At 55.3% G+C, this 57,671-nt stretch carries 52 protein-coding genes, 6 tRNA genes and 1 pseudogene (1 of these 59 running past the window's edge); 16 read left to right on the top strand and 43 right to left on the bottom strand.

Annotated features, from left to right (window positions below; all coding sequences use genetic code 11):
- From FHW74_RS21605 to pldB, 3 genes are all read right to left on the bottom strand, one after another.
- Positions 1–706, bottom strand: the 5' portion of a protein-coding gene (locus FHW74_RS21605) for a carboxylate/amino acid/amine transporter (protein ID WP_183172357.1). 194 nt of this gene lie to the left of the window's left edge; 706 of the gene's 900 nt are visible here — the first part of the coding sequence; the start codon lies at positions 704–706; its stop codon lies beyond the left edge, outside the window.
- 121 nt (positions 707–827) lie between these two features.
- Positions 828–1,634, bottom strand: coding sequence for a sugar/pyridoxal phosphate phosphatase YigL (gene yigL / locus FHW74_RS21600; RefSeq protein WP_183172356.1), 807 nt, complete (start codon positions 1,632–1,634; stop codon positions 828–830).
- A 47-nt stretch (positions 1,635–1,681) separates the two neighbouring features.
- Positions 1,682–2,674, bottom strand: coding sequence for a lysophospholipase L2 (gene pldB, locus FHW74_RS21595; RefSeq protein ID WP_183172355.1), 993 nt, complete (start codon positions 2,672–2,674; stop codon positions 1,682–1,684).
- Between the two features lie 146 nt (positions 2,675–2,820).
- On the opposite strand from pldB, the gene rhtB reads away from it, so the two are divergent.
- Positions 2,821–3,441: a homoserine/homoserine lactone efflux protein gene (gene rhtB / locus FHW74_RS21590; RefSeq protein WP_183172354.1), complete on the top strand. Its 621-nt coding sequence runs from the start codon at positions 2,821–2,823 to the stop codon at positions 3,439–3,441.
- On the opposite strand, the gene rhtC is transcribed toward rhtB, so the two are convergent.
- The 3 genes from rhtC to pldA all read right to left on the bottom strand — a co-directional run bounded on the left by rhtC (position 3,442) and on the right by pldA (position 6,893).
- Positions 3,442–4,062, bottom strand: a complete 621-nt coding sequence (gene rhtC / locus FHW74_RS21585; RefSeq protein ID WP_183172353.1) for a threonine export protein RhtC — start codon at positions 4,060–4,062, stop codon at positions 3,442–3,444.
- A gap of 64 nt (positions 4,063–4,126) precedes the next feature.
- Positions 4,127–5,956, bottom strand: a complete 1,830-nt coding sequence (recQ, locus tag FHW74_RS21580) for an ATP-dependent DNA helicase RecQ (protein ID WP_183172352.1) — start codon at positions 5,954–5,956, stop codon at positions 4,127–4,129.
- A gap of 67 nt (positions 5,957–6,023) precedes the next feature.
- On the bottom strand, positions 6,024–6,893 hold the full coding sequence (gene pldA / locus FHW74_RS21575) for a phospholipase A (protein ID WP_183172351.1): 870 nt from the start codon (positions 6,891–6,893) through the stop codon (positions 6,024–6,026).
- A 171-nt stretch (positions 6,894–7,064) separates the two neighbouring features.
- Between pldA and yigI the strand changes: the two genes are divergently transcribed.
- From yigI to FHW74_RS21560, 3 genes and pseudogenes are all read left to right on the top strand, one after another.
- Positions 7,065–7,535 (top strand): acyl-CoA thioesterase YigI, encoded by a 471-nt coding sequence (gene yigI / locus FHW74_RS21570; RefSeq protein ID WP_183172350.1) that lies wholly within the window; start codon positions 7,065–7,067, stop codon positions 7,533–7,535.
- 50 nt (positions 7,536–7,585) lie between these two features.
- Entirely contained in the window at positions 7,586–8,476 is an 891-nt protein-coding gene (gene rarD, locus FHW74_RS21565) for an EamA family transporter RarD (protein ID WP_183172349.1), read from the top strand.
- Between the two features lie 286 nt (positions 8,477–8,762).
- Positions 8,763–9,234, top strand: a pseudogene (locus FHW74_RS21560) (DUF943 family protein).
- Between the two features lie 87 nt (positions 9,235–9,321).
- Here the strand turns inward: FHW74_RS21560 and corA are convergent.
- The 8 genes from corA to FHW74_RS21525 all read right to left on the bottom strand — a co-directional run bounded on the left by corA (position 9,322) and on the right by FHW74_RS21525 (position 16,233).
- Positions 9,322–10,272, bottom strand: coding sequence for a magnesium/cobalt transporter CorA (gene corA / locus FHW74_RS21555; protein WP_183172348.1), 951 nt, complete (start codon positions 10,270–10,272; stop codon positions 9,322–9,324).
- Between the two features lie 149 nt (positions 10,273–10,421).
- The gene (ysgD, locus tag FHW74_RS23055; protein ID WP_350029113.1) at positions 10,422–10,478 is read right to left on the bottom strand and encodes a YsgD/CorL family protein; all 57 of its coding nucleotides are present in this window, start codon (positions 10,476–10,478) and stop codon (positions 10,422–10,424) included.
- Positions 10,479–10,625: 147 nt separating this feature from the next.
- Positions 10,626–12,788, bottom strand: a complete 2,163-nt coding sequence (gene uvrD, locus FHW74_RS21550; protein ID WP_183172347.1) for a DNA helicase II — start codon at positions 12,786–12,788, stop codon at positions 10,626–10,628.
- A 60-nt stretch (positions 12,789–12,848) separates the two neighbouring features.
- The gene (gene yigB / locus FHW74_RS21545; RefSeq protein WP_183172346.1) at positions 12,849–13,565 is read right to left on the bottom strand and encodes a 5-amino-6-(5-phospho-D-ribitylamino)uracil phosphatase YigB; all 717 of its coding nucleotides are present in this window, start codon (positions 13,563–13,565) and stop codon (positions 12,849–12,851) included.
- A complete protein-coding gene (gene xerC, locus FHW74_RS21540) occupies positions 13,565–14,470 on the bottom strand; it encodes a tyrosine recombinase XerC (protein ID WP_183172345.1) in 906 nt (301 codons plus the stop codon). Before xerC ends, yigB begins: the two co-directional genes overlap by 1 nt.
- Positions 14,467–15,171 carry a DUF484 domain-containing protein gene (locus FHW74_RS21535; protein ID WP_183172344.1) on the bottom strand — a complete coding sequence of 235 codons (705 nt, stop codon included), beginning with the start codon at positions 15,169–15,171 and terminating at the stop codon, positions 14,467–14,469. Before FHW74_RS21535 ends, xerC begins: the two co-directional genes overlap by 4 nt.
- Complete coding sequence (gene dapF / locus FHW74_RS21530) at positions 15,168–15,992, bottom strand: diaminopimelate epimerase (protein ID WP_183172343.1); 825 nt, start codon at positions 15,990–15,992, stop codon at positions 15,168–15,170. Before dapF ends, FHW74_RS21535 begins: the two co-directional genes overlap by 4 nt.
- 37 nt (positions 15,993–16,029) lie before the next feature.
- Positions 16,030–16,233 carry a lipoprotein gene (locus tag FHW74_RS21525; protein WP_183172342.1) on the bottom strand — a complete coding sequence of 68 codons (204 nt, stop codon included), beginning with the start codon at positions 16,231–16,233 and terminating at the stop codon, positions 16,030–16,032.
- A gap of 185 nt (positions 16,234–16,418) precedes the next feature.
- On the opposite strand from FHW74_RS21525, the gene cyaY reads away from it, so the two are divergent.
- Positions 16,419–16,739 (top strand): iron donor protein CyaY, encoded by a 321-nt coding sequence (gene cyaY, locus FHW74_RS21520; RefSeq protein ID WP_183172341.1) that lies wholly within the window; start codon positions 16,419–16,421, stop codon positions 16,737–16,739.
- On the opposite strand, the gene cyaA is transcribed toward cyaY, so the two are convergent.
- The gene (cyaA, locus tag FHW74_RS21515; protein ID WP_183172340.1) at positions 16,740–19,286 is read right to left on the bottom strand and encodes a class I adenylate cyclase; all 2,547 of its coding nucleotides are present in this window, start codon (positions 19,284–19,286) and stop codon (positions 16,740–16,742) included. It lies immediately after the preceding gene.
- Between the two features lie 283 nt (positions 19,287–19,569).
- Here cyaA and hemC point away from each other — a divergent pair, with 283 nt between their 5' ends.
- The 4 genes from hemC to hemY are packed head-to-tail and all read left to right on the top strand — an operon-like array spanning position 19,570 to position 23,641.
- The gene (gene hemC / locus FHW74_RS21510) at positions 19,570–20,511 is read left to right on the top strand and encodes a hydroxymethylbilane synthase (protein WP_183172339.1); all 942 of its coding nucleotides are present in this window, start codon (positions 19,570–19,572) and stop codon (positions 20,509–20,511) included.
- Positions 20,508–21,245 (top strand): uroporphyrinogen-III synthase, encoded by a 738-nt coding sequence (gene hemD / locus FHW74_RS21505; protein WP_183172338.1) that lies wholly within the window; start codon positions 20,508–20,510, stop codon positions 21,243–21,245. Before hemC ends, hemD begins: the two co-directional genes overlap by 4 nt.
- A 21-nt stretch (positions 21,246–21,266) precedes the next feature.
- Complete coding sequence (gene hemX, locus FHW74_RS21500) at positions 21,267–22,445, top strand: uroporphyrinogen-III C-methyltransferase (RefSeq protein WP_183172337.1); 1,179 nt, start codon at positions 21,267–21,269, stop codon at positions 22,443–22,445.
- The gene (hemY, locus tag FHW74_RS21495) at positions 22,445–23,641 is read left to right on the top strand and encodes a protoheme IX biogenesis protein HemY (RefSeq protein WP_183172336.1); all 1,197 of its coding nucleotides are present in this window, start codon (positions 22,445–22,447) and stop codon (positions 23,639–23,641) included. Before hemX ends, hemY begins: the two co-directional genes overlap by 1 nt.
- Before the next feature lie 580 nt (positions 23,642–24,221).
- On the opposite strand, the gene FHW74_RS21490 is transcribed toward hemY, so the two are convergent.
- From FHW74_RS21490 to trxA, 17 genes are all read right to left on the bottom strand, one after another.
- Positions 24,222–24,298, bottom strand: a tRNA-Pro gene (locus tag FHW74_RS21490).
- A gap of 38 nt (positions 24,299–24,336) precedes the next feature.
- Positions 24,337–24,423: transfer RNA gene (locus tag FHW74_RS21485), tRNA-Leu, on the bottom strand.
- 15 nt (positions 24,424–24,438) lie between these two features.
- Positions 24,439–24,514 (bottom strand) — tRNA-His (locus tag FHW74_RS21480).
- Between the two features lie 56 nt (positions 24,515–24,570).
- A tRNA-Arg gene (locus FHW74_RS21475) sits at positions 24,571–24,647 on the bottom strand.
- Between the two features lie 102 nt (positions 24,648–24,749).
- Positions 24,750–26,135, bottom strand: coding sequence for an amino acid permease (locus FHW74_RS21470; protein ID WP_183172335.1), 1,386 nt, complete (start codon positions 26,133–26,135; stop codon positions 24,750–24,752).
- A gap of 232 nt (positions 26,136–26,367) precedes the next feature.
- A complete protein-coding gene (gene wecG / locus FHW74_RS21465) occupies positions 26,368–27,108 on the bottom strand; it encodes a lipopolysaccharide N-acetylmannosaminouronosyltransferase (protein WP_183172334.1) in 741 nt (246 codons plus the stop codon).
- Positions 27,109–27,116: 8 nt separating this feature from the next.
- Positions 27,117–28,478, bottom strand: coding sequence for an ECA oligosaccharide polymerase (gene wzyE, locus FHW74_RS21460; RefSeq protein ID WP_183172333.1), 1,362 nt, complete (start codon positions 28,476–28,478; stop codon positions 27,117–27,119).
- On the bottom strand, positions 28,475–29,551 hold the full coding sequence (locus FHW74_RS21455) for a TDP-N-acetylfucosamine:lipid II N-acetylfucosaminyltransferase (RefSeq protein WP_183172332.1): 1,077 nt from the start codon (positions 29,549–29,551) through the stop codon (positions 28,475–28,477). Before FHW74_RS21455 ends, wzyE begins: the two co-directional genes overlap by 4 nt.
- Positions 29,548–30,798, bottom strand: coding sequence for a lipid III flippase WzxE (gene wzxE / locus FHW74_RS21450; RefSeq protein WP_183172331.1), 1,251 nt, complete (start codon positions 30,796–30,798; stop codon positions 29,548–29,550). The genes FHW74_RS21455 and wzxE overlap by 4 nt, the downstream gene beginning before the upstream one ends.
- Position 30,799: 1 nt before the next feature.
- Positions 30,800–31,930 carry a dTDP-4-amino-4,6-dideoxygalactose transaminase gene (gene rffA / locus FHW74_RS21445; RefSeq protein WP_183172330.1) on the bottom strand — a complete coding sequence of 377 codons (1,131 nt, stop codon included), beginning with the start codon at positions 31,928–31,930 and terminating at the stop codon, positions 30,800–30,802.
- Between the two features lie 4 nt (positions 31,931–31,934).
- Positions 31,935–32,612: a dTDP-4-amino-4,6-dideoxy-D-galactose acyltransferase gene (rffC, locus tag FHW74_RS21440; protein WP_183172376.1), complete on the bottom strand. Its 678-nt coding sequence runs from the start codon at positions 32,610–32,612 to the stop codon at positions 31,935–31,937.
- A gap of 24 nt (positions 32,613–32,636) precedes the next feature.
- A complete protein-coding gene (wecC, locus tag FHW74_RS21435; protein WP_183172329.1) occupies positions 32,637–33,899 on the bottom strand; it encodes a UDP-N-acetyl-D-mannosamine dehydrogenase in 1,263 nt (420 codons plus the stop codon).
- The gene (wecB, locus tag FHW74_RS21430; RefSeq protein WP_183172328.1) at positions 33,896–35,026 is read right to left on the bottom strand and encodes a non-hydrolyzing UDP-N-acetylglucosamine 2-epimerase; all 1,131 of its coding nucleotides are present in this window, start codon (positions 35,024–35,026) and stop codon (positions 33,896–33,898) included. The genes wecC and wecB overlap by 4 nt, the downstream gene beginning before the upstream one ends.
- A gap of 55 nt (positions 35,027–35,081) precedes the next feature.
- Positions 35,082–36,128, bottom strand: coding sequence for an ECA polysaccharide chain length modulation protein (wzzE, locus tag FHW74_RS21425; RefSeq protein ID WP_183172327.1), 1,047 nt, complete (start codon positions 36,126–36,128; stop codon positions 35,082–35,084).
- Positions 36,129–36,141: 13 nt separating this feature from the next.
- Positions 36,142–37,245, bottom strand: a complete 1,104-nt coding sequence (gene wecA / locus FHW74_RS21420) for a UDP-N-acetylglucosamine--undecaprenyl-phosphate N-acetylglucosaminephosphotransferase (RefSeq protein WP_183172326.1) — start codon at positions 37,243–37,245, stop codon at positions 36,142–36,144.
- A 248-nt stretch (positions 37,246–37,493) separates the two neighbouring features.
- Positions 37,494–38,753 (bottom strand): transcription termination factor Rho, encoded by a 1,260-nt coding sequence (gene rho, locus FHW74_RS21415; RefSeq protein ID WP_002437993.1) that lies wholly within the window; start codon positions 38,751–38,753, stop codon positions 37,494–37,496.
- 352 nt (positions 38,754–39,105) lie between these two features.
- Positions 39,106–39,435 (bottom strand): thioredoxin TrxA, encoded by a 330-nt coding sequence (gene trxA, locus FHW74_RS21410; protein WP_002437994.1) that lies wholly within the window; start codon positions 39,433–39,435, stop codon positions 39,106–39,108.
- Positions 39,436–39,553: 118 nt separating this feature from the next.
- On the opposite strand from trxA, the gene rhlB reads away from it, so the two are divergent.
- Positions 39,554–40,822, top strand: a complete 1,269-nt coding sequence (gene rhlB, locus FHW74_RS21405) for an ATP-dependent RNA helicase RhlB (RefSeq protein WP_183172325.1) — start codon at positions 39,554–39,556, stop codon at positions 40,820–40,822.
- Positions 40,823–40,827: 5 nt separating this feature from the next.
- Positions 40,828–42,312, top strand: a complete 1,485-nt coding sequence (gene gppA / locus FHW74_RS21400) for a guanosine-5'-triphosphate,3'-diphosphate diphosphatase (RefSeq protein WP_183172324.1) — start codon at positions 40,828–40,830, stop codon at positions 42,310–42,312.
- A 24-nt stretch (positions 42,313–42,336) separates the two neighbouring features.
- On the opposite strand, the gene rep is transcribed toward gppA, so the two are convergent.
- Positions 42,337–44,367, bottom strand: coding sequence for a DNA helicase Rep (rep, locus tag FHW74_RS21395; protein WP_183172323.1), 2,031 nt, complete (start codon positions 44,365–44,367; stop codon positions 42,337–42,339).
- A gap of 121 nt (positions 44,368–44,488) precedes the next feature.
- On the opposite strand from rep, the gene ppiC (FHW74_RS21390) reads away from it, so the two are divergent.
- Together ppiC (FHW74_RS21390) and ppiC (FHW74_RS21385) are read left to right on the top strand one after the other, a co-directional pair.
- Positions 44,489–44,770: a peptidylprolyl isomerase PpiC gene (gene ppiC / locus FHW74_RS21390; protein ID WP_183172322.1), complete on the top strand. Its 282-nt coding sequence runs from the start codon at positions 44,489–44,491 to the stop codon at positions 44,768–44,770.
- Between the two features lie 47 nt (positions 44,771–44,817).
- Positions 44,818–45,099 (top strand): peptidylprolyl isomerase PpiC, encoded by a 282-nt coding sequence (gene ppiC / locus FHW74_RS21385; RefSeq protein ID WP_001140255.1) that lies wholly within the window; start codon positions 44,818–44,820, stop codon positions 45,097–45,099.
- Between the two features lie 53 nt (positions 45,100–45,152).
- Here ppiC (FHW74_RS21385) and ilvC read toward each other — a convergent pair whose 3' ends face one another.
- Positions 45,153–46,628, bottom strand: a complete 1,476-nt coding sequence (gene ilvC / locus FHW74_RS21380; RefSeq protein ID WP_183172321.1) for a ketol-acid reductoisomerase — start codon at positions 46,626–46,628, stop codon at positions 45,153–45,155.
- A gap of 150 nt (positions 46,629–46,778) precedes the next feature.
- Here ilvC and ilvY point away from each other — a divergent pair, with 150 nt between their 5' ends.
- The gene (gene ilvY, locus FHW74_RS21375) at positions 46,779–47,669 is read left to right on the top strand and encodes an HTH-type transcriptional activator IlvY (protein WP_183172320.1); all 891 of its coding nucleotides are present in this window, start codon (positions 46,779–46,781) and stop codon (positions 47,667–47,669) included.
- Here the strand turns inward: ilvY and ilvA are convergent.
- From ilvA to ilvL, 6 genes are all read right to left on the bottom strand, one after another.
- Complete coding sequence (gene ilvA, locus FHW74_RS21370; protein WP_183172319.1) at positions 47,666–49,210, bottom strand: threonine ammonia-lyase, biosynthetic; 1,545 nt, start codon at positions 49,208–49,210, stop codon at positions 47,666–47,668. The two genes, ilvY and ilvA, sit on opposite strands and share 4 nt — an antisense overlap.
- A 2-nt stretch (positions 49,211–49,212) precedes the next feature.
- On the bottom strand, positions 49,213–51,063 hold the full coding sequence (ilvD, locus tag FHW74_RS21365) for a dihydroxy-acid dehydratase (RefSeq protein WP_183172318.1): 1,851 nt from the start codon (positions 51,061–51,063) through the stop codon (positions 49,213–49,215).
- Between the two features lie 58 nt (positions 51,064–51,121).
- Complete coding sequence (locus FHW74_RS21360) at positions 51,122–52,051, bottom strand: branched-chain amino acid transaminase (RefSeq protein ID WP_125295429.1); 930 nt, start codon at positions 52,049–52,051, stop codon at positions 51,122–51,124.
- A gap of 16 nt (positions 52,052–52,067) precedes the next feature.
- Positions 52,068–52,337 (bottom strand): acetolactate synthase 2 small subunit, encoded by a 270-nt coding sequence (gene ilvM / locus FHW74_RS21355; protein WP_002438024.1) that lies wholly within the window; start codon positions 52,335–52,337, stop codon positions 52,068–52,070.
- The gene (ilvG, locus tag FHW74_RS21350; protein ID WP_183172317.1) at positions 52,334–53,980 is read right to left on the bottom strand and encodes an acetolactate synthase 2 catalytic subunit; all 1,647 of its coding nucleotides are present in this window, start codon (positions 53,978–53,980) and stop codon (positions 52,334–52,336) included. The genes ilvM and ilvG overlap by 4 nt, the downstream gene beginning before the upstream one ends.
- Positions 53,981–54,119: 139 nt before the next feature.
- A complete protein-coding gene (gene ilvL, locus FHW74_RS21345) occupies positions 54,120–54,218 on the bottom strand; it encodes an ilv operon leader peptide (protein WP_183172316.1) in 99 nt (32 codons plus the stop codon).
- Between the two features lie 335 nt (positions 54,219–54,553).
- On the opposite strand from ilvL, the gene FHW74_RS21340 reads away from it, so the two are divergent.
- Positions 54,554–56,074 carry a YifB family Mg chelatase-like AAA ATPase gene (locus FHW74_RS21340; protein ID WP_183172315.1) on the top strand — a complete coding sequence of 507 codons (1,521 nt, stop codon included), beginning with the start codon at positions 54,554–54,556 and terminating at the stop codon, positions 56,072–56,074.
- A gap of 25 nt (positions 56,075–56,099) precedes the next feature.
- Here the strand turns inward: FHW74_RS21340 and FHW74_RS21335 are convergent, their stop codons facing one another.
- Positions 56,100–56,438 carry a DUF413 domain-containing protein gene (locus tag FHW74_RS21335; RefSeq protein WP_125295425.1) on the bottom strand — a complete coding sequence of 113 codons (339 nt, stop codon included), beginning with the start codon at positions 56,436–56,438 and terminating at the stop codon, positions 56,100–56,102.
- Between the two features lie 119 nt (positions 56,439–56,557).
- Here FHW74_RS21335 and hdfR point away from each other — a divergent pair, with 119 nt between their 5' ends.
- Positions 56,558–57,379, top strand: coding sequence for an HTH-type transcriptional regulator HdfR (gene hdfR, locus FHW74_RS21330; protein ID WP_183172314.1), 822 nt, complete (start codon positions 56,558–56,560; stop codon positions 57,377–57,379).
- 72 nt (positions 57,380–57,451) lie between these two features.
- Here hdfR and FHW74_RS21325 read toward each other — a convergent pair.
- Positions 57,452–57,527: transfer RNA gene (locus tag FHW74_RS21325), tRNA-Trp, on the bottom strand.
- A 53-nt stretch (positions 57,528–57,580) separates the two neighbouring features.
- Positions 57,581–57,657, bottom strand: a tRNA-Asp gene (locus FHW74_RS21320).
- Positions 57,658–57,671: the final 14 nt, after the last annotated feature.

Raw genomic sequence — 57,671 nt, 5'->3', positions numbered from 1 at the left:
TGCCCAATGTGCCGGCATCCACCTGCGTGGCCCCATAGTTCCACATAAAATAGCCCAGCCCGGACGCCACAACGCCCAGCCAGACCAGTACGCTCCATTGCAACGTGGTTTCTGGCAGTTTATTCGGATTGCCTAACGCCAGCCAGGCCACGCCCGCGACCACCAACGCCCCGAGATAAAACCACGAGAAGGCGTTGTGCTGTGGCATCGGATGCACTTCCATCAGCCGCTTGTAGCCCACCATGCCGATGGCGAAGCTGATATTCGCCAGTTGTACCAGCAGCAGCCCGAACCAGAAGTGCTCGCTGAGTTGATCGTAACGAATAATCGCCGCGCCAATCACAGCCAGCAGCGCGCTGAACGCATAGCCCCAGCGCAGCGGGCGGCGGCTGAGCAGGTCATAAATCAGCGTGATATACAGTGGCGTCAGGACGGTAAACAGCAGGAACTCGGAAACCGTCAGATAGAGATAAGCCCGGAAGCTGAACAGGTACATCACACCCAACTGGAGCGCGCCCACCAGCATATACAGGGCGATGACTTTCGGTTTCAGTCCCTTAAACCGCAGGAACGGCAAAAACACCAGCGCCGCCAGCCCAACGCGCATCAGCACGGAAAAATAGCTGTCGACATGCCCGGCAAGGTATTCGCCAATCAGGCTAAAGGAAAAGGCCCACAGAATAGTGGTGATAATGAGTAGCGGCACAATGCTTTCCCCGGGAATACCCGTTTCAGGATAAAACCGCATTGTAGCGAGAGTGAACGACGTGAGCTTGGGTATTTAGTTGACGAGTGGTTAAATGTAAACCACTCGTCATCTGTGGCGCTTAGGCTTCGTTAAGGAATAAACGGCGCAGATAGTGCGGCACCGCATTTTCGCCGTTGGTGCCGATCACTTCCAGCGTCGGCAGCAGATCTTTCAGGCGCTGGTGCGCGTTAGCCATAATGCAGCCTTTACCCGCCATCGACAGCATTTCGGCATCGTTCATCCCGTCACCGAAGGCGATGCACTCTTTCAGGGAGTAGCCCATGGCTTTAGCTACCGCCTCCAGCGCATGGCCTTTGGATACGCCGCCCGCCATCACTTCCAGGCAGGTCAGCGTCGAGAAACTGACGTTAACCCGATCGCCCCAACGCGCATTAATCGCCTGCTCCAGCGGCAGCAATTTTTTGTGGTCATCGCAGGTGAAGAACACTTTGCTGATGCCCTCCGGCTCCAGCACGCCCGGTTCAAACAGGGTGTATTTAAAGACCGCCTCGCGAAAATACTTCATCTCATCCGGGCGATGGCGGTTCATAAACCAGTCATCGTTACGATAAACGTTGGTCACGATATCCGGGTTGGTGTGCACCACGCCAAACAGATCGGCGGCGATATCGCGATCCAGGTTGTGGCTGAACACCAGATTGCCGTCAGTATCATGCACCCGCGCACCGTTGGAGGTAATCATGTAGGCCTTGATTTCAAGGTTATCGCGGATTTGGGCCACGTCGACATGGTGACGCCCGGTCGCGAACACAAAGTTAATGCCGCGAGCCGTCAGCAGTTTCAGTGTCTCTTTCGCAAAAGGCGACAGGGTGTGGTCAGGGGATAAAAGTGTACCGTCTAAATCAGACGCAACGACCTGATACATAAAAATAATAACCTCTGGTTGGTAACAGGCGGCCTGACCGCCAGTAATTAATCATGCGCATCGAAAAAGTCGACGATGGCATTCAGCGCCTCGGCGCGCATAGCGTCCTTTTCAAACAGGATCTCATGGTACGCGCCGTTAATGACGAAAGGTTTACCCCCCCAACAGGGGTGGCCCGCCGCGGCCCGAATGTCACAGAAGCGATCGTGCATGCGGTTATCCACCACACGTTCTTCTTCTGCCTGGAGAAGCAATGTCGGCGTGGTCATCGCAGTGGCCCCTGCTAAAACCTGCTCTCCGGCAAGGATGCCTTCCCTTACCCAGTGATAAGTCGGCCCGCCTACGCGCAACGTCGGTTCATCGGCGTAGAAACGCAGATTGCGGCGATAGCGCTGCCGGCTGTGGGTCAACACGTTAATCGCAAACGGCAACGCGCGCCAGCGGCCGGTGCCAATTGCATAGCCTTCCCGGATACGCTGGTGCCCTTCCGCCCAGTCGAGGATTTGGCGCACCATCCAGTCGGGCAGGCGCAATACAATGCCAAACATCGGCGCGCAAAAGGCGACAGCGTCAAACGCGTCCGGACGACGCTCTAAAAACAGTGCGGATATCGCGCCGCCCATGGAATGGGCTAATACATAGCGCTTGCGCCACGGTCCGTCCTTGATTTCCTGTTGCCAGAACAGTTCCAGGTCGTCCACATAATCGCTAAAACGCACCACATGCCCGCGATGGGTATCGGATAACATCCGCCCGGAACGCCCCTGGCCGCGGTGATCGATGATTAATACATCATAGCCGCAATGGAACAGATCCCACGCCAGCTCGGCGTATTTCACGTAGCTTTCGATGCGGCCAGGGCAAATCACCACCACCCGATCGTGGTTAGCTGCACGAAACCGCACAAAACGCACCGCCACACCATCCACCCCGGTAAATTCATCTTCTTCGCGCTGCTGCCAGAACGCCGTGAGCGGCCCCATGGTAAAAGCGGCAAACGCTTTTTCCCGGGAATACCATCCATTTTTGTGCTCAATCATGGGATGCCCTGCCCTGACTTTACGGTGTGAATACGTATGAAAAAATGCGGCTTCTGGCTTTGTTTATACTGCCAGCGAATCGGCTACTTGCAAGATAGAAGGTATAGCGTATTGTGACATAAAAGCGCTTATTCCGGGAGTTTCCCATGTCGTTCGAATGGTGGTGTACCTATCTGCTCACCACAATCATCCTCAGTCTTTCACCCGGCTCCGGAGCCATCAACACCATGAGCACGGCGATGAGCCACGGCTACCGCGGCGCGGTTGCGTCCATCACTGGTCTACAACTCGGTCTGGCGATCCATATTGTACTGGTGGGTGTGGGCCTCGGTGCGCTGTTTTCCCGCTCTTTGATGGCTTTTGAGATTTTGAAGTGGGCGGGCGCGGCCTATCTCATTTGGCTGGGTATTCAACAGTGGCGGGCCGCTGGCGCGATTGATTTGCACACCCTCGCCCAAAGCCAGCCGCGCCGCAAACTGTTCCAGCGCGCAGTGTTCGTGAATTTAACCAACCCGAAAAGCATCGTGTTTCTTGCGGCGCTGTTTCCGCAATTTATCGTGCCGCATCAGCCGCAGACCGCGCAGTACGCGATCCTTGGCGCAACCACCATTGTTGTGGATGTGATTGTGATGATTGGTTATGCCACCCTCGCCACCCGTATCGCGCTGTGGATCAAAGGGCCAAAGCAGATGAAGGCATTGAACCGGGTATTCGGTTCGCTGTTTATGCTGGTGGGCGCGCTACTGGCCAGCGCGCGCCCGGGTTAATTAGCGCGAAATAATCAAATGCAGCCCGAAGCCAGCGAACAGCGCGCCGGCTACGCCGTCGATCCACTTCGCCATTCGCTGGTAGCCGCGACGCATCGCAGGTAACGCAAACAGGCTGGCGACCAGAGTAAACCAGGCGAAAGTTTCCAGGGCGATCAGCAGGAAAATGCCCCAGCGCTCGCCGCTACCGACATTATCGCCCACAAACAGCGAGAACACACTGCCGAAATAGATAATCGCTTTCGGGTTTGCCAGATTCGTCAGCAGCCCCTTCAGGAAACTGCGTCCGCCGCGCGCCAGTTCGACTTTGGGCTCATGGGCAGGGGCGTCGTTTTTCTTCAGCGCGCCGCGCAGCATTTGATAGCCCATCCAGCACAGATACAGACCGCCGCCGACCATAATGATGTTATGCAGCCAGGCCATTTTTTCGAGGATGATGTGCAAACCCAGCAGCGCCACGCCGGACCACACCATGACACCCGCGGTGATGCCCAGCACGCCGAGCATGGCTTCTTTTCGCGAGCGGCTTACCGCGGTTTGGGAGACAAAGAAAAAATCAGGGCCGGGACTGATAAGAGCCAGCAGATGCACTGCAGCGACTGTCAGGAAAAGCATTAACATGGAGAATTACTCGCAGGATAATCATTCATTGAATGATTATCCTGCCACGTTCTGGCGACGGTGACTACTCTTCGTCGTCGCCATCCGCATGGCTACGGATCAATGCCATAAACTCTTTGCCGAAGCGCTCCAGTTTCCGCATCCCCACGCCGTTGACGCTAAGCATCTCGCTGGGGCTGAGCGGCATCTGCTCGGCCATTTCAATCAGCGTGGCGTCGTTAAACACCACGTAAGGCGGGATATTTTCTTCATCGGCAATGGCTTTGCGCAGCTTACGCAGTTTAGCGAACAGCTTACGGTCGTAATTACCGCCGTAGGATTTCTGCGCCACGCGCGGTTTCAGGGCGATAACACGCGGTACGGCCAGCCTCAGTTCAACTTCTCCGCGCAGCACAGGGCGCGCCGCTTCAGTCAGTTGTAACGCCGAATGCTGAGCGATGTTTTGGGTAGCAAATCCCATATGGATAAGCTGGCGAATAATGCTCACCCAGTGCTCGTGACTCTGATCTTTGCCAATGCCATAAACGGGCAATTTGTCATGGCCCATATCGCGAATACGCTGGTTATTGGCGCCGCGCAGCACTTCAACCACATAGCCCATACCAAAACGCTGGTTGACGCGCCCAATCGTCGACAGTGCTTTACGCGCATCCAGCAAACCATCGTACTGCTTCGGCGGATCGAGGCAGATATCGCAGTTGCCGCACGGCTCCTGGCGCCCTTCACCGAAGTAATTCAGCAGCACCAGACGACGGCAGGTTTGCGCCTCGGCAAACGCGCCCATGGCGTTGAGTTTATGGCGCTCGATATCCTGAAGTTGTCCTGCGGGTTTTTCTTCAAGGCAGCGGCGCAGCCAGGCCATATCCGCCGGATCGTAGAACAGCATCGCTTCGGCGGGCAGCCCGTCACGTCCGGCACGGCCTGTTTCCTGATAATAGGATTCGATATTGCGCGGGATGTCGAAGTGCACCACAAAGCGCACGTTCGGCTTGTTGATGCCCATCCCGAAAGCCACGGTCGCCACCACGATTTGTAAATCGTCGCGCTGGAATTTTTCCTGCACCTCGGCGCGGACGTTGTTTTCCAGCCCGGCATGATAGGCCGCCGCGCTGATGCCCCGGCTTTGCAGACGTGCGGCGGTATCTTCCACCTTCGCCCGGCTGTTGCAGTAGATGATGCCCGATTTGCCGCGCTGGTCCTGCACATAGCGCATCAGCTGATCGAGCGGTTTGAACTTCTCCATCAGCATGTAGCGGATATTGGGCCGGTCAAAGCTGCTGATTTGGATCAGCGGATCGTGCAGACCAAGCAGATGCACGATATCACGGCGTGTAGTCTCATCCGCCGTGGCGGTGAGCGCCATAAACGGCACATTGGGAAAGCGATCGCGCAGTTGCCCCAATAACGCATACTCGCGGCGGAAATCGTGCCCCCACTGCGAAATACAGTGCGCCTCGTCCACCGCCAGCATCACCGGGTTCCAGAAAGCAAGCTGGTCGAGGAAATTGTCGAGCATCAGGCGCTCAGGCGCGATATACAGCAAACGGATTTGCCCGGTACGGCAACCCGCCATCACCGCCTGCTGCTCTTCGCGGGTTTGCGTAGAGTTAAGACAGGCCGCCGCCACGCCGTTAGCCAGCAGCTGGTCGACCTGATCTTTCATCAACGAAATCAGCGGCGAAACCACCACCGTTAAACCGTTTTTCACCAGCGCCGGGATCTGGTAGCACAGCGATTTACCGCCGCCGGTCGGCATCACCACCAGGCAATCGCGCCCGTCCAGCACGGTATTAATGATGGTTTCCTGGCCAGGGCGGAATTGCTGGTAGCCGAAGGTTTCCTGCAAAACCTGTTTCGCCAGCGATTCCTGATTCAATACTTCTGCCTGCGCCACGCTCACTCCATCACTCAAAATAAAACAGGCGCTATTTTCAGCGCCTGCGGGGGAAACTGCAATGCCCTTAGAACAGATCGTTAAGCATTACGCCCACGCCGAAGCGGGTTTGGTTAAAGTTGTAGTCGATTAACGACTCGCCATAACCACTGTACAGCTGAGTATAAAGACGCACGTGCTTTGTCACCGGGTAGCTGAAGCCAAGCTCCGCGCCGCCGTAGCCGGTATTCCAGTTGTACTGCCCTTTGGCGCTCAGGATCGCCTCGCCCAGTTGATAACCGATTTTTAGCTGGTAATAACCCATATATTTAGTGATATCCGGGTTGTCATCGGTATTGCCCACCACATACCAGGGCTTCACTTCCACCAGCCAGTTGTTATTCTGGGCCATCAGGCGCGTATATACACGGTTCCAGCTGCGTGAGGTCGGGTCTGAACGGCCATTGGACTGGTGATTGTAGCCAAACTCAACGTCGCGTAGCGTCCAGCCTGCAAAGCGATAATCGGTCGCAAAGCCTAAAAAAGCCTGGGGTTCGTAGTTGGTTTCACGAAACGGCGATGACTCTTCGCTGTTGGAAAGCTGCCACCAGGATCGCTGGGTGTAGGAGCCGCCTAAAACCGAGTTAGGGCCGAGGATACCGCGCCACAGTGGAAACGCCAGACTTAACTGAAACTTTACTTCATCTTTGCGAGAATTATCGGACCAATTATAGGTTTCGATGGCTTCTTTATTCAGATCGTCTGTGACCGTGTAAAGCAGGTAATTCGACTCGTAAGGATAGAGCGTAAACGGGTTGTCGTGCTCCTGAAGCAAGTTTGCGATAATGCTGCCGCGAACCGCTGGCGCATCATGCACTTCCTGAACCACAGCCTCCTGCGCTAACGCCGCGCCCGGCAATAAACATATGCCCCCTACCCAACCCAGAAATTTGCCCATGTGGCCTGTTCTCCTGACCAAATCAATAAAAACCGCTGAATTATTATCCGGATTACATTCTACATTTTTATTTATCTACTGCTTAGTCCTGGTTTCTGAATCTGGAAAACAACAAACAAGAAGCATAAAATCAACAACAATTTAACAACAGGTCTCTTGAGGAAGGAATCCATGTCCCCTACCGTTTTGACTAACGACGCCGCGCTCCAGTTGGTCGGCGAGATTTTTGTTTATCACATGCCGTTCAACCGAACGCTGGGTCTGGAGCTGATCCGCTATGAGAAAGATTATGCAGAGCTTTGCTTTAATAACCAGCCGATGATGGTCGGAAACTGGGCGCAAAGCATTCTGCACGGCGGCGTGATCGCGTCGGCGCTGGATGTGGCGGCCGGGCTGGTATGTGTGGGCAGCACGCTTGCCCGCCATGAAACCATTACCGAAGAAGAACTTCGCCAGCGTTTATCGCGCATGGGCACGATCGATCTGCGCGTCGACTATTTACGCCCAGGCCGCGGCACCCGCTTTACCGCCACCAGTAGCCTGCTGCGCGCCGGTAACAAAGTCGCGGTGGCGCGAGTAGAACTGCATAACGAAGAGCAGGTATATATCGCCAGCGCCACAGCAACCTATATGGTTGGTTAAATATTATTAGCTGTTAAAATGCATTCACTTTTTGATAACGAGCGTTACTAATGGATGCAAAACAGACGCGGCAAGGGGTTTTATTCGCCCTTGCCGCTTATTTTATTTGGGGAATAGCCCCGGCGTATTTCAAGCTGATCGACTTCGTTCCCGCCGATGAAATCCTGACTCACCGCGTCATCTGGTCCTTCTTCTTTATGGTGGCGCTGATTTCCATCAGCCGCCAGTGGAGCGGCCTGAAACGCCTGTTCGAGACGCCGAAGAAAGTGTTCGCACTGGCGTTAAGCGCCGTGCTGATCGGCGGCAACTGGCTGTTATTTATTTGGGCGGTGAATAATCACCATCTGCTGGAAGCGAGCCTGGGGTACTTTATTAACCCGCTGGTGAACATCCTGCTGGGGATGATTTTCCTTGGTGAGCGTTTTCGCCGGATGCAGTGGATCGCCGTCGGCCTGGCTGCCTGCGGCGTGCTGGTACAGCTCTGGACTTTTGGTTCTCTGCCAATCATCGCGCTGGCGCTGGCGTTCAGCTTCGCGCTTTACGGGTTGCTGCGTAAAAAGATCATGGTGGACGCACAAACCGGGATGCTGGTCGAAACGCTGTGGTTACTGCCGGTTGCCGCAATTTATTTGTTTGGCATTGCCGACAGCCCAACCAGCCATATGGGCGCGAACTCCCTGACACTGAACCTTGAGCTTATGGCGGCCGGCATTGTCACGACGATTCCCCTACTGTGCTTCACCGCTGCCGCCACGCGTTTACGCCTCTCCACGCTGGGCTTTTTCCAGTATATCGGCCCGACGCTGATGTTTGTGCTGGCGGTCGTGTTTTATGGCGAAATCCCCGGCCCGGATAAGATGGTGACCTTTGCGTTTATTTGGGTCGCGCTGGCAATATTTGTGATGGATGCGGTGTATACCCTTCGTCGCACGCCGCGTTAATAACTTATCATTTTCTTTACATTATCGGAGAGCTGTTTGTCGATAGTAAATTGCCTACAGCTCTTCGCTCTCGCATCAATTCCCTTCAAATAGTGTTGTAAAAGAGCGAAATATTCCTTACGCCGTTTCGTCCCGATCGGTTAATAAATCGCTTAACATAAATAAGAAAGTGTGAACCATGGCGCATTTTCCATTATCCGTTTATCTTAGCGTTTGTTAGTTAATACACCCACGTCGTTGTTATTCATAAGGTAAATGGAAATGCCTGGCGATTTAATAGTTACTTATGAAAAGTAAAATCTTAAATACGGCGATCAATGTGTTTATACTAAGTGGAATTTATAACTTATGGACACTGCGCCCCGTTAACATAATTTATTCCTATTCAGATGCTGGCGGGGTTGTAATGCTGGTCGTTGATCATCTGCCATGGACCGACAGAGATAAAATAAACTGGTATCTGTCGCGCCAGCAACAAATTAAAAGTAACCACCCTTTAATCGATGACTACCATACATATTATGTTGCTGATATTGGTAATGGTTTTACTAATTATCAAAACAGTCCGCATGAGGATTTATTTTGCATCCCGACCATTAAGACCGAAAAAAAATTGCATTGTAAAAAATTACTTATTAATTGTTGATGAACAACCTTACCGTAATACTCGATATTACATTACTACTAGCGGGAGTGAGTACGAATTAACGCCCGAAAACAAAATAGAAAGGATTTACCCTGAGTACCTTCCTGAGTAAAACTGTAGGTAATGGCTCGCCTTTACCGCAAAGCCCGCTTATATAAGGATAAGCCGGATAAAGTTGATTCTCTATCCGGCGTAATAATTACAACCAGTTGCGCCGTTTGAAGTAAAGATACGGTGCCAGCCCTGCGAGCATCATGGCGATGATGGCCGCAGGGTAGCCGAAGCTCCAGTGCAGTTCCGGCATAAATTCGAAGTTCATCCCGTAGCTTGAAGCCACCAGGGTTGGCGGCAGGAACACCACGGAGACCACCGAGAAGATTTTGATGATCCGGTTCTGCTCGATGTTGATGAAACCCATCGCCGCCTGCATTAAAAAGTTCACCTTCTGAAACAGCGATTCGTTATGCGGCAACAGGGATTCGATATCGCGCAGGATCTCGCGCGCCTGTTCAAGCTGGCCGCCAGGCAAACGGGTTTTACGCACCAGAAAATTGAGCGCGCGCTGAGTATCCATCAGGCACAGGCGCACCTTCCAGCCCACGTCCTCGAGTTCTGCCAGCGTTGATAGCGCTTCATCATATTCATCGCCCTGATGGCCTTCCATAATGACGCGGCTGAGTTTTTCCAGGTCGCTGTAGATGTTCTCAATCTCATCCGCCAGCTGTTCGATTTTGGTTTCGAACAGGTCGAGCAGCAGCTCGTAGGCGTTACCGTCGGTCATGGACTGCGCGCGGGCGCGCATACGGTAAAGGCGGAACGCGGGCAGTTCACGCTCACGCAGGGTAAACAGACGGCCATCGCGGATAGTGAACGCCACGGTGGAGTTACCGGCATGATCTTCGGCATCTTCAAAGAAGAAAAAGGAGTGAATATGCAGGCCGTCTTCGTCTTCGAAAAAACGCGCCGATGCTTCGATGTCTTCCAGTTCAGGACGTGTCGCCAGGCTTTGCCCCAGCTCAGATTGTACCCGGAGACGCTCATCGTCATCCGGTTCGACCAAATCCACCCACACTGAGTTTGTTAAGGTTTGTACCTCGTCGAGTTCCAGACGAGACAGACGATTGTTTTCCAGTTGAAATGCGCTCAGCATGACCGGGACTCCCAATACAAAAAATCCTGGACAGTTCGGTTGGCACACAGAAACAAAGGGGGTTTCAGACCATTAAACAGCCTGACTCAGCGCGACGGGAAAATGCAGTCGCTGACAACCGCTAAGGCTATCAGCATACGAGGATAGCCTTAGGAGTTGTTCCTGTTGAACAGGACGGTGAGCCAGCATCTACTGGGTGTGTCCAAGGCGAATGTCCTCTTAGCATAATCGTGGGCGCATGTTACGCCAGCAAAAATTTAGCGTCAACACGCAACGGCGCGGCCACGAATAATAAACGCCCGTTATGCTTTAAGGTTAGTAAAGAATCAAAAATCGGGCGATTTATCTATAAGTTACACGGTTTCCAGCTTCGCATAAGCGGCCACCAGCCACTTGATGCCCTGCCCCTGAAACGCAATCTGCAGGCGGCTGTGCTCGCCGCTACCTTCAAGGTTGACGATGGTGCCTTCGCCGAATTTGGCATGACGCACCCGCTGGCCCAGCTTGAATCCGGAGTCATTTTCCGCAATCGGCGTCCCCATGCGTTGATGGCTCACCGGACGGCTGATGCTGGCGCGCAAGCGCACTTCTTCAATACAGGCTTCCGGCAATTCGCCGATAAACCGCGACGGACGGTGATAGGTCTCTTTACCGTACAGACGACGCGACTCGGCATAGGTGATGGTCAGTTTTTGCATCGCGCGGGTGACGCCGACATAAGCGAGGCGGCGCTCTTCTTCCAGACGCCCGCCTTCATCCAGCGACATCTGGCTCGGGAACATGCCCTCTTCCATGCCGACGATAAACACCTGCGGGAACTCCAGGCCTTTGGCGGAGTGCAGGGTCATCAGCTGTACCGCGTCCTGCCAGGTATCCGCCTGTCCTTCGCCTGCTTCCAGCGCCGCATGAGACAAAAACGCCTGTAGCGGCATGAGGTCTTCATCTTCTTCGTTGTAGCTGAACTGGCGCGTCGCCGTCACCAGTTCCTCTAAGTTTTCGATGCGGGTCTGGCCTTTCTCACCCTTCTCCTGCTCGTACATCATCCACAGGCCGGAGTCTTTGATCACCCGGTCGGTTTGTACGTGCAGTGGCATATCGGCGGTTTCATGCGCCAGAGCATCGATCAGTTCATGGAAGCGCTGTAACGCGCTGGCGGCGCGACCGGCCAGCGCTTTTTCCTGCAACAGCTGGCGACTGGCCTGCCACAACGTAAGCTGATGCTCGCGCGACGTCTGGCGCACCACGTCAAGGGTACGATCGCCGATGCCGCGCGTCGGGGTATTCACCACGCGTTCAAACGCCGCGTCATCGTTGCGGTTAGCGATCAGCCGTAAATAAGAGAGCGCATCTTTAATTTCCTGGCGTTCGAAGAATCGCATCCCGCCGTAAATCCGGTACGGCATACTGGCCTGCAACAGCGCCTCTTCCAGCACGCGCGACTGGGCGTTGCTACGGTAGAGGATGGCGCATTTTTCCAGCGCGCCGCCGCTTTCCTGCCAGGTTTTGATGCGGTTTACCACAAAACGCGCTTCATCCAGTTCGTTGAACGCGCAGTACAGAGAAATGGGCTCGCCGTCGCTGCCGTCGGTCCAGAGATTCTTGCCAAGACGCCCGGCATTGTTAGAAATCAGGGCGTTGGCGGCGTTAAGAATATTGTTGGTGGAGCGGTAGTTTTGCTCCAGGCGGATGGTTTGCGCGCCGGGGAAATCATTCAGGAAGCGCTGGATATTCTCAACCTGCGCCCCGCGCCAGCCGTAGATCGACTGGTCATCGTCCCCCACGATCATCACTTTACCGGTGTCGCCCGCCAGAATGCGGATCCAGGCGTACTGAATGCTGTTGGTGTCCTGGAATTCGTCCACCAGAATATTGGTGAAGCGTTCACGATAGTGATTAAGGATATGCGGCTTGTTGAGCCACAGCTCATGGGCGCGCAGCAGCAGCTCGGCGAAATCTACCAGGCCTGCGCGATCGCACGCTTCCTGATAGGCCTGGTACACTTTCTGCCAAGTCTGCTCCACCGGGTTGCCATAGCTCTGAATATGGTGCGGACGCAACCCTTCGTCTTTTTTGCCATTGATAAACCACATCGCCTGACGCGGCGGCCACTGTTTCTCGTCCAGATTCATCGCCTTGATCAGACGCTTCAGCAGGCGCAACTGGTCTTCGCTGTCGAGGATCTGGAAATCCTGCGGCAAGCCCGCATCCATATGGTGCGCGCGCAGCAGACGGTGCGCCAGACCGTGGAAGGTGCCTACCCACATGCCGCCCTGGCTGGAGCCCATAATCTGGCCGATACGGTGGCGCATTTCCGCCGCCGCTTTGTTGGTAAAGGTCACCGCCATAATCGAATACGGCGATGAGTTTTCCACCATCATCAGCCAGGCGATACGGTGAACCAGCACACGCGTCTTACCGCTGCCCGCGCCCGCCAGCACCAGCATATTGGTGCGCGGCGCTGCGACGGCGTCGCGCTGTTTATCATTGAGGCCATCAAGCAGGTAAGAAACGTCCATTGGTACCGCCGGGAAAGAGGGGTGCAATCACCCCTGTGAATTTATACAGAGTGGATGAAATTATAACAGTGCCGTTAAGGATGCCAACCGTGAAATTTCCAGATGGGGTAATAAGCGGCTGTCGGTGGCGCGCATCAGACTGGCATCGCGCAGATTAATCCAGCATGCCTGCACCCCGCTGCGGATAGCACCCGCCACGTCGGTGGTGAGGTCATCGCCCACGTGCAGGATCTCACCGGGGCTGATACTGAGCTTTTCCGCCGCCAGGTGGTACATGTCGCTAAACGGCTTAGAGCGGCCATGCGGACCGGCGCGCAGCACAAACTGGAAATAGCCGCCCAGGCCAAACAGATGCGGATCGGCGTTACCGTTGGTGATCGCCACCAGCGGCCATTTTTTTGCCAGCGCTTTCAGGGTGTCGTGGGTTTCCTGCGGCACGTCAATACGGCTGCGCCAGGAGGCGAAATTCTCCATTGCGGCATCCGCCCCTTTGCGCGCCTCGTGTTCGCTTAGCCCCGCGTCGAGCATGGCGCGCTCTACCGCACGGCGACGCCATTCGGTGACGTCATGGTAAATCTCCGGCTCGGCATGGCGCAGCGCCTGGCGGACGCGATGAAATTCATCGGCCTCCAGCGCGTTCAGCGACGGATGGAAATTACGCACAAATTCAAACGCTTTCTGTTCGGTGCGAGTGATAACCGGCACGTTGTCATACAACGTGTCGTCCAGATCAAAGGTGAGCGCGGAAATCGTGCCCAGCGGGCGATAAAAATGCATTACGTTTTCCCTCGTTTGGCGCGTGGGTGCGCGGCATCATAGACCGAAGCCAGATGCTGGAAATCAAGATGGGTATAGATTTGCGTGGTGGAGAGATTGGCATGCCCTAACAGCTCCTGTACGCCGCGCAGATCGCCGCTTGATTCCAGCATATGGGTGGCAAACGAATGGCGTAGTTTATGGGGATGGACATGGCTGTTCAGCCCCTGTTTGATGCCCCACTCGGCAAAGCGTTTCTGGACGTTGCGCGCCGAGATACGATTGCCGGTTTTCGCCAGGAACAATGCGTCATCGTCGGGGCCAAACAGCCCGCGCAAATCGAGCCAGTGCTCCGTCCACGCCAGCGCGCTTTTCCCTATCGGCAAGCGTCGCTCTTTGCTGCCTTTACCCAGCACCCAGACTTCGCCGGTAGATAAATCCAGGTGACGACAGTCCAGGTTGACCAGCTCCGACAAACGCAGGCCCGCGCCATACATCATTTCCAGCATGGCGCGATCGCGTACCGCAAGCGGATCGTTAAGATCGATATCCAGCAGTTGGTTAACGTCATCGACTTCGATATTTTTGGGCAGATGGCGCGGCGGTTTCGGCGCGGAGATGCCTTTGGCCGGATTCGCGTTCAGTTCACCCTGGCCCACCAGCCAGGTAAAGAAACTGCGTAACGCCGAGAGGCGAAGGGCCAGACTGGTGGCCTGCAAGCCGTCGCGGCGGCTACGCACCACGATGCTGCGAACGATCGCGGCATCGCATTGCCGCCACTGGGTGAGTTTCATGGCGTCCAGCAGCGCGATAATCGCAGCCAGCTGGCGACCATAGTTCAAAATGGTCAGCGGGCTAAGCTGCCGCTCGACTTTCAGATAACGCAGAAAACGATCGGCAGGGTCCTGTAACGGTGACGGCGTCATACGCGTTCAACCCAGCGCTCCAGCAGTTCCGGCAACATCAGAGACAGCTCATGGAGCAGTTGAGTGCCCAGGCCTGGTTGATAGTGTTGCGGATCGCGGCTGGTGAACATCACCACGCCCAGGGCTTCATCACCGCCCATTAACGACATCGCCACCGAACCAATCGCTTTAGCCTCCGGTAACACCACCAGCAGTTCCGGCCCGTTCAACGGACCGAGATAGTGGTTGTCATGGCCCAGGCGCTGAATGCGCAGCGGCTCGAATGCCTGACGCGACAGCGCCAGATGGGTGAAGTCCGACGGCGCGCCGATGCGCCAGCGGTCAGCGAACAGGCGTACAGACGCGCCCGCCAGCCCCATTTCTCTGGCCCAGCGATGCAGACGATTAAGCATCTCCTGCAAACTGGGCGCAGACGCCAGCCGCCCCTGTAGCTTCAACAGACGATAAAACAGCCCTTCATTGGCGCTGGCCTGCTCCATCAGCAGCGACATATTTTCTTCCAGCTGGTTGATATGGTTTCTGGCGCGCGCCATATGCCATTCCACCAGCGATACCGTCCCGCGAACCGGATGCGGCACCCGCATTTGCTCGGCAAGCGCGGCGTTACGGATAAAGAAGTCAGGGTTGCGCAGCAGATATTCGCAGACTGCGCGATCGTCAATCTCGGCAAGGAGCGCTTGCGGTTCCCCGATATTATTCATAAATGTATAAATCCATCGTAAACATGAGCAGCCGGGCCCGTCATATACAGCGGGTACCCTGGCCCTTTCCAGGCAATATCCAGCAGACCACCAGGCAACTCGACCCGCACCTGCTCGGCCAGTAACCCCTGGGTGATCCCCACCGCCACCGCAGCACACGCACCGCTGCCGCACGCCTGGGTTTCACCCGCGCCGCGTTCGAAAACGCGTAGCCGGATGTGATTCGTCGTCACCACCTGCATAAAGCCGATATTCGCCCGCTCAGGAAAACGCTCATGATTTTCCAGAACCGGGCCGAGCGTTTCCACGGCGGCAGTGTCAACGCTGTCGACCTGCAAGACGCAGTGCGGGTTCCCCATGGAAACCACGCCGCACATTATGGTTTGCTCAGCAGCGCGCATGATATAGGTCTTTTCCGCCTTGTTGGCACGGAACGGTACCTGGGACGGCTCAAAATTCGGCTCGCCCATGTTCACTCGCACTAAATCATCTTCGTTGACCGTCAGCACCATGCGCCCGTTGGCGGTACTGACCCGGATATCGCGTTTGTTGGTCAACCCTTTCAGGCGCACAAAGCGCGCGAAGCAGCGCGCGCCGTTTCCGCACTGGGAAACTTCGCTGCCGTCGGCATTAAAGATACGGTAATGAAAATCGAGATCGGGATCGTACGGCGGCTCCACCACCAGCAGTTGATCAAAACCAACGCCAAGATGGCGATCCGCCAGGCGACGGATTAATTCTGGCGAAAAGAAGACGTTCTGTGTGACCGCGTCGACGACCATAAAGTCATTACCCAGGCCATGCATTTTGGAAAACTGCATTTTTCACTCCGTAAGCGCGGTGACAAATCGTTATCGATCAGTAAATCACCTGAGTCGGCTGATCGTTCTGGCCGCGATCGTTACGGTCAGGGTTGGTGGATTGGGTATTATCCTGCACCGGACGCGTCGGCGGCGGGGCTTTTTTATCTGCAGGCGGGAAGTAAAGAGGCCCTTTCAGACCGCATCCCGTAAGGCTTGCAAACGCCAGCACCACGGCCAGGGAGCAAAAAATTTTCTTCATCATGAATGCCTGTAGTTATCGATATAACGTTAATGCTTTGCTTTCTATCATCGCAGGAGAAGCCGCAAAAGCAAGAGTTTGCCGCCGTCAATCTCCTGTTGTGGGTAAAACGCCCGCGGCGGCAAGGTTTCTATTCAGATCCAGAGCTTTTATACTTTCGCCAACACTCACAACAGGAAGCAAACATGAACGACAGTGAATTTCATCGCCTTGCCGATGGCCTGTGGCAGACCATCGAAGAACGTATCGACGATTATGACGGTGAAACCGATATCGACTGTGAAATCAACGGCGGCGTGCTGACCTTAAGCTTTGAAAACGGCAGCAAAATCATCATTAACCGCCAGGAGCCGCTGCATCAGGTGTGGCTGGCGACCAAACAGGGCGGCTACCATTTCGATTTACGTGACGATGAGTGGGTGTGCGATCGTACCGGCGAGAAATTCTGGACGCTGCTGGAAAACGCCTGCACTCAACAAGCAGGCGAAGCCGTCAGCTTTCGCTGATTACGACTGATACTGCTGCAACAACGGCGTGGCGTCGTCCTGACGGGGCGGCGCAACATTCGTGATCGCCTGGCTGCGATACGGGATCACCTGATTGCGGCCATCGATATTCACAATCTGGTAAAACTGCGGCAGGTTGAAGTTGATAAAGCTGGAGCCGTAGGTAAAGCGGTCGTGGGATGACGAGTAGAAGCGGCTGACGTCGCGTACCAGCTCTTCAATGCTGCCTTCACAATGGTGGTAAACCTCGGCGCGGTTGCTCTCGTCAAGAATGTAGATATTAAAGCCGCTGTCGTCTTTGGTGTTCTCAAAGAAAAACTGAATAATCCCTTCGCTGGCGTAGCCATCCACTACCGCCGGCAGTTTCACCTGGTTGGTTTCAACCTGTACCGACAGGCCATGCAGTTTGTTATGGGAAATCGCGCCGTAGAATTCGATGGCGTTCTCCAGCTTCTGCACTGACACGTTCACGCGCTCAAAGAACAGACCCCAGGTCTGCCCGGCTACGCGCAACGCTTTAAAGCGGCCCGGTTCGAGACGGGTGCTGGACAAGCGGAATTCAATACATTCAGAGACTAACTGCTGTACGCGGGTGCGGATCAGGCCGCGCAGATGTTGGCTGTAGCAGAACACTTCAACGCTGTCCGGCGGCGCGGCATCCTGGTGCATTTTACCGAGAATGGTTTTCAACGCCTCGATCATCGCCTGCTCGCCGTTGAAATGCAGCGTACGCACTTCGTTCCAGGAGTTGCGGTACAGCAGGTCGATACTGCCGATCAGGCATTTTTGCTCTTCGCCGAAGCTCAGCACATCCAGCTTTCTGAAATCGAAATGCACCACCTGATTGCGGAAGGCCGCGGTCGGGTCATATTCGAGGTTGACGATAATCGCCAGATGGCGAATTTCGCACGGGCTGTAGAGCGCTTTCGGCGTTGGCGCAGGCAAACGCAGCGGGAAATGGCTGGAAACATCCGCCACCATCTCCTGCAGTTTCGCCAGGTCACAAATACCGTTGCCCTTAATAAACAGGCGGGTACGCGAGGTGAGCAGGCCGTTAAACCAGGCCCAGGCCACCAGCTTATTAAGATAACGGTTATATTCCAGCGGTTGATGGCTGATGATCGACTCCATGTTCGGCGCACGGTTGTAGAGATACCAGCCGCTGCGGTTGGCGCGGCCCTGCGGAACATGAATGAACGTCAGCGTCGGCTCGGAGAGATCCGGCGAAATTTGCGGGTTCACCAGGGTGACTTTACCCGGCAGCGCCTCGAAAGCCGCATACAGTTTGCGGGTCAACACGCCGATATCCTGCGGGCTTGCCGAAACGCTCAGGTTATTGCGGCGCGCAAAGCGGATCAGATTGCGGTAGCTCTGCATCATGGCGTCGAGCAGTTCGTTATGCGCTTCGCGCACCTGGTCGATTTTCCAGTTGGCGCGGTTATCGAGCATGGTTAAACGCGCCTCGTCCCAGCCCCAGCTTTTCACCATCTGGCTGATAACTTCACGACGCCACCCCACGCAGGCGCGCTCGCGCGAGAGTTTCTCGCACACTTTGAGATAGAAGCAGCGGCGCACCAGGTCCAGACGGGCGGTGTCTTCAATCTGCTCCAGATATTCCGTCACGCGCTCCAGCATCATGCAGTAAGAGTCGAGACCGAACGAGACGATTTCACCGTCGTGCAGGCGCTGTTTGATGTCCTTCGCCAGCAGGCGCGGATTGGGGTATTCCCAGGAGTACGCTTCCAGCAGCAGCGTTTTCAATACCGCTTTGTACGGTGAGTCGATGCTTTTATACAGCTGCCACAGGCTGGCACCGAAATACTCTTCCGCCGACAGCGAACTCAGGCCGCCGAGGTCGAGCCATTCGTTAGGTGTCAGCACGCCCTGGGCGTAGAGCGTCATCACGTAATCGTCGTAATGCTCTTCTTCTTCGCACGGCACCATATTCCACAGGATGCGTTTCCCGGCAAGGCGTACTGCGGTGCGATAGAACTCATCCAGTAGCAGGATGTGCTGGGTCGAGCCGCAGTCTTCGCCGCCCAGGCTGCCGCTTTCATTGTGGCGGAAGCGGTTTTCGTCGATCAGGAAGAAACTGACCTCGACGCCCAGCGACGCGGCCCAGCTTTCCAGCAGGCTGCATTTACGTTGCAGTAGCTGGCGCTCTCCGCTATCAAGCCAGGACTGGTGGCAAACCCAGATATCAAGGTCGGATGAACAGCTCTGGCCGACGGACGAGGTGCTGCCCATGGTGTAGACGCCGGTGATCGGCAATTCGCCCTGAGGCGTTTCACGTGGGATCAGGCCGCGCTTCAGCTCAAGCTCGTTCAGGTAGTGGCGTTGGGTTTCATCAGGCGTGTAAAGGCAGATGCCACGGGGAACGTTACCATCAAGGTAACCCGGCATCAGCGGGTGGTGATAGTGTAGCAATGTCGGCAGCAGACTGTAGACCTGTTGGAAAGCAGGCCCCATGGCAGCAAGAGCGCGATCCACGCGCAATTGATTGATGGCATCCAGTCTCTGTTTTAGGGTCTCAATATAGAGGTACAAGACATATCGCCTGATGATTGCACTATTTCGAAAAACTGCCGCGTTTGTCGCCTTTATCGTTTTAGCCATACAGGCTGACATTCGGCTTAAAACGTGATCAATTTAACACCTTGCGGGTTGACCGTAAAGGAAGTTGCGCTACATATCCATTGTAGCATTGAAAGCCCGCTTCGGAGTCTTAGAACAAGACGTATATCCCTCTTTCCTGCTAAAACCCGTTAAAACTGACACTGTTCTGGTTACAATGTTAGGATGGTAAATGGACGAATTAACGGTAACAAGCATGTTAGACAATGTACTCAGAATTGCCACCCGCCAAAGCCCGCTCGCACTCTGGCAAGCACATTATGTCAAAAACCGTCTGGAGACTTTTCATCCCGGATTAACGGTGGAACTGGTGCCGATGGTGACTAAAGGCGACATCATCCTTGATACCCCGCTGGCGAAAGTGGGCGGTAAAGGGCTGTTCGTCAAAGAGCTGGAGCTGGCCCTGCTTGAAGGCCGTGCTGATATCGCCGTGCATTCCATGAAAGACGTGCCGGTGGAGTTCCCGGAAGGACTGGGCCTGGTGACCATTTGCGAGCGTGAAGATCCGCGCGACGCGTTTGTCTCCAACCGTTTCGCCAGCCTCGACGATATGCCGGCGGGCAGCGTCGTTGGTACCTCCAGCCTGCGCCGCCAGTGCCAAATCGCCGAACGCCGTCCTGATTTAGAAATCCGCTCGCTACGTGGCAATGTCGGCACCCGTCTGAGCAAACTCGATAACGGCGATTACGACGCAATCATTCTCGCCGTTGCCGGGCTGAAGCGCCTGGATCTTGAAGCGCGCATCGGTTATGCGATCCCTGCTGATGTCTCCCTACCCGCCGTGGGCCAGGGTGCGGTGGGTATTGAATGCCGTCTTGATGATGAGCGCACCCGTGCTTTGCTGGCACCATTGAACCATACCGAAACCGCGATCCGCGTCAGCGCCGAACGCGCCATGAATACCCGCCTGGAAGGGGGTTGCCAGGTGCCGATCGGCAGCTATGCGGAGATCAATAATGGCGAGCTCTGGCTGCGGGCGCTGGTCGGCGCGCCGGATGGATCCCAGGTGATCCGCGGCGAACGCCGTGGCCCGGCGCAGGATGCGGAAAAAATGGGCGTCTCGCTGGCGGAAGAGCTGCTGGAAAATGGCGCACGCGCTATTCTGGCGGAAGTCTATAACGGAGACGCGCCGGCATGAATATCCTGGTGACCCGTCCCTCCCCCGCGGGAGAAGAACTGGTAAGCCGCTTGCGCGCGCAGGGAAAGGTCGCCTGGAGTTTACCGCTGATCGAGTTTTCTCCCGGACGCGAGCTGTCGGCTCTGCCGGATCTGCTGGCGTCCCTGTCGCCTGACGATCTCCTGTTCGCCCTTTCACAACACGCCGTATCGCATGCGGCGGCTACGCTGCGACAGCACCATCGCGCATGGCCGCAAGTACAGGCTTTTGCCATTGGTCGCACCACGGCGCTTGCGCTGCATACCGCCAGCGGGCTCACGGTTAATTATCCGCGTGACCGGGAAATCAGCGAAGTGTTGCTACAATTACCAGAATTACAAAACGTTGCAGGCAAGCGCGCGGTACTGTTGCGCGGCAACGGCGGGCGCGAATTGATCGGCGAAACGCTGGCAAAACGCGGCGTCAGCGTGACGTTTTGTGAATGTTATCAACGTAATGACAAATACTATGATGGGACGGAAGAAGCGCACCGCTGGCAGCAGCGCGGCGTGGATACGCTGGTGGTAACCAGCGGAGAAATGCTCAAGCGCCTGTTTACGCTGATCCCGCCCTGGTATCAAACAAACTGGTTACTTCGTTGCCGACTGATTGTCGTCAGCGAACGTTTGGCGACCCTCGCCCGGGAACTGGGCTGGCTGGACATTACCGTCGCCGATAATGCTGACAACGATGCGCTGCTGCGCGTGTTGCAATAACTCTCATAATGGGAAGCCATAATGACGGAACAACAAAACGCCTCAACTGTGCCTGAAGAAAACAGGGATACGGTGGAAATCACCTCCCCGCCTCAACAACCCGAGAAAAAAGACCGTAAAATCAATACCGCGCTGGCCTTAAGCGCGGTGGCAATCGCCATTGCGCTGGCCGCGGGCGTAGGGCTATATAGCTGGGGCAAACATCAGTCCGCTAACCAGGCTGCCACGCTTGAAGCACTGGAAGGCCAGCTGACTGCGCTGCAACAGCAGCAGCAATCCCAGAAAACCGATCTGGAAAACACCATTAAACAGCAGGCAGGCGCGCTGGATGCGGCGAAACGCGAGCAGGAAAACCTGACCCGCCAGCTGGATGAAGTGCAGCAAAAAGTTGCCACCATCTCCGGAACCGACGCCAAAACCTGGCTGCTGGCGCAATCGGATTTCCTGGTGAAACTGGCTGGCCGCAAACTGTGGAGCGATCAGGATGTCACCACCGCCGCCGCGCTGCTGAAAAGTGCCGATGCCAGCCTCGCGGATATGAACGATCCGAGCCTGATTACCGCCCGTCGCGCCATTACCGATGATATCGCCACCCTGTCTGCGGTGTCGCAGGTGGATTATGACGGCATCATCCTGAAGCTGAACCAACTGGCTAATCAGGTCGATAATCTGCGCCTGGCGGATAACGACAATGATTCCGCGCCCATGGATAGCGACGGTACCGAGCTTTCCAGCACCGTGACCGAATGGCGTCAAAACCTGGTGAAGAGCTGGCATAACTTTATGGACAGCTTCATTACTATTCGCCGCCGCGATGACACCGCTGTTCCGCTGCTGGCGCCCAATCAGGATATCTACCTGCGCGAGAACATCCGTTCGCGGCTGTTAGTGGCTGCGCAGGCGGTACCGCGCCATCAGAATGAAACTTACAAGCAATCGCTGGATAACGTATCGACCTGGGTGCGCGCCTATTACGACACTGACGACGCCACCACTAAAGGCTTTCTTGATACGCTGGATGCGTTAAGCCAGCAAAACATCACCATGGATGTGCCGGAGACCCTGCAAAGCCAGCCGATTCTGGAAAAACTGATGCAGACCCGGGTGCGTAATCTGCTGGCGCAGCCTGCCGCCGTATCGCCAGATGCCGCCCCTGGCGAAGCGCCTGCGGCACCTGAACCGGCACAGGGAGAACAGTGATGGTAAAAGTACTGTTGCTTTTCCTGCTGCTGATGGCAGGGATCGTCGTGGGGCCGATGATCGCCGGTCACCAGGGCTATGTCTTGATCCAGACCGACAACTGGAACATCGAAACCAGCGTCACCGGGTTAGCGATCATTTTGATCCTGGCGCTGGTAGTGCTGTTTGCGATCGAGTGGATCCTGCGACGACTGTTCCGCACCGGCGCACGCACCCGCGGCTGGTTCCTGGGCCGTAAACGCAATCGCGCCCGTAAGCAAACCAGCCAGGCCTTGTTGAAACTGGCGGAAGGCGACTATCAGCAGGTTGAAAAGCTGATGTCGAAAAACGCCGACCATGCCGAACAGCCGGTGGTGAACTACTTGCTGGCGGCGGAAGCGGCGCAGCAGCGCGGCGATGAGATTCGCGCCAATCAGCACCTGGAGCGCGCGGCGGAACTGGCCGACGGCGATCAAATCCCGGTAGAGATCACCCGGGTACGGTTGCAACTGGCGCGTAATGAAAATCACGCGGCGCGTCACGGCGTTGACAGGCTGCTGGAAGTGACCCCACGTCATCCGGAAGTGCTGCGCCTGGCGGAGCAAGCCTATGTGCGCACCGGCGCGTGGAATTCGTTGCTGGATATCCTGCCGTCGATGCACAAAGCGCAGGTAGCGGACGACGCTCATCGCGATGCGCTACAGCAGCAGGCGTGGATCGGGCTGATGGATCAGGCGCGCGCCGAACAGGGCAGCGACGGTCTGAAAGCATGGTGGCAAAACCAAAGCCGTAAGACGCGTCAACAAACCGCGCTTCAGGTGGCGATGGCAGAGCATCTTATCGAATGTGACGATCACGATACCGCTCAGACCATCATTCTGGATGGCCTGAAACGTCAGTACGATGAGCGCCTGGTGATGCTGATGCCGCGCCTGAAAACCGGCAATCCGGAACAGCTTGAAAAAGCGCTGCGCCAGCAAATTAAAACCCAGGGCGATCGCCCGTTATTGTGGAGTACCCTGGGCCAGTTGCTGATGAAGCATGGCGAATGGCAGGAAGCGAGCATCGCGTTTCGCGCGGCGTTAAAACAGCGGCCTGATGCGTTTGACTACGCCAGGCTCGCCGATGTGCTGGACAGACTGCATCAGCCGGAAGAAGCCGCGCAAATGCGCCGCGACGGCCTGATGCTGACGCTGCAAAACAATCCTCCGCAGTAACCCTCCTCTATCGCCTTCTCAGACGGGAAGGCGATTTCTTTTCTACATCGCTTTAAAGCGCAGATAAAAAAACACCTGCCAGTTGGCAGGTGTTAAAGAGGTCTGTGACAACAAAGAGGTGCTTCACTCAACGTTATGTCCATGGTGTTTGATGAGGCGTTAGCGACATCTCTCGGTGGACGATAAGCACCGTTAAACGGCTCTGCATCATTCCTGGGTTTATGAAGCCTGCGGCGAACATAAGAGATGGAATGAGCATCTACGCAAATATTATTGCACATTCTGTGCCAGGTACGCAGCGTTAAATGTTCCGAAAACAGGCGCTATTATTCAGCGAGTTAGCTGCATGAAAACAACCGTCACAGGACTAAGAATGTGATCTGAACGCGGTTTATCTGTCGCCAGTCAGAGACATTACGGCGCTGATATTGCCTTTATTTTATTTTTCAATGAATTAGGTGTCGCATATTAACGACAAGCACAGCGTTTATCGTTGCTATTCTGCGACAGTGATGGATAAGCATAAGAAAATTGAAGGGAAACAGAAAAGAAAAAACCCCGCCGAAGCGGGGTTCTAAATTGGTCGGCGAGAGAGGATTCGAACCTCCGACCCACTGGTCCCAAACCAGTTGCGCTACCAAGCTGCGCTACTCGCCGAATTACTGCTTTTTTGAATTTTTAGTTCAATTCAGTTGTGGTGCGAAGAGAGGGACTTGAACCCTCACGTCCGTTAAGACACTAACACCTGAAGCTAGCGCGTCTACCAATTCCGCCACCTTCGCATCGCCACTAAATAATGGGGTGGCTAATGGGACTCGAACCCACGACAACTGGAATCACAATCCAGGGCTCTACCAACTGAGCTATAGCCACCACTGCAAATCTTTACGCGCTTTGTTCTACTTCACCGCTCAAGCGCCTCATTTAAATGGCGCGCCCGACAGGATTCGAACCTGAGACCTCTGCCTCCGGAGGGCAGCGCTCTATCCAGCTGAGCTACGGGCGCGTAGCGCCGTTGCGGAGGGGGATACTACGGACTTCGCGCCCTGCTGTCTAGTGCTTTTTTTAAGAAAATGCGCGTTTGGTTATGCTTTGCGCACTTTGTCGCTTATCTCTCCACTTTAGGCAGTGAATTGTGTCGATTGAAGCCGAATAACGTGTACACCGCCGATACCAGCGCCAGGAATAGCGCCCCGACAATCAGGGACATGCGAGTATCTTCATTGAATCCCATGCCGATAAGCACGCAAATCAGGAACGTCATCGTCAAATAGTTCGCCCACGGGAAAAGCATTGAGCGGAAAGGATGGCTCGCCAGCGCCTGGCGATGCACCTGGCGAAAGCGCAGCTGGCTAATCAGGATCACAAACCACGGCACCATGCCCGGCAATACGCTGGCGCTATAGACATAAACAAACACGCGCTGCGGATTCGGGATGATGTAGTTCAGGCAGGAGCCAATCAGCAGGATAGCGATAGAAATCGCCACGCCGACGACCGGAACGCCGTTTTTCGAGACTTTACCTACCATCGATGGCAACTGGCGGTTATTGGCCAGGGCGTAAAGCATACGTCCACAGCTATACATGCCGCTGTTGCAGCCCGAGAGCGCCGCCGTGAGTACCACAAAGTTAATGATGCCCGCTGCGGCGGTAATACCGATTTTGGCGAAGGTCAGGACAAAGGGGCTGCCGTTGCTGCCAATTTGATCCCATGGAAACAGCGTGACGATAACGAAAATCGCGCCCACATAGAAAATCAAAATACGCCACAGCACTTTGCTGACGGCGCTACGTAACGTGACCTGGGGATTTTTCGCTTCACCGGCGGTAATGCCGATCAGCTCCACGCCCTGGTATGACGCTACCACAATGCACAGCGCGGTTAAGAAGCCCTTCCAGCCGCCCGCAAAGAATCCACCGTGTTCCGTCAGATTCGAGAAGCCGACCGCCTGGCCACTGTTGCCGAAGCCAAAGAAAATCACGCCCAGGCCAATTACGATCATCACGATAATGGTGGTGACTTTAATCATGGCGAACCAGAACTCGATTTCACCGTACAACCGCACCGCCGCCAGATTTGCCAGCGCCACCAGCCCGACTGCGATTAACGCCGGTATCCACTGGGCCATCTCCGGGAACCAGAACTGGACGTAAACCCCAATCGCGGTGATTTCCGATATCCCCACCGCCATCCACATAAACCAGTACGACCAGGCCGTCAGATAACCAAAGAACGGGCTCATGTAGCGGTGCGCGTAGACGGCGAACGAACCGGTTACCGGCTCCAGAAACAGCATTTCGCCCATAGAGCGCATGATAAAAAAGACAAACAGGCCAGCGATAATGTACGCCAGCAGTACCGATGGGCCCGCCCACTTCAGGGTACTCGCCGCGCCCATAAACAAGCCAACGCCAATCGTGCCCCCGAGGGCGATAAGTTCGATATGTCGAGACTCCAGCCCGCGCTGAAGCTCTGGTTTTTTCTCTGCCATAAATCCTCTGTGTTGTGATGTGTTGCTCCGGCTGCGCCGGTTATTGTTATGGGTCATGCCATAGGGTTAATCGCCACCCACCCTCACGGACGTGAAGATCAGGCGCTAAAACCCGCGCATGGTTTCCTAAATTTTCCAAAATGGCAAATGACAGATTAAAAAAATGTTGAGAAGTAGAAAAAAATCTTGAGGAAGTGGCAGCACGGCGGAGGGAAGTTCCGCCGTGGAGAGGTTATAACTTGCCGGTGTAATGCCAGGCGAGATAGCGCAGTAAACGGAGCTGGCGGGTAATACGGCTGGGCTGGGAGAGCAGACGGTATAGCCACTCCAGCCCCAGACGCTGCCACGCTTTCGGCGCGCGCTTCACATGGCCGGTGAAAACGTCATAGGTGCCGCCGACGCCCATATACAGCGCATCCGGAAACACCTTTCGGCAGTCGCGCATGAAAATTTCCTGGCGTGGCGAGCCCATCGCCACCGTGATGATTTTCGCGCCGCTGTCGCGGATCCGTTCAAACAGCGCCTGACGCGCTTCCGGGGGGAAATAGCCATCCTGTGCGCCGACCACGTTGACCTGCCACCGCTGCCGCAGTTGGCTGACCGTTTCGTTCAGCACATGGGGTTTTCCACCGACCAGAAACACCGGAGTCCCCTCCTGCCCGGCACGCGCCATTAAAGCTTCCCACAGGTCTGCCCCCGCCACGCGGGATATCTGCGCCTGAGGATATTTTCTGCGTACCGAACGCACGACGCTGATGCCATCCGCGTACTTGTACTCTGCCGCCTCAATCAGCGCCCTGACCTCTGTATCGTCGTTGATGGTGAGCATCTTCTCGGCGTTGATGGCCACCAGCGTCCCATATTTAAGCTGTCCATGCGCATAGAGATAATTGAGGGCATGTTGTTTATCACGCCAACCGAGCAAATTCAGCCCACGCAAGTTATAACGCGGCGCATTATTGTCGTCAGTCATCTGCTTCCTTATCCGAGATTGTGACCAGGCGGAAAACGCCCTGATAGTGAACGGACCCTGCCACGAATCAACCCGGCACTTTCCAACATCCAGTACAGTAATTTGGCGATCAGCAAACAGGCGCCGAATATCACCATAAAAAACACCACGCGTGAAACAAACGAATCGAGGCCTTCACGAGCCAGCACAATCATATTAAAGATGGCCCCAAAGCAGAAACTCTGCAAAATCGCGGCCTTGTAGCGATTGGTTTCGCTAATACCGTGCTGATAAAGCCAGTCAAACCATTTGATAATCAGCCCGACCACCACCGCGCCCAGCGGAATAAACCACACGCCGCCCATCACCACCAGCGAACCGATCAGCGTCGGCGAAATGGCCAGCCCGGAGTGGTTGTTCAACACTTCCCAGGTAAAGTAGTTCGCCGAGTTGAGCACGATACCGGGTCTGTCTGGCCATAGCCAGGTAGGAATAAAGACATAAAAATCGCGCGCGATGGGCGCAAGCCCCTGGAAATCAATGTTGTCGTAGTTTTGTAGCAGCAGCGCCAGGTTCTCCCACGGCGAGAAGGTGTCGCGGGTCAGGTAGAGAAAGGTGTAAAACGCTTCATCACCGCGGACATCCAGCCCATAGCGCTTGAGGGCCAGCCAGAACATCCCGACGATGCCCATCGCCCCTGCCGCCGCCAGCATCCACAGGGATATCCAGCCGCGAATAATGCCGATAAACAAAAAGATCGCGAAGGCGATAATGATATTGGCGCGCGTTCCGCCGACGATGGCGTAGGTCAGCAAACCGAACCCCACGGTCACCACGAGGAAAAATAGCCACGCCTGGACGCTCTGACGCAGGAAGTAGATCACCAGCATCGCCGGGATAAAAAAGTAGAAGAAGCGCTTCAGGGCCACGCCGGAGACTTCGCTGGAAAATATCTGGCTGTAGGCGTGCAGGCGAAACAGCAAAAAGCCGTTGTGCATAAAGAAGATGCCCACACTAACCAGCGCGATCGCCATCAGCAGCATCCACGTCAACTGCGCCTCAACGCGATTTACCGAGAACAACTGGCGCGCGCGCCCATTGCCCTGCGGCCTGAGCCGCGTTTTATAGGTCACATAATAGATGCCATAGAAACACGCGGCAGCGAGCTGCGCCTGTAGCAGCACCTCCGCGGGCACCACGGCGACGTCAAAGCGAAACACCAGTAAGGCGGTAAACGGAAAGCCGAAAAAAAAGGTCAGCAGGAACAGCAGCGAGAAGAAGATATTGAAATTAAACCGCACCCGGCGGAATTCAAACCAGGTGGTGGTGGTAATAAACAGCGTCGCCAACAGCCAGACGATAAACAGGCCGCTAAACTGCAAAAGGCTCATGATGCTTCTCCCGCCGCCACGCGTAACGCCTGATGCCAGCCAGTAATATAGCCGGGCCGGAAGAAGGCGATGGTTGTTTTATCCACCAGGGCGAGCTGACGCTGCGCTTCGCGAATGACCGTTTCGTTAAGTATATCGTCGGTGAACAAAACCGGCAGATGCTGCTCCGTCATATCTTGCCAGAACGGGTTTTGACGGCTCAGCACACAGGGGATTCCGGCCTGAATCAACAGGCACAGCGTGCCGATACCCTGCTGGCGAGCAAAGATAAAATAGCCCAGATCGCAGCGACGCAGCAGGGCGAGATAATCGTCAAACGCCATCTGCTCACGCAGAATGTGCAGATGGTCAGCGCTGAACAGCGACGCCCCGGCCTGCTCGACTTCCGCAATGTAGGCCTGATTGTTAGCCGGATACCCCATCGGCACAATCACGTCTACGTTATCGCCAAACTGCTGGTGCACCGCCTTCAGCGCCGCAATGTGCTCATTACTCCTGTCGCCGGAGTTTCCTACCAGAATGGTCAATTTACCCGTCGCGGGCGCCTTTTCCAACGTGTTGAGCGCCGGGTCCATACGGGTAGGGAAGTAGAGCAGCGAACCCGGCACCGCAGGATTACGCTGATGAAAGTAATTCAGGTCGCCGCGTGTGGCAAATACGTGTCCCACGCGCTTGTGCGCCAGCCGGCGCAGGAAATAAAACAGCCGAAACTTGAGGCTGCGCGACGCCTGGTACAGATCGGCCCCCCAGATATGCCAGCTCACCTGCGAAGATTTTAGCCCGCCGGTCAACAAGGCTATCCACAGCGGCGCATTAAACTGCCCGTGGAAGAAAAAACGCTGCGCGCGATCGCTACGCGCCAGCGCGATAACCGCAGCGCTGAGCGCTTTTTTAGTGGGATAACGCGTAATTTCCAGCGCGGGATACTGGCTTTGCAATGACGCATCCTGCGAAACCACCATAAAGCGCCGGGCGAGTGGCCCCAGCGGCGCTAATTCATCATTGAAAAAGCGCAGGACGGTTTGGTTATGGTGGGGAATATCCGACCCCAGAATATGAATTAACGGGTTCATGCTTTCCTGCGCCAGAGTAAAAATACGCCGCAACATAAGGTGAAATAAACGATATACGTGGCCATGTATGCCTGTGCCGCCCCCAGCGCGCCGTGGGCAGGGATAAGCCAGCGGGAGAACCCGGTCAGCAGTGCAAACTGGCTGAGCTCCGCCAGGATATAAAAGCGCAGCGACGCTTTAGCGATAACCAGATAACCAAAAACGTAAGCGCCCACTTTCAGCACATCGCCCACCAGTTGCCAGGCAAACAGATCGCGCATTGCGCTAAATTTTGCCGAGAACAGCAGCCAGATAGCGACGTCGCGTAACAGCCAGACCGATAAGCTCGCCGCGGCCACCGCCGGAAGCACAAACTTCAGCGAACGCACCACCTCACGGGTGATGTCTTGTTTGGCGGTTAGCCGCGACAGGGTGGGCAGCAGCCAGACGCTGAACGTGGCGGTAATGAATTGCAGATAGGCATCGGAGATGGTGCTCACGCCTTGCCAGATGCCGACTTCATCCCAGCTGTACTGCGTCGCCATCAGGTTGCGCATCATCACATAGGCTACGGGCAGCGTAACCGACGTGATTAACGCCATCAGGGTAAACTTCGACAGCTGTCTGGCGAGAGGGCTGTTCCAGCGTGGTTTCAGATAACCCAAGGGCACATGCTCACGCTGTTTCAGCATCCACAACGCCGGGAAAACCACCAGCGCAGGCACCAGCGCCAATCCCAGCAAAGCGCCTTCGTAGCCGCCGAGGCGATAACACAGATACCAGGCTGCAACGCCAGTGATACTGCCGATAATCAGCGAGAGCGCATTACCGCGCGCATCGCGAAAGCCTTTCAGGATTGCCAGCGTCAGGTTGGCCCAGGCGATCCCCATCTGGATAAAGGCCACCATTCGCACCACGCTCTGGTAGCGATCATGCCCAAACAAACCCATGCTGATGGGCTGAGCAGCCAGCAAAAAAATGATTGCCAAGAGCGTGGAAAACCCTAACACCATCGCCGACGACGTGCCGGTCACCTGCCTTAGCTGTTCAGCATCGTCATGATGCTGGGCCACCAGCTTAGTGACGCCATTAAAAATCCCGGCACCCGCCAGAACGCCTAATACAGTGATGAGCTGACGAAAGTTTCCTGCCTGCCCGACCCCTTCCGGGCCGAACGCCACCGCCAGCAGTTTGATCACCAGCAAACCGGCAGCAATCTTGATAAGCGTGGACGCTGCCGTCCACACTGAGGCTTTTGCAAGAGACATATCAGGCGAAGTAACTTAGCAGCGAATTGATAACCGTACGCTGGTTGAAAGGTGCCAGATTGTAGAACAGCGGCAACCGCAGCAGGCGTTCACTTTCGCGGGTGGTGTAGCGGTCTTCACCAAAGAATTCGCCAAATTTCTCGCCTGCCGGGCAACTGTGCAGCGGGATGTAATGGAAGACCGCCAGGATCTCCGCTTCTTTCAGCCAGGCGATCAGATTGCTGCGATCGTCGATATCGCGCAGTTTGATATAAAACATATGCGCATTATGGCCGCAGGAGTCCGGGATGAAAGGCAACTCAATACGCCCCGCGCGCGCCAGCGGTTCAAGCGCGTCATAATAGGTTTGCCACAGCGTTAGGCGCTGCTGGTTGATGCGATCCGCCGCCTCCAGTTGCGCCCACAAATAGGCCGCCTGCAGATCTGACATCAAATAGCTGGAGCCGATATCCCGCCAGGTGTATTTATCGACCTGGCCCCGGAAGAACTGGCTACGGTTGGTGCCTTTCTCGCGAATGATCTCCGCACGTTCAATCAGCTTCGGATCGTTAATCAGCGTCGCGCCGCCTTCGCCGCCGGCGGTGTAGTTTTTGGTTTCATGGAAACTAAAACAGCCGATATGACCGATGGTGCCTAACGCGCTGCCTTTATAGGTGGACATCACTCCCTGCGCCGCGTCTTCCACCACGAACAGATTATGCTTTTTCGCGATCGTCATAATCGCGTCCATCTCACAGGCCACGCCTGCATAATGTACCGGCACGATCGCGCGGGTTTTATCGGTTATCGCCGCTTCAATTAGCGTTTCGTCGATGTTCATGGTGTCGGGACGCAGATCGACAAAGACGATTTTCGCGCCGCGCAGCACAAAGGCGTTGGCGGTGGAAACGAAGGTATAGCTCGGCATGATGACTTCATCGCCGGGCTGGATATCCAGCAGTAGCGCCGCCATCTCCAGCGATGCGGTGCAGGATGGCGTAAGCAGCACTTTGCCGCTGCCGAAGCGCTGTTCGAACCATTGCTGGCAGCGGCGGGTAAAGCCGCCGTCGCCACACAATTTTCCACTGCCCATCGCAGACTGCATGTAGTCAATTTCCGTTCCAACCACGGGCGGAGCATTAAATGGGATCATCTGTTCACCTGTATAGCCAGTACGCGGCGCTGTCCAGGGTAGCACCGCTTTGAATGTAGCGACGAATGGCGGCACGGTTACCCATTTGGGTCGCCACACGCAACACGTCTGATTGACGAATTTCACACCAGTGGCGCGCGGCATCCATCAGGATGCGCCCTGCGCCATAACCGCCCAGCAAGCCGATACGCGTCTCGCTGTTATTGAGGCAGCGCAGCGTGACGAATCCCCGGATGGCGCCGTCGTCCTCGCGCAGCACCAGGCAGGTATGGTCAAAACTGCCGTTGACGGCATTTTCCACCCACTGCGCGTAAAAGCGCCCGCTGGCGTCAGGGGCGTACCAGGGCGCGCGAAAACGGCTGTTGGCAAACAGCGTGGCCGCCATGGCGCGCAGAGCGGGAATATCTTCTCTCCCCGCAGGCTGAAGGCCGGGATCGGTATTACCGATGCCCACATCCAGCATAAAATCGGCTTCGCCTTCTACCAGTTGAAACTGCAACTGCTGTAGCGCATCCAGCCAGTCCGTGCGCTGCGCAGGCACTTTCGCCTGCACCCGGGACCAGGCGGTCAACTGCGTAGCATCCAGCACCGGCGCGTCATCGCTCAACCGCAGGATGGCGGTATTGATACCAAAGAACCGGCTTTCCCATTCAAGAGCATCAATGCTGGCCTGGATAGTCACGACATCACCCCTGTAAACCACGTTTCATCGCCATACTCCTTTGGTATCGACGATCCACGTTTGTTGAACAGCGCTGGCCTCAATCGCTTTAAACGGCGCATGATCAACCAGCATCACCAGCACATCGGCCTGGGCCAGCGCCTCGTCAATGGCGATCAGCTTACAGTGCGACGCCAGGCTTTCCGGCAACTGATGAATGTTGGGTTCGACCACCAGCGTTTCGCCGCTGTTCCACTGGGCGATTTGGTGGGTAATCTCCATAGCCGGGCTTTCGCGCAAATCATCGATATTGGGTTTAAATGCCAGCCCGAAGCAGGCGATTTTTAGCTCGCTGGCGCGCTTTCCGCTGGCAGCCAGGCAATCGGCCACGGTCGCTTTAACACGGTCAAGCACCCAATGCGGTTTGTAATCGTTCACTTCGCGGGCAGTGCGGATAAGACGCGCCTGCTGCGGATTCTGCGCCACAATAAACCACGGATCGACCGCAATGCAGTGCCCGCCAACGCCTGGGCCAGGCTGCAAAATATTGACGCGCGGGTGACGGTTCGCCAGGCGAATCAGCTCCCACACGTTGATCTCCTGATCGGCGCAAATCAGCGACAGCTCATTGGCAAAAGCGATATTCACATCGCGGAAGCTGTTTTCGGTCAGTTTGCACATTTCAGCAGTGCGGGCGTTGGTAACCACACACTCACCTTCCAGGAAGATGTAATACAGTTCGCTGGCGCGCGCAGAGCATACTGCCGTCATACCACCGACCACGCGGTCGTTTTTAATCAGCTCGACCATCACCTGGCCGGGCAGAACGCGTTCCGGGCAATAGGCGATGTTGATATCCGCATCATCGCCAGCCTGTTGGGGAAAGCTGAGATCCGGGCGTAATGCCGCCAGCCACTGCGCCATTTGCTCGGTAGAACCGACAGGCGATGTGGATTCCAGAATCACCAGGTTTCCTTTGCGCAGCACGGGGGCGATAGATTCCGCCGCAGCCTGCACGTATTTCATATCTGGCTCATGCTCGCCTTTAAACGGCGTCGGCACCGCAATCAGAAACGCATCGGCTTCCTCGGGTTGGGTAGTCGCGCGCAAAAAGCCGCCTTCGACCGCCGCTTTCACGACGCTGCCTAATTCCGGTTCAACAATATGAATTTCACCGCGGTTAATGGTATCAACCGCGCGGGAGCTAATGTCGACACCCACAACATGCTTCTGACGCGATGCGAAGGCGGCGGCGGTTGGCAAACCAATGTATCCCAGCCCAATTACTGAAATAGTGGAGAAACTCATAATGTTATCCGATTGTTTTTTAATGCATGCAAAATGCGAGCGCAGGCTTTTCCATCGCCATAAGGATTATGGGCCTTACTCATAATATGATATTCCCTATCGTCATGCAGAAGACGGGAGACTTCCGCAACAATACGTGTCCTGTCAGTACCGACCAGACGTACCGTGCCTGCTTTGACGGCTTCAGGGCGCTCGGTGGTTTCCCGCATGACCAGCACGGGTTTACCCAGCGAAGGCGCTTCTTCCTGGATGCCGCCTGAATCCGTCAGGATTAGCCAGGCACGATTCATTAGCCAGACAAACGGCAGATAATCCTGCGGTTCGATCAGCGTTACGTTATCGACCTGCCCAAGAATACGGTTCACCGGCTCGCTCACATTCGGATTCAAATGCACCGGATAAACAATTTGTACATCCTGGTTCTGGCGCGCGATTTCCACTAACGCCTCGCAGATATGCTCGAATCCCTGACCAAAACTTTCGCGACGGTGTCCCGTCACCAGGATTAATTTTTTATCGTCACGTAAAAAAGGGTAACGCGACGCCAGATCGCGCTGGCGCGAATCATCCGCAAGGATGCGATCGCGTATTGAAATCAATGCATCAATCACCGTGTTGCCCGTGACGAAAATACGGTTATCCGCCACGTTTTCGCGTAATAAATTCGCGCGCGAGTTTTCGGTTGGCGCGAAGTGATATAACGCCAAACGGCCCGTTAAGGTACGGTTCGCCTCTTCAGGCCACGGCAACCCGAGATCCCCGGTACGTAATCCCGCTTCGACATGCCCCACAGGAATACGCTGATAAAATGCCGCCAGGCTGGTTGCCACGGTCGTGGTGGTGTCGCCATGAACTAACACCACATCGGGTGTAAACTCTTCGAGAACCGGTTTTAATCCCTCCAGTATCCGACAGGTTATCTCCGTTAATCCCTGCCCCGGTTTCATAATGTTGAGATCGTAATCCGGTACGATTGAAAACAAATGCAGTACCTGATCCAGCATCTCCCGGTGCTGTGCGGTTACACAGACCCTGGCATCGAAATACGGGTCTTTTGCCAGCGCGTGTACCAACGGTGCCATTTTGATGGCTTCCGGACGCGTGCCAAAAACGGTTAATACTTTCACAACGCTTCTCTTCCATTAAATCCGCGCGCAGCACTCTACGCGCATTACAAAATGCTTATGCCGGACGACGGCGAGCCAGGGCAACGCCTGCGCCAATAAGTGCGCCAACAGCGCCCCACATAATCATCAGGAATACTCTACGCGGGCTGTCGCGCTTCACAGGCTCCTCTGGCGTTCTCAAATAACGGTAGGTTTGAAAACGAGGATCGAGCGAGGGGCCAACAGTGAGGGTGGTAAGCATCGCCCGATTTTGATCGTAGCTGATGTCAAAGGAGGGCCCGACCGCCTGAAGGTTCTCAAGGCGCGCCTGTAACATCGGACGCCCCAGCATAAACAGCTCTGAATCCGGTAACTCCTCAGCAGGCACCTGAGTCTCGCTGGTGGAAATATTGTGCTGCTGGGCGATTTTTAATGCTTCCTGCACGCTTTGTACTTTGCGGGCATAAATAGCTTTGGCCACGGCTTCCTGACGCTTGACCTGCGCTTTCATTTGGATAGTGCGTGCAGCCCAGGCGCCTTTCAGTTCGTCATTGAGATGGCTGGCGGCACGTTCGCTGGCAAATGCCACGTACTGACGCAGCAGGTTATTGGCGTCCGGCGCGGTTTCCGCGATGAGCTTGACGCTGTCATTCAAATTGCGGGTGAAATCCCCCGCGGTGAACTGGATATTGCCGATCAGTTCATCTAACAGCGCGGCGTCAACTTTACTGTTACCGGCTTTACGCTGCTGGTAGTAATCGGTCTGAAGCCAGAAATCGCGGCGGGTATCCCAGGCGGAAAGCTGCATGATGAATTCTTTATACGCATCATCCATGACCGACGGCTGCTCAACCCCATTAGGATTGGCTTTGACATCTAGATTACGCAGGAACTGTTGCTGCGAGTAGTAGCTGCCCAGCATATTCACGGTTGGCCGATCGGTGATGGCCGTCGCGCTCCACTCCTGGCGCGCGAAAATGGTGTACACCAGCGCGCCGATGATAAACAGCGCGGCAAACCCGACAATCCAGATTTTGCCCACCCAGAACGTGCGGAACAGACCGCGCACGTCCAGTTCATTTTCAACTATCCCCTGTTGTGTGCCTGGCAATTGCTCTTTCATCACTTCCCCAGCTTCATTTGGTTAATGTCGGGTTGTTATCGTTATTTCTGCGCATCCGACGTTTGATGCGCTTGATCAGACGCGCGACTTTCCACGCCCGTTTAATACAGTACCCGTAAAGGAAAAATGCTAGCAAAAACAATGCCAACATCACCCATTCAGGGATAAAATGTGCGTATTCGGAAGCGACACCAATGCCCGCCAGCAGCGCGGCGGCAAGCGTAATCAGTACAAAGGCTTGTCTGGAAGTAAAACCGGCCCGCATGATCAAGTGGTGTATATGCTGGCGGTCCGGCGAGAAAGGGCTCATGCCGCGGCGTAAACGGCGATACATGATCGCGACCATATCCATCAACGGGATGGCGATAATCCACAGCGCGGTGACAGGGCTAATCGGATGGGTCACGCCCTGGGTGGTTTCAAGCAGGATCCAGATAACGGTAAAACCAATCAGCGTACTGCCTGCATCGCCCATAAAGACTTTATAACGGCGGCCCAGCACGCCCAGGTTCAGCAGGATATAGGGGAGAATGGCAGCGATCATGGCGAAGCACCACATCGCGAGACTCAGTTGCCCATCGAACCACAAAATCAGCCCCATGGCGGCAAACGACACGCAGGAAAGACCGCCGAGCAGCCCGTCGATCCCGTCAACCATATTGAAGGCGTTAATAGCGGCCCAGACCGCAAACAGCGTCAGGAAATAGCCGAACGGACCGAGCACCATTTCCCATGAGCCAAAAATGTAGCCCAGACTGCTCATATACAGCCCGCCGAACCACATCATGACGACAGCGATGATGGCCTGTATAAGCGCGCGAATTTTTACGCTGATATCGAAACGATCGTCCAGGGCCCCGACCAGTACCAACACACCGGCGCACGACAAATACAGCATGGCATGAGGGATATAGTAGTCAGCGATGGCGAAAGTAAAGCAGATGCCTGCAAAGACGGAAATTCCGCCCACTAAGGGGATAAGACCCTGGTGGCGTTTGCGGAAGTTGGGCTTATCCACCAATCCAATTTTTTTAGCCACCTTGCGGGCGAAAAAAAGAAAAATGGTTGTGAATAAAAAGATACCGATTAGCTCGGCACCCGAGGTAATTACATTCACAGTGTGCGCTCTCTGCAAAAGATAAGTCCGTTGGAAGTATAACCGCGAAGTCATTGCTTCAGAAGGGCGGTCATGCATCATCCTTGAAAGGGACTATTTATTATTCAGCAAGATAAAGATAGCTAACTCACAGAAGTCACGCGACCTTGGCAGGGAAAAAACCCTGGAGCAAGAGGAAAATTCCGTATCCCAAAAACTATAATGAAAAACGCCACGACAAAGCGTGGCGTTCCCCGAGTTTTTACAACTTAAGAGCGCTTCATCATGTCGAAGAAATCATCGTTAGTCTTCGTCATAGCCAGCTTGTTAATGAGGAATTCCATTGCGTCGATTTCGCCCATCGGGTGAATGATCTTACGCAGGATCCACATTTTCTGCAGCTCTTCCTGAGTCGTGAGCAGCTCTTCTTTACGGGTACCGGAGCGGTTGTAATCAATCGCCGGGAACACGCGTTTTTCAGCAATCTTACGAGACAGGTGCAGTTCCATGTTGCCTGTACCTTTAAATTCTTCGTAGATAACTTCGTCCATTTTAGAGCCGGTATCGATCAGCGCAGTCGCGATGATGGTCAGGCTACCGCCCTCTTCCACGTTACGCGCGGCACCGAAGAAACGCTTCGGACGATGCAGGGCGTTGGCGTCCACACCACCGGTCAACACTTTACCGGAAGCCGGTACCACGGTGTTGTAGGCGCGCGCCAGACGGGTAATGGAGTCGAGCAGAATGATCACGTCTTTCTTGTGCTCAACCAGACGCTTGGCCTTCTCGATAACCATTTCCGCAACCTGAACGTGGCGAGAAGCCGGTTCGTCGAAGGTTGACGCAACCACTTCACCTTTCACCAGACGCTGCATCTCGGTCACTTCTTCCGGACGTTCGTCGATCAGCAACACCATCAGCACACAGTCAGGATGGTTGTAAGCGATGCTCTGGGCGATGTTCTGCAGCAGCATGGTTTTACCGGCTTTTGGCGGCGCCACAATCAGACCACGCTGGCCACGGCCAATCGGCGATGCCAGGTCCAGTACGCGCGCGGTTAAATCCTCGGTAGAGCCGTTACCGCGCTCCATACGCAAACGGGAGTTCGCGTGCAGCGGGGTAAGGTTTTCAAACAGGATTTTGTTGCGGGCGTTTTCGGGTTTGTCGTAGTTGACTTCGTTAACTTTCAGCAGCGCAAAGTAACGCTCGCCTTCTTTCGGCGGGCGAATCTTACCGGAGATGGTATCCCCTGTGCGGAGGTTGAAACGGCGGATTTGGCTGGGAGAAACGTAGATGTCATCGGGACCGGCAAGGTAGGAGCTGTCTGCGGAACGGAGGAAACCAAATCCGTCCTGCAATATCTCCAGCACACCGTCGCCAAAGATATCTTCGCCACTCTTCGCGTGTTGCTTCAGGATGGCGAAAATAATGTCCTGTTTGCGCATACGGGCCAGGTTTTCCAGCCCCATATTTTCGCCGAGAGTAATCAGCTCAGAAACCGGCGTATTCTTTAATTCGGTAAGATTCATAATGGTGGGTTCTTAAACTCGGGGTAAATCTCGAACTTAATGTTGTGAATGGTATGGCAGGAACATCCATGCCTGTTAACGGCCTTCATCTCATGTCTGTTCGTGGCCTGGTTGCAGGAAAGAACGCAGAACTGAAACGACAAGACGGAATGAATGATGAGCCCGGATAATAATCACTTCACGCGGGCTTAAAGGTAGTCTGTCTTTATAGCGCCGGGAAGTATTGGGTATTACAAGATTTAAACTATAAGGCAAGTTCAAACAGCAGTTGATAAACAACTTAGCACGACTATCGCCGGGCGTCCAGCGGTCCGACGTTTTTCGGACCCTGTACGCGCCGGCTAAGAGGCGATTACGCCAGGTTAGCGTCCAGAAACTCTTTCAGCTGACCTTTAGACAACGCACCCACTTTGGTCGCCGCCACTTCGCCGTTCTTGAACAGCAGCAGCGTAGGGATGCCGCGGATACCGTATTTCGGTGCCGTGCCCGGGTTTTGGTCAATGTTCAGCTTGGCAATGGTCAATTTGCCCTGATATTCATCAGCGATTTCATCCAGAATCGGCGCAATCATTTTACAAGGGCCGCACCACTCTGCCCAGAAATCAACAAGAATCAACCCGTCCGCTTTTAGTACATCCGTGTCAAAACTGTCATCGGTCAGGTGAATAATTTTATCGCTCATGTTTTACTCCACAAGATTAGGCCTGGCGTGTTGGTGTAGCATTAACCAACATTAGGTTGACTTTATTTCACCGGATACGCTTTCGTAAAGCAATAGTTAGCTGATATTCTACCACACTATGAGCAAAACACATTTAACAGAACAGAAGTTTGCCGACTTCGCCCTGCACCCCGCGGTGATTGAAGCCCTTGAAAAGAAAGGGTTTCATAATTGCACCCCGATTCAGGCACTCGCACTTCCCCTGACGCTGGCGGGACGTGATGTTGCAGGACAGGCGCAAACCGGTACCGGCAAAACGATGGCGTTTTTAACGTCAACGTTTCATTACCTCCTTTCTAACCCGGCGATCGAAAACCGCCAGGTGAATCAACCGCGCGCGATTATTATGGCGCCGACGCGTGAACTCGCCGTTCAGATTCACTCTGATGCAGAACCGCTTGCGCAATCCACCGGCCTGAAAATTGGCCTGGCTTACGGCGGCGACGGTTACGATAAACAGCTTAAAGTGCTGGAAAGCGGCGTGGATATTCTGATCGGCACCACCGGTCGTTTAATCGACTACGCCAAACAGAACCACATTAATCTGGGCGCAATCCAGGTCGTGGTGCTTGATGAAGCGGATCGCATGTACGATCTCGGCTTTATTAAGGACATTCGTTGGTTGTTCCGTCGCATGCCGCCGGTGACCCAGCGTCTGAATATGCTGTTTTCTGCCACCCTGTCTTATCGCGTGCGTGAACTGGCTTTCGAGCAGATGAACAACGCGGAATATGTGGAAGTCGAACCGGAACAGAAAACCGGCCACCGCATAAAAGAAGAGCTTTTCTATCCGTCCAACGAAGAAAAGATGCGTCTGCTGCAGACCCTTATCGAAGAAGAGTGGCCGGATCGCGCGATTATTTTCGCCAATACCAAACATCGCTGTGAAGATATTTGGGGTCATCTGGCCGCTGACGGTCATCGCGTCGGGCTTTTAACCGGCGACGTGGCGCAGAAAAAACGCCTGCGAATTCTTGATGAATTCACCCGTGGCGACCTGGATATTCTGGTAGCGACCGACGTTGCGGCGCGTGGCTTACACATCCCTGCGGTAACCCATGTGTTCAACTACGATCTGCCGGACGACTGTGAAGATTACGTTCACCGTATTGGCCGTACCGGACGCGCAGGCGCCAGCGGGCACTCCATCAGCCTGGCCTGTGAAGAGTATGCGTTGAACCTGCCGGCCATCGAAAGCTACATCAGCCATTCGATTCCGGTAAGCAAATACAACCCTGATGCACTGCTGACCCAGTTACCGCCGCCGAAGCGCCTGACCCGTGTTCGTTCCGGCAATGGTCCGCGTCGCACGGGTGGCGCGCCCCGAAACCGTCGCCGCACAGGTTAAGTCAGATGCCATCCGCCGCCTCGCTGTATGCAGCTATAGATCTCGGTTCGAATAGTTTTCATATGCTGGTCGTGCGTGAGGTGGCGGGCAGTATCCAGACCCTCACGCGCATCAAACGCAAAGTCCGTCTCGCGGCGGGCTTAAGCAGTGACAACACCCTTTCGCATGATGCTATGGAACGCGGCTGGCAATGTCTGCGGCTGTTCGCCGAGCGTTTACAGGATATTCCCTCCATTCAGGTACGTGCCGTTGCCACCGCCACGCTGCGTCTCGCGGTTAACTCCGCCGAATTCATCGAGAAAGCGCAGCAAATTTTAGGCTGCCCAATCCAGGTGATCAGCGGCGAAGAAGAAGCGCGCTTGATTTACCAGGGCGTGGCGCACACTACGGGCGGCGCGGATCGTCGGCTGGTGGTGGATATTGGCGGCGCCAGCACCGAACTGGTCACTGGCACCGGCGCGCAGGCGACATCCCTGTTCAGCCTGTCGATGGGTTGCGTCACCTGGCTTGAGCGTTTTTTCACTGACCGTAGCCTGACCAAAGAAAATTTCGAGGCTGCCCAACAGGCCGCCAGCGCTGTGTTACAGCCGGTTATCGGCGAGTTGCGAAAACACGGCTGGCAAACCTGTGTCGGGGCATCCGGCACCGTTCAGGCATTGCAGGAAATCATGATGGCGCAGGGCATGGATGAGCGCATTACGCTTGCCAAGCTCGAACAGCTGAAACAGCGCGCCATCCACTGTGGCCGTCTGGAAGAGCTGGAAATCGAAGGGCTGACGCTTGAGCGCGCGCTGGTATTTCCCAGCGGCCTCGCCATTCTGATTGCCATCTTTAAAGAGCTGAATATTGCGTGCATGACGCTGGCGGGCGGTGCGCTGCGTGAAGGGCTGGTCTACGGCATGCTGCACCTGTCGGTGGATCAGGATATTCGCAGCCGCACGCTGCGTAATATTCAGCGCCGGTTTCTGGTGGATACCGAACAAGCGCAACGCGTGTCCCATCTGGCGGAAAAGTTTGTCGCCCAGACGGCAGATGCCTGGCAACTGGATGAACTCAGCAAGGCGATGCTGTATGCCGCCGCGCAACTGCATGAAATAGGCCTGAGCGTTGATTTTAAACAGGCGCCGCTGCACGCCGCATGGCTGGTGAGCAACCTTGATTTGCCAGGCTTCACGCCCGCGCAGAAAAAGCTGCTGTCTACGCTGCTGTTGAATCAAACCAGCCCGGTGGATTTGTCATCGTTGCACCAGCAAAATGCCGTGCCGCCACGCGTGGCCGAGCAACTGTGCCGCCTGTTGCGGCTGTCGATTATGTTCGCCAGCCGCCGCCGCGACGATACATTGCCAACGGTGGATCTATCAGCACAGGGCGATACGCTCACCCTGACCCTGCCGGAAAACTGGTTATCCAGCCATCCGCTTGCCGCCGAATCGCTGGAGCAGGAACAGCTCTGGCAGAGCTATGTTCACTGGCCGTTAGTAATCGCATAACCGTAAGCGTCCTTTGCCGGACGCTTACGCGTTTTTCTCGCCTCGCGCTTTCGCCATCATCGCCTTCAGATTTGCCAGATGACCTTGCCCTTTCTGCATTCGCTCCTGAGGTGACACCACTTTACGCTCCTGCTCCCACATCACGTCGTCCTGGGGCAATTCCAGCAGAAAACGGCTCGGCTCCGGGCGCACTAACTCCCCATACTGGCGACGCTCTTTGCACAGGGTAAACGTCAGTTCTTTCTGGGCGCGGGTGATGCCGACATAAGCAAGACGGCGCTCCTCGTCGACGTTGTCTTCATCAATACTGCTCTGGTGCGGCAACAGCCCCTCTTCCATTCCCACTAAAAAGACATACGGGAATTCCAGACCTTTCGAAGCGTGCAGAGTCATCAGCTGTACCTGATCGAGATCCTCTTCGCTTTCGCCGCGCTCCATCATGTCACGCAGGGTAAAACGAGTGACCACCTGAGTCAGCGTCATCGGCTCCTCAAGTTCTGAGCCTTCCAACATTTCCGTCATCCAGCTAAACAGCTGGTTAACGTTCTTCATGCGCATTTCGGCGGCTTTCTGGCTCGGCGAAGTCTCGTAAAGCCAGGACTCATAATCAATACCGTGGATCAGATCGCGCACCGCCGCCACCGGCTCGCGCTCCGCCAGGCGAGCCACTTCGCCCAGCCAGTGGGTGAAGCGGGTTAAGGATTCGTAACCGCGCCCGGTCAGCGTCTGGCTCAGCCCCATGTCAAAGCTGGCGGTGAACAGACTTTTGTTACGCTGATTCGCCCACTCGCCCAGCTTTTGCAGCGTGGCGGGGCCGATCTCCCGGCGCGGCGTATTCACAATGCGCATAAACGCGCTGTCGTCGTCCGGGTTAGTGAGTACCCGCAAATAGGCTAACAAATCCTTAATTTCTGGACGTGAGAAGAATGAGGTGCCGCCGGAGATGCGATACGGAATGCGGTTTTGCATCAGCAGTTTTTCAAACACTCGCGACTGGTGGTTGCCGCGGTAAAGGATTGCGTAATCCTTGTACTGGGTTTTATTGATAAAGTGATGAGCGATAAGCTCACCCGCCACCCGCTCCGCTTCATGCTCTTCATGATTTGCCAACAGCACTTTCAGTTCAGCCCCGTAACCCAGCTCGGAGAACAGTTTCTTTTCGAATACATGCGGGTTATTGGCGATCAGGATATTCGCCGCTTTCAGGATGCGCCCGGATGAACGGTAGTTTTGCTCCAGTTTGATCACCTGCAACGCGGGGAAATCTTTGCTGAGCAGCACCAGGTTCTGCGGACGCGCGCCGCGCCAGGAGTAGATGGACTGATCATCATCGCCTACCACAGTAAACCGCGCCCGCGCGCCCACCAGCAGTTTTACCATTTCATACTGGCTGGTGTTGGTGTCCTGATACTCATCCACCAGCAAATAGCGGATGCGGTTCTGCCAGCGTTCGCGCACTTCTTCATTACGCTGTAATAGCAGGGTCGGCAGCAGGATCAGATCGTCAAAGTCGAGCACGTTACAGGCTTTAAGGTGCGCGTCGTACAGGCTGTAGCAATGGGCAAAGATGCGGTCGCGTTCGCCTTTGGCCTGCGCAGCCGCCTGGGCCGGGTTAAGCAGATCGTTTTTCCAGTTCGAAATGGTGGACAGCAATTGCTGATACAGCGCTTTATCGTTCTCCACCAGCCCGTCGGTGAGTTCCTTGATCAGCGCCAGCTGGTCGGTATCGTCGAACAGCGAGAAGTTGGCTTTCATGCCCAGGGCTTTGTATTCACGTTTAATGATTTCCAGGCCCAGCGTATGGAAAGTGGAGATCATCAGGCCGCGCGCCTCTTTGCGCCCCAGGGTTTGCGCCACGCGTTCTTTCATCTCGCGCGCCGCTTTGTTAGTAAAAGTCACCGCCGCGATATGTTTGGCCTGATAGCCGCAGCCGCGGATCAGGTGGGCGATTTTATTGGTGATCACGCGCGTCTTACCGGAGCCCGCGCCCGCCAGCACCAGGCAGGGGCCGGTGACGAATTCGACAGCGTGTTGTTGACCGGGGTTTAAACGCATGATAGTTGCTCAATCTTCGAACGGGGGAGGGATTGTAGCAAAAGCGGAACGAGGAATTAACGGCAATCCGGTCAGGGAATGGTAAAGTGAAGACAAGCGAATGACTTCCCGGAGATTAATTATGGCAAGAACCGCAGCGGCCCTGCATATCCTCGTCAAGACCGAAAAACTGGCGCTGGAGATCATGCAAAAACTCGAGCGCGGCGTCAGTTTTGATACCCTGGCGAAACGCTACTCCAGCTGCCCCTCCGGGCGCAACGGCGGCAATCTGGGCGAGTTCAGCAAAGGCGCGATGGTCGCTCCCTTTGACCAGGCGGTGTTCAGTTGCCCGCTGTTAAAGCCATTCGGACCGGTGAAAACAAAATTTGGCTATCACGTCATTAAGGTGTTGTATCGCCATTAAGGATCGCTACTATAGCCGCCGTAATCCCTATGACTTAAGGCACCCACATGGCTAAAACAGCGGCAGCACTGCACATTCTGGTTAAAGAAGAAAAACTGGCTCTGGATCTGCTGGAGCAGATTAAAAACGGCGGCGATTTCGAGAAGCTGGCGAAGAAACACTCCATTTGCCCGTCAGGCAAAAAAGGCGGGCATTTAGGCGAATTCCGCCAGGGCCAGATGGTACCGGCGTTCGATAAAGTGGTGTTCTCCTGCCCGGTACTGGAGCCGACCGGCCCGCTGCACACCCAGTTCGGTTACCACATCATCAAGGTGCTGTACCGTAACTAGTCAAAAAGCCCGGTGAATTTCATTCACCGGGCTTTTTTTGTCGTATTGGAGTTCTATCCTGCAACAGCGATGCGTTTCATATCCGTCATATACCCACGCAGTTTCTGGCCCACTTTTTCGATTTCGTGGCTGCGGATGGCGTCGTTCACGTCACGCAACTGCGCGTTGTCTACCGCGCCTTCGGCAATGGCTTTACCCAGGTCACCCGGCTGCAGCGTGGTCATAAACTCTTTCAGCAACGGCACACAAGCGTAAGAGAACAGGTAGTTACCGTATTCGGCGGTATCGGAAATCACCACGTTCATTTCATACAGGCGCTTACGGGCGATAGTGTTGGCGATCAGCGGCAGCTCGTGCAGTGATTCATAGTATGCGGATTCTTCGATGATGCCGGAATCCACCATGGTTTCGAATGCCAGCTCAACGCCCGCTTTTACCATTGCGATCATCAGTACGCCTTTATCGAAGTACTCCTGTTCGCTGATTTTGCCTTCATACTGCGGCGCGGTTTCGAACGCGGTTTTGCCGGTCTCTTCACGCCAGGTCAGCAGTTTCTTATCGTCGTTCGCCCAGTCCGCCATCATGCCGGAGGAGAACTCGCCGGAGATGATGTCGTCCATGTGTTTCTGGAACAGCGGCGCCATGATTTCTTTCAGCTGTTCAGACAGCGCATAAGCGCGCAGTTTCGCCGGGTTAGACAGGCGATCCATCATCAGGGTGATACCGCCCTGCTTCAGCGCTTCGGTGATAGTTTCCCAGCCGAATTGAATCAGTTTTTCCGCATAAGCCGGGTCGGTGCCCTCTTCCACCAGCTTGTCGAAGCACAGCAGAGAGCCGGCCTGCAACATACCGCACAGAATGGTCTGCTCACCCATCAGGTCAGATTTCACTTCCGCAACGAAGGAAGATTCCAGTACGCCCGCACGGTGACCGCCAGTGGCCGCAGCCCAGGCTTTAGCAATCGCCATGCCTTCGCCTTTCGGATCGTTTTCCGGGTGAACGGCGATCAGGGTCGGTACGCCGAAACCGCGTTTGTACTCTTCGCGCACTTCGGTACCCGGGCACTTCGGCGCAACCATCACCACGGTGATGTCTTTACGGATCTGCTCGCCCACTTCAACAATGTTGAAGCCGTGAGAGTAGCCCAGCGCCGCGCCGTCTTTCATCAACGGCTGAACGGAACGCACCACGTCGGAGTGCTGTTTGTCCGGCGTCAGGTTTACCACCAGGTCCGCCTGCGGGATCAGTTCTTCATACGTGCCTACCGCAAAACCGTTTTCGGTAGCTTTACGCCAGGAAGCGCGTTTTTCCGCGATAGCTTCTTTACGCAGGGCGTAGGAGATATTCAGACCGGAGTCGCGCATGTTCAGGCCCTGGTTCAGACCCTGCGCGCCACAACCGACGATGACCACTTTTTTACCCTGAAGATAGCTTGCGCCATCGGCAAATTCGTCGCGGCCCATAAAGCGACATTTACCCAGTTGCGCCAGCTGCTGGCGCAGGTTCAGTGTGTTGAAATAGTTAGCCATGGTAAAACCTCGTGATGTTGTGGTGCTTATTGTTCGGTTCGCTATCGAGCGAGAATGTACCCACATTACAACAGGAAATTTATTGCGGAAATTGATATATTCACAACGTCACATTGCAATTTCTGCAACGTCAAACCGGGAGTGCCGCCTGTGGATTTACGCGATCTTAAAACCTTCCTGCATCTGGCGGAAAGCCGCCATTTTGGCCGCAGCGCCCGGGCGATGCACGTCAGCCCTTCCACGCTCTCCCGGCAGATCCAGCGGCTGGAAGAGGATCTCGGCCAGGCGCTGTTTGTGCGTGATAACCGCACCGTGACGTTAACTGAAGCCGGAGAATCGCTGCGCGTCTTCGCCCAGCAAACGCTGCTGCAATACCAACAACTGCGCCACACCATCGATCAGCAAGGGCCGTCGCTCTCCGGCGAACTGCATATTTTCTGCTCGGTCACCGCCGCGTATAGCCATCTGCCGCCGATCCTTGACCGGTTTCGCGCCGAGCATCCTTCCGTGGAAATTAAGCTCACCACAGGTGATGCCGCCGACGCGATGGAAAAAGTGGTTACAGGCGAAGCCGATCTGGCGATTGCCGGCAAGCCGGAAATCCTGCCCGGCGCGGTGGCCTTCTCGATGCTGGAAAATCTGGCGGTGGTGCTGATCGCCCCGGCGCTTCCCTGTCCGGTGCGCAATCAAATATCGGTTGATAATCCCGACTGGTCGACGGTGCCGTTTATCATGGCCGATCAGGGGCCGGTGCGCCGCCGCATCGAACTTTGGTTCCGGCGCAATAAAATCAGCAATCCGTCGATATACGCCACGGTTAGCGGCCATGAAGCGATGGTGTCGATGGTGGCGCTTGGCTGCGGCGTGGCGCTGCTGCCGGAAGTGGTGATGGAAAATAGCCCGGAACCGGTGCGTAATCGCGTGATGATTTTAGAGCGCAGCGATGAGAAAACGCCGTTTGAGCTTGGCGTATGCGCACAAAAAAAGCGGCTGCATGAGCCGCTTATTGATGCGTTCTGGACGCTACTGCCGAACCACTAACCCGCCAAAAAGAACCTGAACGCAGGGTTATTGGTTTCGTCGTGACAATCATAACCCAGTTCATTCAGCCGGGTTTCGAAATCCGGCTCGTGATCGCCCAGCTCAAACGCGGCCAGCACGCGGCCATAGTCGGTACCGTGGCTGCGGTAGTGGAACAGCGAAATATTCCAGTGGGTGCCAAGCGTTTGTAAAAACTTCAGCAGCGCGCCCGGCGATTCCGGGAATTCAAAACTGTACAATCGCTCATGAAGCGGGCGCGATGGCCGTCCGCCAACCATATAGCGAACATGCAGTTTCGCCATCTCATCGTCAGACAGATCGACAACCGCATAGCCGCCATCGGCCAGCATCTTGATGATCTCGCTACGCTCTTCCAGCCCACGATTTAACCGTACGCCGACAAAAATGCAGGCGTCTCTGGCATCCGCGAAACGGTAATTAAATTCGGTCACCGAACGCCCGCCGAGCAACTGGCAGAACTTCAGGAAGCTGCCTTTCTCTTCCGGGATGGTCACCGCCAGCAGGGCTTCGCGCTGTTCACCCAGTTCACAACGTTCGGAAACGTAGCGCAGGCCATGGAAATTAACGTTCGCCCCGGACAGGATATGCGCCAGCCGTTCGCCGTGAATGTTGTGCTGCTGGATATACTTTTTCATGCCTGCCAGCGCCAGCGCGCCAGACGGCTCCGCCACGGCGCGCACATCCTCAAACAGGTCTTTCATCGCCGCGCAGATGGCGTCGCTGTCTACCGTCACAATGTCATCCAGATACTCCTGGCAAACCCGGAAGGTTTCGTCGCCGATGCGCTTAACCGCCACGCCTTCAGCGAACAGCCCAACGCGCGGTAAATCTACCGGCTTACCGGCATCCAGCGCGGCTTTCAGGCAGGCGGAATCTTCCGCTTCCACCGCGATCACTTTGATCTGCGGCATCAGCTGTTTGATCAACACCGCTACGCCCGCCGCCAGGCCGCCGCCGCCCACCGGAACAAATACCCGGTCGATATGCGCATCCTGTTGAAGCAGTTCCAGCGCCAGCGTGCCCTGCCCGGCAATGACTGCCGGATGGTCGAACGGCGGCACATAGGTGAAACCCTGCTGGGTAGACAGCTCAATCGCTTTGGCTTTGGCTTCGTCGAAATTCGCGCCGTGCAGCAGCACTTCGCCGCCGAAACCGCGCACCGCGTCCACTTTGATATCCGCAGTGCTTACCGGCATCACAATCAGCGACTTTAGCCCGAGGCGTGACGAGGAGAGCGCGACGCCCTGGGCATGGTTGCCGGCAGAGGCCGTCACCACGCCGCGAGATTTTTGCTCGTCGGTAAGATTCGCCATCATGGCGTACGCGCCGCGCAGCTTAAAGCTATGAACCGGCTGGCGATCTTCCCGCTTCACCAGAATCACGTTGCCCAGCCGGGATGACAGTTTTTCCATCTTTTGCAGCGGAGTCACCTGCGCCACTTCATAAACCGGCGAGCGCAGCACCGCGCGTAGATACTCCGCCCCGCAAGGGGCGGCAGGTAGGGGTTGGACGTCAGCCATGATTAACCCCCAAGTTTAGATTTATCGCGCACCGCGCCTTTATCCGCGCTGGTGGCCAGGCTTGCGTAGGCACGCAAGGCGAAAGAAACCTGACGCTCGCGGTTACGCGGCGTCCAGGCCTGCTCGCCGCGCGCTTCCTGAGCTTCACGGCGGGCGGCCAGATCGCGGTCGCTGACCTGCAACTGAATGTCACGGTTCGGGATGTCGATGGCAATCAGATCGCCGTCTTCAATCAGACCGATCGCGCCGCCGCTGGCCGCTTCCGGGGAAACGTGGCCGATAGACAGGCCGGAAGTCCCGCCAGAGAAACGCCCGTCGGTGATCAGCGCGCAGGCTTTGCCGAGCCCCATGGATTTCAGGTAAGTGGTCGGATAGAGCATCTCCTGCATACCCGGCCCGCCTTTCGGCCCTTCATAGCGGATAACCACCACGTCGCCCGCCACCACTTTGCCGCCGAGGATCGCTTCTACCGCGTCATCCTGGCTTTCGTAAACTTTTGCCGGGCCGGTGAATTTGAGAATGCTGTCGTCCACGCCTGCGGTTTTCACGATACAGCCGTTTTCTGCAAAGTTGCCGTACAGCACCGCCAGACCGCCGTCCTGGCTATAAGCGTGCTCCAGCGAGCGGATGCAGCCGTCCTGACGGTCAGTATCCAGTGAATCCCAACGGCAGGACTGAGAGAACGCCTGGGTCGTGCGGATGCCCGCCGGGCCTGCGGAGAACATGCTTTTCACCGCATCGTCTTTGGTCAGCATGATGTCGTAGCGATCGAGGGTTTCCGGCAGGGTCAGCCCCAGCACGTTAAATACGTCGCGATTCAACAGGCCGGCGCGGTCGAGTTCGCCCAGGATGCCCAGAACGCCGCCCGCACGGTGTACGTCTTCCATATGGTATTTCTGGGTGCTCGGCGCGACCTTACACAACTGCGGCACTTTGCGCGACAGCTTATCGATATCGCTCATCGTGAAATCAATTTCCGCTTCCTGCGCCGCCGCCAGCAGGTGCAGTACCGTGTTGGTGGAGCCGCCCATGGCGATATCCAGCGTCATGGCGTTTTCAAACGCGGCTTTGTTGGCGATGTTGCGCGGCAGCGCGCGGGCATCGTCCTGCTCGTAATAGCGTTTGGTTAACTCAACGATACGTTTACCGGCGCTCAGGAATAGTTCTTTGCGATCGGAGTGGGTCGCCAGCAGCGAGCCGTTACCCGGCTGCGACAGGCCCAGCGCCTCGGTCAGGCAGTTCATAGAGTTAGCGGTAAACATACCGGAACAGGAGCCGCAGGTCGGGCACGCCGAACGCTCAACCTGCTCGCTCTGTTCGTTGCTGACTGTCGGGTCTGCGCCCTGGATCATGGCATCGACCAGGTCCAGCTTGATGATTTTGTCGGAGAGCTTGGTTTTGCCCGCTTCCATCGGCCCACCGGAAACGAAAATCACCGGGATATTCAGGCGCAGCGAGGCCATCAGCATCCCCGGGGTGATTTTATCGCAGTTAGAAATGCACACCATCGCATCGGCGCAGTGAGCATTCACCATATACTCCACCGAGTCGGCAATCAGTTCGCGGGACGGCAGTGAATAAAGCATGCCGCCGTGGCCCATGGCGATGCCATCATCCACGGCAATGGTATTAAACTCTTTTGCGACACCGCCTGCGGCTTCGATTTGCTCGGCAACCAGTTTGCCCAAATCGCGCAGGTGCACATGGCCCGGCACGAACTGGGTAAACGAGTTCACCACCGCGATAATCGGCTTACCGAAGTCAGCGTCGGTCATGCCGGTGGCGCGCCATAATGCGCGGGCACCCGCCATATTGCGGCCGTGGGTGGTGGTGGCGGAACGGTACTTAGGCATGCTTTAGTTACTCCCATCTTTCTGTTAAATGGGACGGTACGAGCCGTCCCATTTTTAATTATGAATTTACCTGATCCAACCAGCCCCATTTATCCTCGGTTTCACCGGTGAAGAGGCCAAAGAATGCTTGCTGAATACGTTTGGTAACCGGGCCACAACGGCCTTCGCCGACCTGGATGCCGTCCACGCTGCGTACCGGCGTGATTTCTGCGGCGGTGCCAGACATGAAGACTTCGTCGGCCAGGTATAGCGATTCGCGGGACAGCACCTGCTCGCGCACTTCGATACCCAGATCTTGCGCCAGTTTGATGATCGCGTCACGGGTGATGCCCGGCAGTGCAGAAGAGGTGAACGGCGGGGTAAACAGAATGCCGTCTTTCACTTCAAACAGGTTTTCGCCTGCGCCTTCGGAGATATAACCGTTCACATCCAGCGCGATCCCTTCCTGGTAACCGTGGCGACGCGCTTCGCTGCCGACCAGCAGAGAGGAAAGGTAGTTGCCACCCGCTTTCGCGGCGGTCGGGATAGTGTTCGGCGCAACGCGGTTCCAGGAAGAGACCATCGCGTCAATGCCCTGCTCCAGGGCTTCAGCGCCCAGATACGCGCCCCACGGGAACGCTGCGATAATCACATCGGTGGTGTATCCCGGAGGTGGGTTTACGCCCATACCCACATCGCCGACGAACACCAGCGGACGAATGTAAGCGCTCACCAGATTGTTTTTACGGATCACCTGGCGGCAGGCTTCCATCAGCTCGTCCACGCTCTGGGTGACCGGGAAGCGATAGATTTTTGCCGAGTCACGCAGACGCTGCATGTGCTCGCGATGACGAAAAACCACCGGGCCTTTATGGGAGTCGTAGCAACGGATACCTTCAAAGACTGACGTACCATAGTGCAGCGCATGAGACATCACGTGAACCTTCGCCTCACCCCACGGAACCATCTCACCGTTGAACCAGATATAATCAGCTTTCTTCGTCGTCATTTTTCTTCCTTTGCGCTTATGCGCGAATTTGTTGTGATAATGAGTGATGTGTTTCTTGCTGGATCTCGACATAAGCGACATCGACCAGCTTACTAAGCTGACTAAACAGTAATTCGACAGGGCGAAGGCTGGCAACGGTCAATTCAATATTTATATTTTCGGCGTTGCCTGCCGTCGCCATGTTCATGGAACAGATTTCGAAACCGCGATGGCGAACCACGCGGATCACGCGTTCCAGCGTCTCGGGACGAAAACGCGCCTGTACCGCCAGTTGATGTTGCATCATGATAATTTCTCCAGCATTTGTGAGTTACTGGCACCCGGCGGTACCAGCGGCCAGACGTTTTCCAGTTCATCGATTGAGACGTGAAGCAGATACGGCCCTTCGCTGGTTAACATTTCGTTAAGCGCGGCCTCTACCTGGTCTTTGCGGGTGATGTGCTGGCCAGGTATGCCGAAGGCGCGGGCCAACATTAAAAAATCGGGGTTATCGGTCAGGGTGGTTTCACTGTAACGCTCGGCGAAGAACAACTGCTGCCACTGGCGAACCATGCCTAAACGCTGGTTATCCAGTAACACGATTTTCAACGGCAACTGCTTTCGCTTCACCGTGCCTAACTCCTGGACGTTCATCATGAACGATCCGTCACCGGATACGCAGATCACCATATCGTCCGGACGCGCTACCTGCGCGCCGACCGCAGCCGGCAAGCCGAATCCCATCGTACCCAGACCACTTGACGTGATGAAATTTTCCGGGCGGCTAAAGGACATATGCTGCGCGGCCCACATCTGGTGCTGACCAACATCGGTGGTGACCACGCTATCCTGCGGTTTACGCTCAGAGAGCTGTTTTAACAACAGCGGCGCGTAGATGGCGTCGCCCGGATGGTCGTAACGCCAGGCGTGCTCCGCGCACAGCGCGCTGACTTCTTCACGCCAGGCCTCGATGGCTAACGGTGTTTGCAAAGCAGGCAGTAAGTGATTCAGTGAGCCCTGTAAAGCGACATGCGCCTGACGCAGTTTGTTCATCTCCGCCGGGTCGATATCCATATGGATGACCTTAGCGTGCGGCGCGAAGGTGTTCAGTTTGCCGGTTACGCGGTCATCGAAACGCGCGCCCACGGCGATCAGCAGGTCACACGCCTGCACCGCCAGATTGGCTGCTTTGGTGCCGTGCATGCCCAGCATCCCTACATAACCCGGATAATCAGCAGGCACCGCGCCCAGGCCTTTCAGCGTGACGGTGGCGGGCATCATGGTGACGGCTAAAAATTCACGTAACGCGGGAACGGCCTGCGCCATCCCTACCCCGCCGCCCACGTAAACCATCGGCTTTTTCGCCTGGTTCAACATGGCGCGCGCCTGTTCCAGCTCGGCATGAGGCAATTCAAAGGTATCTTCAACCGTCGCCAGACAGGGCTCGAGATCGCCGCTGGCGATTTGGATGTCTTTAGGAATATCAACCAGAACCGGGCCTGGACGGCCTGAATTCGCGATTTCAAAGGCTTCGGCGATGACGTGCGGCAACGCTTCTAAGGACTCAACAAGGAAGCTGTGCTTGGTGCATGCCAGCGAAAGACCCAGCACATCCACCTCCTGAAACGCGTCGGTGCCAATCAGCGGGGAAGCGACCTGCCCGGTGATGGCCACAACGGGAACGGAATCCAGTAACGCATCCGCTAAGCCGGTGATTAAGTTGGTGGCGCCAGGGCCAGAAGTGGCGATGCAAACGCCTGTTTTACCGGTCGAACGCGCATAGCCGATAGCGGCCATGGCAGCCCCCTGCTCGTGGCGGCACAGTAAATGCTCGACGCCTCCGTCATATAACGCATCGTACACGGGCATTATCGCGCCACCAGGGTAGCCGAAAACCGTATCCACTCCCTGAGCCCGCAAAGCATGTACCACCCACTGAGCACCATTCATAGTTATTCTTCCGTCTCAGAATCAGGCAAACAGGATTTTATGCTAAAACACATCATTTACCCCTAATCACCATTCGTTAGTTAATAAAAAACCCCCGGACCTTTCGGTGCGGGGGTTCTCGTTGATTCAGGCTTGATTTTTAAGCCTTTCTTTCTCCAAGTGCAGCCCCGCACGTTGGGATAATAATCACCACCACGCTAATCACGACTAGGCTAATCACTCGTAGAAGGGCTGTCATTTTGGTTATTTCTTACATCGTAATCGAAGGAATACCTAAAGAGTTACCATAGAGCGGGTTCAACATACAACAAATTTTTACAGTTCGTTTTTTTGCCTTCGGATGAAATCCACAGGAAGCTGCTGTTTTTTATCATTAAAATTCCAGATGAATTTTTTTCAGTAATGACGAGATCCTCACAGTATTTGGCTGGTTTTTGATTGTGCAGCCTCTCTTCCAAATTCAATGTCAAATATGAAAACCGCATATAAAGCCTGGAATGACGCTCGTAAATTCACCAATCGTGATTTTTGCTATGACGAACTGACTGACAAAATCTTCTCACTGGAGGAGCTATGTCGTTATCAGTCATCTATACACGTGCAGCGTTAGGCGTCACCGCCCCGCTGGTAACGGTTGAAGTCCATATCAGCCAGGGATTACCCGGGCTCACCATTGTTGGTCTACCTGAAACTACTGTAAAAGAGGCCAGAGATCGCGTCCGTAGCGCCTTAATTAACAGCGGTTATACCTTTCCGGCACGCAAAATCACTATTAACCTCGCCCCGGCGGATCTCCCCAAGCAAGGAGGACGATACGATTTACCTATCGCTATCGCGCTGCTGGCGGCGTCTGAGCAGCTTAAGGCTCAATATCTGGAGTGTTACGAGTTTGTTGGTGAACTTGCGCTTACAGGGGCGCTGAGGGGCGTTCCCGGCGCAATCTGTGCCGCAATGGAAGCCCTGAGCGCTGGCAGGAAGATTATTGTCTCGCAGGATAACGCCCAGGAGGTCGGGCTGATTCAGGGAGAAGGCTGTCTGCTTGCCCAACATCTACAGCAGGTCTGCGCTTTTCTGGAGGGCAAAACCGAACTGGCTACCCCTTGTATAGCGCCAGCCGCTGCGCCGTTGATAACGGGCGATATCAGTGAAGTCGTCGGTCAGCAGCAGGGTAAACGCGCGCTCGAGATCACGGCTACGGGTGGCCATAATTTACTGTTTATCGGCCCACCCGGTACGGGTAAAACCATGCTGGCCAGCCGGCTCAACGGCCTATTGCCGATATTAAGCGACCGGGAGGCGCTGGAGAGCGCGGCTATCCATAGCCTCGTCAATCCGTTGACGATCCATCAACAGTGGCGTCAGCGGCCGTTCCGGGCTCCACATCACAGCGCATCGTTAACGGCGATGGTAGGCGGCGGCACGATCCCGTTGCCAGGAGAAATTTCACTGGCCCATAACGGTGTGCTGTTCCTTGACGAGTTGCCAGAATTCGAGCGGCGCGTACTGGACGCGCTGAGAGAGCCGATTGAGTCCGGCATGATTCATATTTCACGGACGCGCGCCAAAGTCAGCTATCCGGCCCGGTTTCAGCTTATCGCCGCCATGAACCCCAGCCCAACGGGGCATTATCAGGGTAATCATAACCGCTGCACGCCGGAACAGACCCTACGCTATCTCGGGAGGCTATCAGGGCCGTTCCTCGACCGTTTTGATATGTCGTTGGAGATCCCCCTTCCGCCGCCGGGCATGTTAAGCCAGCGTAATTTACCCACGGAAAGCAGCGCTGTGGTACGTGCCCGGGTACAACGGGTTCAGGAGCGGCAATATCAACGCCAGGGGAAGTTAAATGCGCAGTTGGACAACCATGACATCAATATCTTTTGCGAATTATGCCCTGAAGATGCGGTCTGGATGGAAGGGATATTAACCGCGCTGGGCCTTTCAACTCGCGCCTGGTTCCGGCTGTTGCGGGTCGCCAGGACAATCGCCGATATGTCTGAATCGCAGGCTATTCTCCGCGAGCATATCCTTGAAGCGTTGTCCTATCGCGCAATCGACAGAATGCTGGTACATCTGCAAAAGATGCTGACATAAAAAAGGGGCTTATCGCCCCCTGTTGTTAATCATCGCTCTCAGTGTAGTCTTCCACGCCTTCCATCTGCGGCTTGCCGCCAGACAAGGTATGGAAACGTTTGGGGCGTTTGATACGCGTCATGTACTTACTCCACACGCGCTCAGCTTCTGTTGCAGGCTCACGCTCACCACGGCAAACAGCGACGAATTGCTTCTCTTCGTCGGTCGCGGGTTCGCGTTTACCTAAATCCAGTTCGTTGAACGCATAACCACAACGCTCCAACAACTGCGCTTCTTTGATCGTGAAATCACCATGGCGAGAGAACCCGCGCGGATAATATTTATTGTCGAAAAATCGATTAGTCGTCGTAAAGCTTTCCGCCATCCTACACGCTCCTAATTCTCTTGGCCGAGCTATTTATGGCGCGGAGTATTAGTTACGCTTGACAGAGCGTCAAACAAAACATTTAAATCATAACGACAAAAAATTTTGCGGAGAGAGATGTGGATACTGACTTGCTTAAAACCTTCCTCGAAGTCAGCAGAACTCGCCATTTTGGCCGCGCAGCAGAAGCGCTTTACCTGACGCAATCAGCAGTTAGCTTTCGTATCCGTCAGTTAGAAAATCAGCTGGGTGTGAATCTTTTTACCCGCCATCGTAACAACATTCGGCTGACCACCGCGGGAGAAAAATTACTGCCCTATGCCGAGAATTTGATGAGTACCTGGCAAGCGGCGAAAAAAGAAGTGGCGCATACCACCCGGCATAATGAATTATCGATTGGTGCCAGCTCGTCGTTATGGGAATGCATGCTGACCGACTGGCTGACGCGCCTGTACGGGACTTACAGTAATCTCCAGTTCGAGGCCCGGATCGCTCAGCGTCAGTCGCTGGTTAAGCAGTTGCATGAACGTCAACTGGATCTTCTCATTACGACTGAAGCGCCAAAAATGGATGAGTTTTCCAGCCAGTTGCTGGGGCATTTCTCGCTGGCTCTGTATGCTTCTGTGCCCGACAAAAAACGCGCTGAATTAAGCTATCTGCGGCTGGAATGGGGGCCGGATTTTCAACAGCATGAGGCTGGCCTGATTACGCAGGATGATATTCCGTTTTTGACAACCAGTTCCGCTGAGATCACCCGCAAAATGCTGTCGCAACTCAACGGTTGCACCTGGTTGCCTGTGGCCTGGGCTGCAGATAAAAAAGATCTCTTTGCGGTGGCAGATTCCACAACGCTATCTCGCCCACTGTATGCAATCTGGTTGCAGAATAGTGATAAGCAACAATGGATTAAAGAATTGCTGAAAGCGCCAATTATTATCTGATTGGCCGAAAAGTTATCGATGAGCGTGGAAAAAAAGCAAAAAAAATCCTTAGCCGAAGCTAAGGATTATATCTGGCAGGGGCGGAGAGACTCGAACTCGCGACACCCGGTTTTGGAGACCGGTGCTCTACCAACTGAGCTACGCCCCTATATTTTTTTATCACTAAGCCTGCTAAGTTAGCAGGCTTAATTTTTTAATAAGTGGCGGAACGGACGGGACTCGAACCCGCGACCCCCTGCGTGACAGGCAGGTATTCTAACCGACTGAACTACCGCTCCACCGAATTTTTCTA

It is taken from the genome of Atlantibacter sp. RC6, assembly GCF_014193285.1.
Taxonomy (GTDB): domain Bacteria; phylum Pseudomonadota; class Gammaproteobacteria; order Enterobacterales; family Enterobacteriaceae; genus Atlantibacter.
This window is presented reverse-complemented; position numbering and strand designations above follow the sequence as displayed.

Coding starts and splice junctions, on each gene's coding strand:
- yigI (WP_183172350.1), top strand. CDS start 7,065: ATGTCCCCTACCGTTTTGACTAACGACGCCGCGCTCCAGTTGGTCGGC.
- pldB (WP_183172355.1), bottom strand. CDS start 2,674: ATGATTGAGCACAAAAATGGATGGTATTCCCGGGAAAAAGCGTTTGCC.
- rarD (WP_183172349.1), top strand. CDS start 7,586: ATGGATGCAAAACAGACGCGGCAAGGGGTTTTATTCGCCCTTGCCGCT.
- uvrD (WP_183172347.1), bottom strand. CDS start 12,788: ATGGACGTTTCTTACCTGCTTGATGGCCTCAATGATAAACAGCGCGAC.
- FHW74_RS21455 (WP_183172332.1), bottom strand. CDS start 29,551: ATGAACCCGTTAATTCATATTCTGGGGTCGGATATTCCCCACCATAAC.
- rffA (WP_183172330.1), bottom strand. CDS start 31,930: ATGATCCCATTTAATGCTCCGCCCGTGGTTGGAACGGAAATTGACTAC.
- yigL (WP_183172356.1), bottom strand. CDS start 1,634: ATGTATCAGGTCGTTGCGTCTGATTTAGACGGTACACTTTTATCCCCT.
- ppiC (WP_183172322.1), top strand. CDS start 44,489: ATGGCAAGAACCGCAGCGGCCCTGCATATCCTCGTCAAGACCGAAAAA.
- wzxE (WP_183172331.1), bottom strand. CDS start 30,798: ATGTCTCTTGCAAAAGCCTCAGTGTGGACGGCAGCGTCCACGCTTATC.
- ilvD (WP_183172318.1), bottom strand. CDS start 51,063: ATGCCTAAGTACCGTTCCGCCACCACCACCCACGGCCGCAATATGGCG.
- wzyE (WP_183172333.1), bottom strand. CDS start 28,478: ATGAGCCTTTTGCAGTTTAGCGGCCTGTTTATCGTCTGGCTGTTGGCG.
- gppA (WP_183172324.1), top strand. CDS start 40,828: ATGCCATCCGCCGCCTCGCTGTATGCAGCTATAGATCTCGGTTCGAAT.
- ilvA (WP_183172319.1), bottom strand. CDS start 49,210: ATGGCTGACGTCCAACCCCTACCTGCCGCCCCTTGCGGGGCGGAGTAT.
- wzzE (WP_183172327.1), bottom strand. CDS start 36,128: ATGAAAGAGCAATTGCCAGGCACACAACAGGGGATAGTTGAAAATGAA.
- rep (WP_183172323.1), bottom strand. CDS start 44,367: ATGCGTTTAAACCCCGGTCAACAACACGCTGTCGAATTCGTCACCGGC.
- yigB (WP_183172346.1), bottom strand. CDS start 13,565: ATGCATTTTTATCGCCCGCTGGGCACGATTTCCGCGCTCACCTTTGAT.
- rho (WP_002437993.1), bottom strand. CDS start 38,753: ATGAATCTTACCGAATTAAAGAATACGCCGGTTTCTGAGCTGATTACT.
- rhtC (WP_183172353.1), bottom strand. CDS start 4,062: ATGTTAATGCTTTTCCTGACAGTCGCTGCAGTGCATCTGCTGGCTCTT.
- FHW74_RS21525 (WP_183172342.1), bottom strand. CDS start 16,233: ATGAAGAAAATTTTTTGCTCCCTGGCCGTGGTGCTGGCGTTTGCAAGC.
- ilvC (WP_183172321.1), bottom strand. CDS start 46,628: ATGGCTAACTATTTCAACACACTGAACCTGCGCCAGCAGCTGGCGCAA.
- ppiC (WP_001140255.1), top strand. CDS start 44,818: ATGGCTAAAACAGCGGCAGCACTGCACATTCTGGTTAAAGAAGAAAAA.
- xerC (WP_183172345.1), bottom strand. CDS start 14,470: ATGACGCCGTCACCGTTACAGGACCCTGCCGATCGTTTTCTGCGTTAT.
- ilvL (WP_183172316.1), bottom strand. CDS start 54,218: ATGACAGCCCTTCTACGAGTGATTAGCCTAGTCGTGATTAGCGTGGTG.
- FHW74_RS21470 (WP_183172335.1), bottom strand. CDS start 26,135: ATGGCAGAGAAAAAACCAGAGCTTCAGCGCGGGCTGGAGTCTCGACAT.
- FHW74_RS21340 (WP_183172315.1), top strand. CDS start 54,554: ATGTCGTTATCAGTCATCTATACACGTGCAGCGTTAGGCGTCACCGCC.
- cyaY (WP_183172341.1), top strand. CDS start 16,419: ATGAACGACAGTGAATTTCATCGCCTTGCCGATGGCCTGTGGCAGACC.
- hemC (WP_183172339.1), top strand. CDS start 19,570: ATGTTAGACAATGTACTCAGAATTGCCACCCGCCAAAGCCCGCTCGCA.
- FHW74_RS21335 (WP_125295425.1), bottom strand. CDS start 56,438: ATGGCGGAAAGCTTTACGACGACTAATCGATTTTTCGACAATAAATAT.
- FHW74_RS21535 (WP_183172344.1), bottom strand. CDS start 15,171: ATGAATAATATCGGGGAACCGCAAGCGCTCCTTGCCGAGATTGACGAT.
- pldA (WP_183172351.1), bottom strand. CDS start 6,893: ATGGGCAAATTTCTGGGTTGGGTAGGGGGCATATGTTTATTGCCGGGC.
- wecG (WP_183172334.1), bottom strand. CDS start 27,108: ATGACTGACGACAATAATGCGCCGCGTTATAACTTGCGTGGGCTGAAT.
- trxA (WP_002437994.1), bottom strand. CDS start 39,435: ATGAGCGATAAAATTATTCACCTGACCGATGACAGTTTTGACACGGAT.
- hemY (WP_183172336.1), top strand. CDS start 22,445: ATGGTAAAAGTACTGTTGCTTTTCCTGCTGCTGATGGCAGGGATCGTC.
- dapF (WP_183172343.1), bottom strand. CDS start 15,992: ATGCAGTTTTCCAAAATGCATGGCCTGGGTAATGACTTTATGGTCGTC.
- hemX (WP_183172337.1), top strand. CDS start 21,267: ATGACGGAACAACAAAACGCCTCAACTGTGCCTGAAGAAAACAGGGAT.
- FHW74_RS21360 (WP_125295429.1), bottom strand. CDS start 52,051: ATGACGACGAAGAAAGCTGATTATATCTGGTTCAACGGTGAGATGGTT.
- rhtB (WP_183172354.1), top strand. CDS start 2,821: ATGTCGTTCGAATGGTGGTGTACCTATCTGCTCACCACAATCATCCTC.
- rhlB (WP_183172325.1), top strand. CDS start 39,554: ATGAGCAAAACACATTTAACAGAACAGAAGTTTGCCGACTTCGCCCTG.
- ilvM (WP_002438024.1), bottom strand. CDS start 52,337: ATGATGCAACATCAACTGGCGGTACAGGCGCGTTTTCGTCCCGAGACG.
- corA (WP_183172348.1), bottom strand. CDS start 10,272: ATGCTGAGCGCATTTCAACTGGAAAACAATCGTCTGTCTCGTCTGGAA.
- wecC (WP_183172329.1), bottom strand. CDS start 33,899: ATGAGTTTCTCCACTATTTCAGTAATTGGGCTGGGATACATTGGTTTG.
- ilvG (WP_183172317.1), bottom strand. CDS start 53,980: ATGAATGGTGCTCAGTGGGTGGTACATGCTTTGCGGGCTCAGGGAGTG.
- hemD (WP_183172338.1), top strand. CDS start 20,508: ATGAATATCCTGGTGACCCGTCCCTCCCCCGCGGGAGAAGAACTGGTA.